Below are 57,671 nucleotides of genomic sequence, written 5' to 3' on the forward strand. Positions count from 1 at the left end.
AAAGGAAAATGCTGCTCTGGATAAACCAAAGCAACATTTAGATGCGCTGCTTGAAGAACTGGATTCAAATCGCGGAGTTATTTATTATGAAATAAGACCATCCGTAATTTTCGCGATTGAGCAGAATGGAAGCATATTGCTTACCCCAAGATTTATTAGTGATCGACTTGGTGCTGAAGCAAATGCCATAAAAAAGGAATGGAAACGAAAAGGGTATATTATTCCTGGTCGCAATGACGAAATAGCTCCCACGATTACAAAAAACGGTAATTCTTTTCGAGGGATTATGGTTAATCCAGAGATAGTTAAAGAACTTGGCTACGATTTTAGGCAAAAACAATAGAAAAGACCTTAACCGGTCTTTTTTTTACTCTATTGAAAAATGTTAATTACAAAAGTTCTCACATTTTCTTTTAAAGTGTAATTCACAAACATCGAATAGCAGAAGGCATGAAGACCATACAATTACGAAATTACAATTGCAAATTCAAAATAAAAAAACATTTTTTTTATCAATTGTCATCGCAAAATGAAAACTAAAGATTAAAACAATTAAAAATTGTAATTATGTAATTGACAAAGATTTAAGTCAACTCTCCCAATGGTTAAGATAATTACAATCTTTTTGAAAAATTGTAATTGTAATCTAATACCAGTTTAAAATAGAATCAATCCTTTCATTTTTTCGTTCGTGGGTAATAGTGCGAATAAAAACGAAGAATATCTACCCTAAAATGTCCACTATCGAACGAAGCCAGGAGAAAACATAATTCTTTATGATTGAGATCCCGGTCCATTTTTGTTCGGCGCATTCCTTGCGCTTTATTGACCCAGTTGACCCGTACCAGGGCTGCTTTATATTTTTCGCGGAAGCTTGTAAAGGAATAATTTTCTTTTGCTAATTTTTCAATCTGTTTTTCCTGATCTTCCATTCGGCGGTCCAATTCATCGTGCAATTCCCGTTTTGACATTTCAGAGTAACTATCCACTTGCGTTTGACAAAAGGTTTTCCGGGCTGAATGAATTGAAAATCCCGCTTCATCTTTCTTTGCCGGATTGGATAATCCGGCTCGAACGGCAGCCGATTGTGTAACTTTTGCCAATCTCTCCGCCGCCTTATCTTGGTCCATAATCTTGGTCGCATGAATCCCACTTCGATAATGTAACGGCTTCATGACCGTATGGTCTTGTTTTTTCAAGCTTCCCTTTAATTTTTCAAGAAACATGACATCCTCCGGTTTAGTGATTCGGACCCATCGATCCAAATTCCCTTTTTCGTTTAAATGAACTGTTGCCGTACCATCTGCATGAAGTTCGATGTCCTTTCCCCGAAGGCTTAGTGCACCCTCAATCCTGGAACCAATCCGGCGCCCCAATTCAACCGACAGGATTGCCTGACTTTTGTACGGTGAATTGCTTTGTTTCAATTCTTCGATGACTGCTTTGCAATCGTCATGTGTTGCTTTTAAAACCGTTGAATATTTCGCACGGCGGACGATGCCGTTTATCTGCCAATATTCCTCCATTTTTCCTTTATCCATTAACACGACCGGCGCTTTAAATACGGATGATTCTGCACTTGCTTTTGAAAAGAAATCCGCAGCGTGCGTATAAGCTTTTTGTGTGAATGGATTCGGGAATTCCTCGCGGATCAGCTGCATCATTTTTTCCTTTTCAAATTTGACCAACTCATATTCGCCGTATCTTTTCGAATACTTATTGACCAATGCATGCATTTTTTCCCGGTATCCGGTATAGCTTGTTTTGCTCAAACCATTTTTCTTTTTGCCTGAATTGGCGAATCGTTCGTTTTCAGCCCAATTAAATAATTTATCAATCCGTATGTGCGATTTCTCTAAACGTTTCTCTTTTGTGACCATTTTCCCCATAAAATCACCCCCCGATGAATCACAGATGCTTATACAAAAATCGTAAATCCTTAAGGGACTGTAAGCCACATTTTCCGGAATTAGTAAAGCGACAATTCGCCGTCGTACCGGTTCCAGTAAAATTCAGCAACAGTCCCTAAGCCAGTTGCGAATAAATAGTTGCGCTGGTTATGTTCCACTTTTTATCTTCAATAAAAAATGCAACATAACCACGCAAAACAGCTCCGCTACCGGCGTTGCTGCACTCCTCAAGCGCGGACCGGCATTTGCCGCTCCGCGACCTTCGTCGCTGGCATTCGCCTTGTTCGCGATAAATTCGCGAACGCTTCGCTGAAAACCTAAAACAGCATTTACATCGTAGACCAGACGATGGGCAGCTATGGATGCCAAGCCCCATCTCCTAATTGGAGTTGTTGCCAAGTTTTTCACAGAACCAAGAATGATTCTGACAAACTCACTCTCAAGTTACCCCAAGAGCCGGAGCGTTTCAGGAGACGGTGCCCGATACCCGTGCAAATATTGCTTCCTGAGATTGTTTTACGGTCAATTGTATAAAAATTTCAACAATCTAAAATAATTCATTTAAACCTACGTTTCTCTCTTTTCTTAAATAAGCTAATCTTATAACATATGAATTATGTTTCTTAATCTGATCGCATTTCACACATTCTATTTTCAGAAGTTAACTTAAAGGGCTAGCTAAAGCCCCGTGTTATTCAACAGCCCATTCTGTTATGTCTGCAAATGCCACAAATTCCTCTATTACGTAGTCCTCTGTTAACCATAAGCCTACTTCATTGATTTCAGTTACCTCGCCACAATAAATGCACCCCGCCATTATATAAATTTTTTCTCCTTCCTCGACCTCCGGTTTCATAATTCTTTTACCTCCTGTCTATGTTTTTCTTACTAGCTTTTAAAGACGGCGATCCAAAGAGTATCGCCATTTTAGCGCCTCACGGCTAATTTGTAAGCTCACGCATTACAAAGTTTTTAAACCACTCACATTATAACGGGAAAATAAATAAATGGTAAAAAATACCATTTTTTTATTTTCCTGTTATAAATTTATTGGGGGTGAATTAATGAAATTAGATAAACTTTTTGATAAATACGAGGAAATAGAATGTACGTTATATGATTTGATTGAATATATGAAGGACATAGAATATCCGGATTTAATAGTGGAGGAAAAACCGATACCGGCAGAATTAAAAATGATAGAAGCTTTTGAAAAAAAGGATATTACTCCATTAACAGGAGGAGAGAAATCTAGATTACCTGAAAATATAGTAGAATATTACGTTTTCGATAGCGATGATGACTTTACTCCTCTTATTCCTCAAAAATATGTGACCTATGAAAAAGAAAAATTAGCGCCTGGTCTTTTTGTTTTAACCTTAGAATACGGATTAAAGGGTCGAAAAGGGGATTATAGATTTACAGAAAAAGTTAATGTTCAAAAAGATAAATCTTATTTTCTTTATGAAAATAATCAATACAGTCAGGTTAATCCTCAAAAACAACAGTGGGTAGATCGCCTAGCAGAGAGGGAAGAACTTCGGAAACAATCCGTTGAATTTATTTATTTTTATAAAGATTTAAAGAATGTAATTTGGACAAAAAAATTAAACCCGTTTGATAAAGGAAAATTCATATATGGATTTTCTCAAGAAATTAATTCGATGGGAGAAATAGAATTTATTGAAACCATGAATTTTTTTCTAAGGATTTCTGAGCTGTATTTATTTATTCTTCAATTCTTTGGCTCCATAACTAAAGATGAATACAGTTATTTATTAAAAGCTATCGACAAACAAAAAGACCGGAACAATAAATGTTATGAATATATCATGCTAAAAGAGGAAGAACTATTATTTGATTTTGCAAGTATTTTAAATTTATCAAGCGGTGATCCATTTTTCGAAACAAAATATAAAATGACTGCACTTTTAACTCCAAGAGAAGAACGGTTAGATATTATTACCGCAGCTAACTATCATCAAGGAATTGTTTACATCGACACTGAAAAAGGAATTTGCTACCCAAACTTAGGAGAATTAGATAGACGTATCAATTTGTTTCAATTAGCTGCAAATGCTGAAAGTGAAAGAGAAATCGTAAAAAATATTATAAAAATTGCCAAACAGCAAAAAAAATAGTTGTAAAATTAAATACTAAGATTATAATACCTGCAAGGATGACAATAAATTAAAATCGACGGCACTTTTGAGCAATGTATACCTCCTCTAATATTTTCAAGTTATAAAAAAAGACGGGAAGAAATCTTTTCGTCTTTTAAATATATCCATGTTCTTTCATACTGTAAGAATCGGAATCTGAAATAATACAATGATCTAATAATTCAATTCCTAAAATCTTACCGGCTTCATTTAGACGCTTTGTTACCTCTATATCCTCTTTACTTGGTTGGCAATTCCCAGATGGATGATTATGAGCGACGATAATACTTGCAGCGTTTGATAAGACGGCTGTCTTGAACGTTTCTCTAGGATGAACAATGCTGGCATTAATTGAACCCCTATGCGCAACGCTTATATTTGTCACAGTATTTTTAGTTGAAAGAGAAATAACAATAAAGTTTTCACGATCAGCATTCCCGATAAATTCTCTAACCAAATCTACAACATCTAATGGACTTCGAATTGTATTGGTTCGGAATGGATACGTTTTTTCCTTTACCATTTGTAAACTAACTACACTCAATCTTCTCATTCTAGGCTTCTTATCTTCCGTCATTGTTTGCTGCATTGAAGCAACCTCCTTAAATATTTTTCCTTTGTTTGACATCAGTTCACACTAATATCAGTCGCGGGGCTCACACCTAAATTGCGACATTGTTTTAAAGCATCCGTATAATAACGTGTTTTTTTTATTTGTGTAAAAAAACAAAAAAAATTTTTTTTAAGTGATAAAAACAAAATAAGTTCCAGACCAGCCAGAATGCCACGAATTTTTACTTTTTTATCAAAGCTGTATTTGGCAATTAAAGAATGCTGATATGGCGGTATGTTTTTTGAATGTAAAAAAGCCGAAAATATGCAAGAATAAAAACTTACATGTTTTCGACTTATTAAAAATTGGTGATATTGAACAAACGCTACCCGTTACTTTAATTGTAATAATGATATAGTAATTATATCTTTTACTATTTTATGGAGGTTTTTATGAACATAAACAATCTGTACAATTTTAAGAATCCCGTCAGGCACTTCTTGAACATTGATGTGCGAATACATACAAATGTTGAAGAGGTCGATATAAGAGATTTAGCTTGGACTCAACCTATTCAATTCCGAGTTAGGAAAGATGAAAGTGAGTACAGAAGATTAAAAATGCCAAATATCCTAAATTTCTTATGTGCTCTAAATAGGTTTAAGGATTCAAGTAACTTTCTTGATTTTCAAGAAATAGATATAAGAAAACGATTAATTCCCAATACCGAAACAGGAGATTTTGCGACAGGTGTCTATGACGAACAACTAGAGAGCGACTTTGAAAAATTATGTGTATATGACAATCTACTTAAACTAGATATAAAGAGTTATTACGAGAGAATATATACGCATGATATTTCTTTTGAAAATGCTGGTGATGAAAATTTTCTTACCAATTTAAACGCAGGGAACACAAACGGATTGATAATGGGTAACTTTATCTCTCTATATTTTGCTGAAAAATACCTAAAAGATATAAGCGATGATCTTTTCCGAATGTTTACTCAAGAAAATATTAATTGTGATTTTTCCTATTTCTCTGATGACTTTTACTTCTTCTGCAATAAAAAAGATAATGAAAATGTGATTAGAATATTCGATGGAATACTTGAGAAATATGATTTAGAGAGAAATGACGGTAAGATAGAGACGTGGACATATCTAACATATAATGACTATAACTTGTCCGAAAAGTATTGGAAAAAGATAATTTCAGATTCTAAAAGGAGGTTTAATGAAGAACGACATGATAACATCCTATATTTTACGAATCAACTTATATACCGCTTATCCAACCTTAAAGAATATAAATTAAAAAAGACTTTCCTAAACACGTTTTTTAAATCTACTTATTTTTATACACTTGATACCACGAAGTTTAATATTGAGACATACAATTTTCACCAACTTTGTTATATCTTTAAATTTTCACCCGAAACCATGTTATACTCCATAAATCGATTTAGGCATTCTGCTCTGTTCAACAGTGACAACTTCAAGAAATTCCTATTTACGAGATATAAGGAAATTTTATCAACATCTTTTAACGATGAGCAATTGTACTACTACTATTCGATAAAGATGCTTGGTTTCAACGACATATTGGAAAACACCGGCGACATGGTAGTTGATTGTAATAATCAGTTACTTATTTCTTATTATCTAAAAGATAGATTGTTTAATACAGAACATATAGAAAAATTAAAATTGAAGACTGATGAAAAATATTGGTTTCAAAACTACCATTTAATACTATACACTAATTTAATTGATGACCTTGAAGGTAGCATCAACAGGTACTTAATGCCTTCATTTGCTACTAAAGATAGACAAAAAATCTGTTACACTAATTTCTACACGTTAAACCTAAACTCTGCAATCTCTCTAATAAAAGATATAGAGTTAGTTGTTGATAATATAGGAGAATACATGAACTCTCTCATTGACGAACGTCATGATGTCTTTGGTGACCCATATGATCTTGAGGATGAAGATGAAGACCAGGAATACACAGAAGACGAACTCGGCGAAGATTATTTGGATGAATAAACAAAATAAGAAAACCCGCTATTATTATTTTTAGCTAGTTTTCTTTTTTATTTCCACCTTTCTAATTTCTTTTGAATAACTGTCAAATTCAAACTTTCCATTATTTCGATTCATTCGATGTGTTGCTGCATAAAGATATCCCGAAACATGCAACCAATAAGGAAATTTGAAGTTTTACAGAAGGAACTCTTAGTTACAAAAATAAAAAAAGCCTCTTCTAACTCTGTATAGTGAAAATGCCAGCTATTCTATATACAAGGTCGAGTAGTATTTTTTTCAAACCTCGCTTCGCTGAAAAAAATCTCCACCCTACCCTTGTATATAGAATTTTGAACGGTTTTGGCTTTCTCGCCAAGCCAAGCATACCAAAAAACAGGTTTATCCCCTGGCTTGTCAGAGCCTAGTATAACCGTTCAAACCGCTTAGTTTTGTTCCTAGAAAGCGCCAGCCTTCGCACCCCAAAAAACAAGGTGAAAAACCAAAACCCTACAAAAACAAGCCCTATGTATTGCGCTGGATATTATGTTCTTTTAAATATTCATAAAAAGAGCTGCGAGATATCTTGGTGATGCTTATGATTTCTTTTACTGTCTTTTTTCCTTGTTGGTACAATTCAACTGCATGCATTAAACTATCGTTTTTCTCAGTGTATTTACGCGGTTTTCCTTTGTATATGCCATGTGCTTTTGCAATGGCGATGCCTTCCTTCTGGCGCTGCAACATTTTTTTTCGCTCTTGTTCAGCTAAATAAGCAAGCATACTCAAAAATTGGTCTTCCAATAGTTTTCCCATGTCTCCCATGGCTTTAAATTTTCGGCTATCAAAGATTTCTTGATTAGAAAGTACGACGATATCAACTTTCACTTTTTTTGTGATTTCGTTCCATTCTTCTTTGATCAAATCATAATCCCTACCCAAACGATCCAAATCATCCAAGTAAAGAATATCGCCCACTTCTAAAGAACCTTTCATCGCTTGATATTGTTCACGGTCAAAATTTTTTCCGGTTGCTCTATCCATAAAAATATTTTTATCTTCAATTCCAAGTTCTTTAAATTTAAGCAGCTGTCGGGTCCAATCCTGTTGGTCCGAGCTGACTCTTCCATAAGCTTTTACAGTCATTTTGAATTTCTCCCTTTTTTAATACTTTTTTTGTCTAATTTCCTTTAAATAAATCGGACATTTAAAACGGACACTTTAAGATATTGAATTATCGTTTGAAAATACTGTCCGGATTGGGTGTGCCTTCCTGGACACTACTTGGTAATTTCAGTGGAAGATTATTAATCCTTTTTAGAATAAAATGCTGAATATGGTAACAACAATTTCCGAATTTTGATCAAGATAAGCCCCTAATTTCTGGAATGAAAATAATTGTGCCATGAAAGGGGGAGCTATTCTTATATTGTGAAAGATTTCACTTAAACTAACGGTGCAGATTAGTGGAAGAAGAGGAAGAATAGTTGCTTAACCTCCCTCTTTTATCTGACCCTGATAAAAAATAAACAACGGACACTTTAATACTGGTCAGTTTTTTTATATAATTCTACCAAAGAAAAAAAAGGAGAGAAGAATTATGGAGATAACACCAGTAGTAATAATAGGAGATAGAGTAAAGATACAACCTATGGAAGATTATCACGTACAGGAATTATTTGATGTGGGAAACAATCCAGATATATGGGCATACATGCCAATGAAGGTTCAATCGATTGAAGATATGGAGTACCTTGTGAATGGAGCACTTCAAGCGAGAGAGCAAGGAAGCGAATTTCCTTTTGTTATCTTGGATAAGGATTCGGGGGAAATTGTGGGAAGCACTCGTTTTCTTAATATATCCATACCAAACCGTAACTTGGAAATTGGTTGGACATGGCTGTCTCCAACTGTTTGGCGAACTAGAATAAATACAGAATGTAAGTATCTTCTTTTGAAGCACTGCTTTGAGACACTTGGGACAATTCGTGTTCAGTTGAAAACAGATAGCCGAAATGTTCGGTCTCAGCAGGCAATTGAACGGTTGGGTGCGGTAAAAGAAGGAGTGCTTCGGAATCATATGGTTATGCCTGACGGTTATTTAAGAGACTCTGTGTTTTACAGTGTAATCGCCCAAGAATGGGTGCTAGTGAAGGACAAATTGGAGAGTAAGCTACGATAATCCAGTATTTTCGAAGTGTTGCTTATTAAACTAAAGGATAGCATTAACAGAACAATGAGATCGCCAAAATGGCGGTCTTTTATTATTAAAGAAGCATTTACTTGACCGAGAAGTCCTTTTTATAACTCTGAAAAATATACATGTAATAATAACTGTAAATGGGGGATGTAATGGGGTTGCGAGGGAGAGTAAGTTTAATTGTTGGTTGGATTACTTTGTTTCTAATGGGGACTGATTTATTTGTAGTGTCTCCGTTACTACCGTTCATTTCGGAAGCGTATAATGTTAGTTCAGCGATGACAGGGTGGATGGTAACTGTTTTTGCTGTAACATATGCTATTGCAGCACCTTTCTTTGGTTGGGCTTCAGATAATAATGGAAGAGGGATTTTTATTACGTTTGGATTAATATTATTTACTTTCTCTAATGCCTTAACTGCTTTTTCACCTTCTTTTGCCTGGTTAATCATTAGTCGTATTTTAGCTGGTTTGTCCGTTGCTGCAATCACCCCTTTGATTTATGCAATTATTAGTGATATTGCACCATCAAATCGGAGAGGAACTTGGCTTTCTATTGTTGTTTCGGGACATTTAACAGCTCTTTGGGCAGGAGCTCCATTGGGTACGTTACTAGAGCTTATTCTTGGTTGGCGTTCAGTATTTGTTGTAATGGCTATTATAGGAACAATATTGGCAGTAGTGAATTTCAAAACATGGAAATCTGTTCCTGAAAGCGATTTAACAAGAAATAGCTTAGAAGGAAATCTGCTAAGAATACTTGGTTCGGTAAGTGTTACCACCATTTGGGCGATTTCAATGTATGCTCTTTATATTTACCTAGGTGCGGCTCTTTATTCCGAAAACAAATTCTCATCATCGGAAATCGCATTAGCTGTTACTTTTTATGGTATCGGTGCTGTTTTGGGAAGTCTTATAAGTGGACAATTCACAGATAGGTTTGGAGAAAGGAAGATTTCGAAAGCTACGCTAATTTTCTTATCTTTAATACTCGTTTGTTTAGGTATATTCTTCTCTTCTGGCGATTGGATTTATTTCTTCCTGCTCATATGGGCTTTGGCTGGGTATGCAGGATTTACATCATACCAAGCACGATTAACAGTCGAATATCCAAAAGAACGAGGAATTGTTATGGCGTGGAATAATACGGCTCTGTATATTGGTATTACCATTGGTTCAATGATTGGTGGTTATGTCATATCTAATTGGGGATACCCTTTCCTCCCGTATGTTTGTAGCATTGCAGCAATCATTAGTTTTGTCCTTAGTACCCAAAAGGTCCAAGAAACAAAAAAAGAATCAGCTTTTCCAGCAGATAGATGACCTCAGAGTTAAGTCTTTTTATTGAACTAACGTGCTTGAGTTCAACAATATTTGGCTGCTAAGTCAGCTTTTTTTGTTCCACTAACTGGTCAGGTTAGTTTAAGTACAACTTTCACGATCTTGCATTTTAAATTTAAGTCAGTATTCTGGGAAATTTTACTTTAAAGTAAAGGTTTACATTTAAGCGTTAATACGGTATTATTTACTCATCAAGTAAATAAATTCGATTGAAGATTGTTACTGATAATGCAGGCAAGACTTCAACAAAAATGGGGATACTAATCCTTGTCTTTGTTGAAGTCTTGCCTTTTTTACGTCTATGTTTGGAGGGGAGTTAAATGGTAATAAAACAGGTTATTAATAATAATATTGCCATAAGTTTAGATTCCCAGGGGGATGAAATCATCCTAATAGGAAAGGGTTTAGCTTTTAATAAGAAGAAAGGAGATGAAGTTGATACTCAAAAAGTTGAAAAGCGTTTCTATTTAGAAGATCAAGGATTATATTCTAAATTCAAAAAGCTTTTACAAGAAGTTTCCATTGAAGAGATAAATATATCTGATGATATTATCGGTTTAGCAAAAAGAAGACTAAAAAAAGAATTAAATGAGAGCATTTATATTTCATTGCCTGATCATATCAGTTTAGCCGTTACTCGAACACGAGATGGACTAAATGTAAAAAATGGATTACTATGGGAAATAAAAAAATTGTATAAAGAAGAATATTTAGTTGCAAAAGAAGCTGTTCAAATGATTAATGAAAGATTTAAAGTAGAACTTGGTGAAGATGAAGCCGGATTTATAGCCTTTCACTTTGTTAATGCTCAGTTAAACAGTGGTATGAATACTGTTACTAAAATAACGCAATTTATAAAAGAAATTCTTAATATCATTACTTATCAGCTCAATATCTCTGTAGATGAAGATTCCTTGACCGGTTTTCGATTTATTACTCATTTGAAATTTTTTGCAAATAGAATCTTCACTCAAGAAGAAAATGAGAGTTCAGAAGATCCATTTTTGTATGACGTAGTAAAAGAAAGATACTCACAAGCTTTCGATATCACACAAAAAGTAAAACAGCATATTAGCAATAAATATTCGTATAAAATATCTGATATGGAAGCAACCTATTTGACAATTCATATTCAACGTTTGTTAGAAAGGAAAAACTAAATATTATTATTCAAACTTGTTACTCTTCGGGAGGCTAGACTTGAATTAAATCTGAAAAATTGTTTGTTAAACAATTATTTTAGGTTGAATTCAAGTCTTTTTTATTTATATTGGAGGTGTTCGTAGATGGACTATCAAAAATTAGCAAAAGAGATTATCAAAAATGTGGGTGGAGAAGAGAATGTAGCAGACCTTTATCATTGTGCTACTCGTCTGCGTTTTACGTTAAAAAATGATAATAAGGCAAATCGAAATGCAATAGAACAATTAGAAGGAATTATAACTGTTACAGAGAGTGGAGGGATGTTTCAAGTTGTTATTGGAAATAATGTCGCCACTGTGCATGATGCAATTATGGAGCAGACAGATTTAGGAACAAAGCAACAAAATAATGAAGATGATAAAAAGGGAAATTTATTTGAACGGTTTGTTGATCTACTTTCTGGAATATTTAGCCCTGTTTTAGGATTAATGGCATCTGCAGGTTTAATTAAGGGCTTGAATTTTATTCTTAGTAAGTATGGAGTGCTTGATCCAACTAGTGGAACATATAGAATTCTTGCGGCAGCAGGAGATAGCTTCTATTATTTTATGCCAATTATTTTAGCGATTACTGCCGCAAGAAAGTTTAAAGTAAATCAATTTTTAGCGGTAGCTTTAGCAGGGGGATTAATTTATCCTGATTTAGTGAACGCCCTTAACGCTAAAGAATCCCTTGACTTTATTGGGATTCCTGTAGTTTTAGCAAAGTACAGTGGCACGGTTATTCCTATTATTTTAGCTGTATGGGTATTGAAATACGTGGAAGGTTTTTTTAAGAAAATACTTCATGAGAGTATCCGAAATTTATTAACACCATTTTTCTGTCTAGTTATTATGCTGCCTTTAACGTTGCTTGCTATCGGTCCGGTAGCGATGTATACAAGTAGTTTATTAGCTTCTGGTTATTTATACATTTATAACTTAAGTCCAATCGTATCAGGTATCGTATTAGGCGCTGCTTGGCAGGTCCTTGTTATGTTTGGTTTACATTGGGGATTTGTACCTGTAATACTTAATAATATTGCTGTACATGGTCGAGATTCAATCAGTGCGATGATCGGACCTTCTGTTGCTGCCCAAGCGGGAGCATCACTTGGGGTATTCTTTAAAACAAAAAATAAAGATATGAAAAGTTTATCTTTATCCGCCTTTATTTCAGCATTATTAGGAATTACAGAACCTGCTGTTTACGGTGTTACCTTAAAGTTAAAAAGACCATTTATTATTGCTTGTATAGCTGGAGCAATTGGTGGAGGTATTTCTGGAGCATTTGGTTCTGCAGCTATTGCATCTGTACAAAAAAGTATTTTAACAATCCCTGTAGTCGCTCATGGATTGGTTGGATACATCATCGCGTACTTTTTTGCTTTGATCTCAGCATGTGTACTAACTGTCCTTTTCGGAGTTAAGAAAGAATTACATGAGGAACCTACAACAAAACAAGAAACTACTGTGGACGAGACATTGATTAAACGAGAAAGCATTAGCAGTCCATTAACAGGTCATGCAAAACCTCTTGAAGAAATCAGTGATCCTGTATTTGCGGGTGGAGCAATGGGGAAAGGAATTGCTATTGTTCCAAAAGATGGTAAGGTGTATTCACCTGTTGATGGAACCGTGACCATGGCTTTCCCTACAAAACATGCGTATGGTTTTACATCTACCGCAGGGGGAGAAGTATTAGTTCATATTGGATTAGATACCGTTAAGTTAAACGGGGAAGGATTTACAAGTTATGTTGAAACTGGCTCAAAAGTAAAAAAGGGTGATTTAATTGCCGAGTTTGACATGAAAAAATTAAAAGAGCTTGGCTTTGATTTAACTACTCCAGTGGTTGTAACAAATTCAAATAAGTATTTAGACATTTTGCCATTAAATAAAAAAGATATTGTTCATGGAGAAGAAACATTATCTCTATTAATTTAAAAAAACTCAACATTTACCGGTACGTCAGAAAAAATACCCAGGGTTTATGGATGCTTATTCCCCTGGGTATTACGATAGTTTCTTTCGGAGACTTTAACGAGCAATCGCTGCTAGTTTTGGGCATTACCAAACATTAGCTTACTTTAGTAAATTATAAGCTTACACTCTATTTTTTAAATAAGATTTTATATTAATAAACGGAGGTTCATGATTATGATTCAATTGAAAACCAAATTTCCAGAAAATTTTTTATGGGGCGGCGCTACTGCAGCAAATCAAATAGAAGGTGGAAGTGATGAGGGAGGAAAAGGTCTTTCTGTGGCTGACGTTTATATTTTCGACGAGAATATGCCAAAAGAACGATGGACCGATCAATGGCACATGATGACCCATAAACAAGTAGAAGAAGCAATGGACCCTAACAGTACAAAACATTATCCAAAAAGACACGGAATTGATTTTTATCATCATTATAAGGAAGATATTGCCCTGTTTGCTGAAATGGGTTTTAAAGTTTATCGAATGAGCCTTGCGTGGACTCGTATTTTTCCAAACGGGGATGAATCTATTCCAAATGAAGAAGGATTAGCGTTTTATGACCGAGTTTTCGATGAACTGCTTAAACATGGAATTGAACCGCTTGTCTCACTCTCTCATTATGAAATGCCTCTTCATCTTGCAACAAAATATGGTGGATGGGTAAACCGGAAAGTAATTGATTATTATGTAAGATTCGCAACTACAGTATTTAAGCGTTATAAAGAAAAGGTAAAATATTGGATTACTTTCAATGAAATCAACTGTGTGAAACATCATCCTTGGACAAGTATAGGCGTTGTTGAAGAAAATCACCCACATATCGAACAAGCAAAGTTTCAAGGAGCTCATCATCAATTTGTTGCAAGTGCAATGGCGACAAAAGTATGGAAAGAAATGAAACCAAAAGTTAATGTGGGGACAATGATTAGCTATCAACTCCTCGTTCCATATAGCTGTAATCCGGACGATATACAAAAAACGGTTGAAAAACAACGTGAGTCACTATTTTTCACTGATGTTCAAGCAAGGGGTAATTATCCAGCTTATACTGCTAGGATGCTAGAAGAAAAAAATGTGGTTTTAGAAACACAACCAGAAGATGAACAAATCATGAGAGAAAATCCGGTAGATTTTATATCTTTTAGTTACTATATGTCCAGTGCTGTAAGCTCCCAACCTGAAAAATTAGAAGGTGCGGTTGGCAATTTAATTACAGGAGGAGTTGAAAATCCTTATTTGCCAAAAAGTGATTGGGGTTGGCAAATTGATCCAAAGGGATTAAGAACGGCATTAAACCAATTATATGATCGTTACCAAAAACCATTATTTGTTGCTGAAAATGGTTTAGGTGCGGTAGATATAGTAAAAGAAGATGGTACCATTGAAGATGATTACCGTATTGATTATTTACGAAAACATATTGAACAAATAAAAGAAGCCATCATGGATGGTGTTGATGTATTTGGTTATACATCTTGGGGGTGTATTGATATGATTAGTGCTTCAACAAGCCAAATGTCAAAGAGATACGGCTATATCTATGTGGATCAGGATGACTTAGGCAATGGAACGCTTGAACGCAAGAAGAAAAAATCATTCCATTGGTATAAAAAAGTTATTGCTAGTAATGGCGAACAACTAGATTAATAAAAAATAATAATTAGTTAGGCTTCATAGAAGAAAAAAATATTAAAAAAGATAATAATTCTTTTTACAAAAGTGAGGAAGTTCAATGGTTGAAAAAATTTATACAATAATTGATGACACAGGAATTCATGCCCGTCCCTCTACAGCGTTAGTTAATGCTGCTTCTCCATTTAAATCGGAAGTAACAATTGAGTATAATGGGAGACAAGTTAACCTAAAATCGATTATGGGAGTAATGTCGCTAGGAATTCCAAAAGGAGCGAATGTAAAAGTAGTTGCAATAGGTGATGATGAATTAGAGGTAATTTCAAGAATAGATGATGTAATGGTTAATGAAGGACTTGCCAGCTAAGGGCAATGAAGTGTAAATTTATGTGAATAATTGTATGTGGAAGGTTCACCAATGGTGAACTTTCCTGTTTCTTAGTTGTTAGCACTGAATATTTATGCTTTCAGTAGTTTTACACTTACCGGAATTTTAAAGATAGGGAAATATATCTATTTTAAAAAGACATGGGGGGGAATCCATTAATGAACGGAATGATGCTTTTTTTATGTATTGTATGGGGGTTTAATTTTGTCATTATGAAACTGGGCAATGACGCGTTCCCGCCTGTTTTGTTTGCTGCCTATCGTTTTTTGCTTGGGGCAATTGTACTTTTTGGGTTAACCTGGTTTAAAAAAATCCCTCTTCCTGGTAAACGTGAACTAAAATGGTTTATTTTATGCGGGCTTCTGCAGACGACGTATTTTAACATTGCAATCCAAATTTCTTTAAATTATATAAATGCAGGGCTTACTTCTGTTCTTACATACAGCATGCCATTGTTCCTCTCACTTTTGGCTCATTATTTCATTCCTGGAGAGAAATTGACTGTTATTAAGACAGGAGGAATACTGATTGGAATAATAGGATTGTTCTTAGCAATGGATATTCAATTTGGAGGGAATATATGGGCTCCCATTTTAGCATTAAGCTCAGCAGTAACATGGGCTCTATCTAGTTTAATTTTCAAAAGAAAGTTGCAGGGCTGTGACACAATTCAATTTACTACATGGCAAATGGCAGCAGGGGCAATTGGCTTGTTTTTATATTCTTTCAGTTTTGAACATGGAGAGTCACATTGGAGTCTTATGGCTCTAGTATACCTTTTATATTCCGGAATTTTAGCCTCAGCATTAGCTTTTGTTATTTGGTCTTATATTCTTTCTAAGATGGAAGCTAGTAAAGCATCGATTTCATTGCTAATTGTACCCGTAGTTGGGACTCTTTCGGGTTTCATATTTTTAAAGGAAGAACTAAATTCTATTACATTAATAGGAATAATTTTGGTACTTTTAGGAGTTTGGCTGGTAAATAATGCAGACTCTGCCCGTTTTCTCATTAGAAAATCATCAACTCTAAATAGGTAAATAAGAACAGTGCTGTAAATGCGTCAGGGGGCTCCTCAACTTTAAATTGCCCTTTTTCAACACTTAAGACTTTGTGAATTAATGTACTTAAAGTAACGGGTGCTTTAACACAATAAGGAATAAAATAAAGATATAAAAATATGCAAGTTTTTATGCATTACAATTATTTGTGTATTTTGGCTTTTTTACATTCATAAAATATACTTTACTGCATTTTTTTTTAATGCTAAATACATCTTGTTGCCAGCCTGATCCGCTTTCCAAAGTTCAAGAGAACCCTTAATATAAGGGTTTTTTTTGTTGAACAAAATTTGTGGATAATAATAGTTTTAAGGTTTAGGAGTTTTAAGTTCTACTAATTAATAGTTTTATTCTCTTATTCAATGATTCAATCATTACCATAATTTTCAAAAGATAACTATAAACAATACGAAATAAGTAATATAATGGAATTATTATACTAATTGTGAGGGTTTTATCTATGCCATATACGATCAAGTCTTCTGAAAAACTTAGACCGTCTGGTGCTGAATACGAAACGAAGGCACTATTATACTTGATGAACTTTAGAACTGATAGTCCTGAAGTCTATTATTATGTTGTAGACTTTTTTAACGATTTAACAGGAATGAATAGAACTGGAAGAAAAATGTGGGATATACAATCGAAAGGAGCTAAGAATTCTTCACCTAGAGCACTAGGAAAAGAACTAGTTACTTTATATAAAAATTATACAAGTGATTTTGACTTTGATTATTTTGTATTATTTTTAGGAGGAGTTTCAAATACCGTCAGAATTGATGATAAAAAGAATATTTTTGATATCAATAATATTAAACCAAGCGCATATAAGCAATTGAAGCAAGGTTTATTAGAAGAGTGTAATGATAAAAATTACATAGATGATTCGAAAATCAGCGATAAAGAGATAGTTGAATTTCTAAAAAAAGTTCAATTTGTTGTTGATGATAAAATGCCATATGAATATGTAAAGTCCATTATAAAAACCCATACCAAGTTAATTCCTAATGAAGGAATATTAAATGGTATTTTTAATGAGATTAGAGATAAACAAGCAAGTAAAAAAAATTCCAGCGTTGTTGAAAATATCACTATTACAACTACACATGAAGCATTAAATCATTCTCGGCATTTAACGGCTGGCGAGATTAGGTTATTAACACTTTCTCGGATTATTAACAGAAATCTATTTGATCAAGGACCTCCCTTGCCTTTTTATATTATTTTAAATAATATCCCAGATGAAAGGAAAAAAGACGTGATATTAGAAAGTCGGTTGGCACTATCTAGAGCATTGTTTAATAAAAATAACGCTAATACTTTTTGGAGTCTATTTGAAAATATTTATTCCACAATAGTTCAAAATCCTTTGGATAATGTAAATGTACTTTATGATAAATTAAATAACGATATTGTAGAACAATGTTACGATTTTGAGGTGATTTCATTAAAGTATTTTATTTCTTTAATTAAGGATGGTATTGAATAATGATAATTAAAAAAGTTGGAATAGGTAATGAGCATGAAGCATTTATTGAAAATAGATTTTCGGAGAAGATGAATATTATTTCTAGTGATGATAATAACCGAGGGAAGACTATTTTAATTCAAGGAATGATGTATGCACTAGGCAATAACCCTGTATTCCCTTCAACTTTCAATTACACTAAATATTATTATGTAGTTGAGTTTCTTTATAACGATATTATTTATAAAATCTGTAGAAATAAGGATTTATTTTTTATTCAATTCAATGAATCTTTGATGCTTTTTGAAAATGTTTCGGAATTGAAGCGATATTGGCATAAGAATATAATGCCTTTGCCAATAATAACTAAAAATGATTTCACACGAATAGTTGATCCTGAACTTTATTTACAAGTTTTTTTTGTAGGGCAAGATAAAAAAGATACTTCAAATATTGCAAACAAAGGATTGTACAATAAAGAGGATTTCATAAATATGCTTTATTCATTAGCTGGGATAAAGAATGATAATGTAGATTTCGATAGCATTAAAAACATACAACAGAAGCTCGCAAATTTAAAGGATGAGAAGAAACTTTTATTGCAACAATCAAAAATTTTGAAATCTCAGAAGAAGCCTATTTCATATTTAAGTAGCGCGAATGACAGAATTAATTTTAAAAATCATCTTGATAAAATTGAAAAAGTTAAAGAGAAATTAACTGAATTAAATAAAGATCGAAATAAAAATATAAATAGAAAACTAAAATGCGAAATAACTATTAAAGAGTTAAATTCTTTAAATAGAAATTTGGATTCCGGTGAGTTAATTTGTTTAGATTGTGGAGCCAATCATATTGGCTATAAAGTTTCTCCTAAACAAACGTATTCATTCGATGTATCAACGCCGGAAATCCGAAAGCAAATTATAGAATCGATTAATAATAAAATTTATGATTATAAAGAAGAAGTCGAACGTATAACTCTATTAATCACTAGTGAACAATCTAAACTTAAAGAATTATTATCTGTGGAAGAAATCTCATTAGAATCTTTAATTGCATATAAAGATGATGTGTATAGTGTTTCAGATGCAGAAAACAAATTGAACTCTATCGAAGTTGATATAAAAAAATTAGAAAATCAATTGAGAGAAGCTTCAAATGATAAAGAAGTTGTTAAGGTAGAACAAAATAACCTCTTTGATTCGATTTTAAAAACAATGAATAAGAATTATAAATCGGTTGATGCTTTAGGTAATATAGAGTTCGATAATATCTTTACTAAAAAAACAGAAACTTATTCTGGCAGTGAACAAACTATTTATCATTTAGTAAAAATCTATTCTTTAGCCAAAATACTAAACCATGATTATCCAATTGTTGTTGATTCATTCCGTGCAGAAGATTTATCAACTAAAAAAGAAAAAGTTATTTTAGAAATATTTCACAAATTGGATAATCAAGTAATTTTAACAACCACATTAAAGAAAGAAGAAATTGGAAAATATGACAAAAAGGAGTTTGATTTTATCAATCATATTGATTATTCTAATCATTCTCCAAGTAAAATTCTTCAGTCTAAGTATGTAAACGAGTTTAAAAAATTTCTTGTGAATTTTGCTGTAAATATCTAATAAGTTATACATTTTCTTATTCAAATGGGATCTTTAACTTTAATTTCTGAGTAAGAACACTTAAATTAATAGACATTTATAAAGTCACAAAATGGTCACGCAATTGAGATAAAAGGCGAATTTTTGAGGATTTATAAGGAAAAACAAAATGCAAAAATCATCAATTATAGCGGTTTACGGCTATAAGGGGAAAACAGAGGAATCCTTGGATCTACTTTGACAGGGTTGAGGTCGGGGGTTCGAACCCCTCACAGGTCATAAAAAAAATCCTAACGTCTTACTGATGTTAGGATTTTTTTTATCAAAACCCATTACAAGAGTATTGTGAAAGAATTGTGAACAAGTAATGTTGAGTCTTTACAATATTTTTTTATGTTCTATAATACCCATATAGGTATAAACCCAATAGGGTATTCCTTGAGGCTTGAAAATAAATATTGTTAGTATATTTAGTTCTCATATATGGAGGGGTTTTTATTATGACTAAGAAAATTATCATTGTTGGTGGAGTTGCCGGCGGAGCGACAGCTGCAGCTAGATTAAGAAGAATAAGTGAAGATGTAGAGATTGTACTTGTTGAACGTGGAGAACATATATCATTTGCAAACTGCGGTTTACCTTATTATATTGGCGAAACGATTAAGGATAGAAGTAAGTTATTGGTACAAACCGTAAAAGGTATGTCAGATCGATTTAACCTTGATATTCGCAATTTAAGTGAAGTAATGAGCATAAATCCTGAAAAGAAGAGTGTAATGATAAAGGATTTACAAACAGGGGAAGTATATGAAGAATCTTATGACAAGCTATTGTTATCTCCTGGAGCAAGACCAATTGTGCCGCCTATTCCAGGATTAAATGAAAATACAACTTTATTTACATTAAGAAATATTCCTGATACGGATAAAATCAAAAACCATGTAGATAACAATCATCCCAAAAGGGCTGTAGTTATAGGTGGTGGATTTATTGGAATTGAGATGGCTGAGAACCTTGTTGATCGAGGAATCGAAGTGACACTTATTGAAATGGCCAATCAAATTATGGCACCAATTGATTACGAAATGGCGAGTATTTTACACGCTCATTTAAAAGAGAAAGGTGTTCAACTGATATTAGAAAATGGAGTCCAATCATTTGCTGAACATGGTAAGAAAGTAATTCTATCAGATGGAACAGAAATCCAAACTGATATGACTATTCTTTCGATCGGTGTTAGACCAGAAAATGAATTAGCAAAAACAGCAGGACTGGAATTAGGAGAGCGTGGAGGTATTGTTGTTAATGACTTCCTTCAAACTTCTAATGAAGATATCTATGCTGCTGGAGACGCAGTAGAAGTCATTGATTATATTAGTGGTACCAAGGCGATGATTCCATTAGCTGGTCCTGCAAACCGACAAGGGCGTATCGCTGCGAATAACATGATGGGCAAAAAAGAGAAGTACCAGGGGACATTAGGTACTTCGATTGCAAAGGTATTTGATTTAACCGTTGCAGCTACAGGAAACAATGAGAAAACATTGAAGCGTTTAGGTGTAAATTATGAGGTTGTTCATATTCATCCAAGCTCTCATGCAGGTTATTATCCAGGAGCCGCACCAATTGCATTAAAAGTAATCTTTGATAAAGAAACAGGAAAAATCTTTGGTGCACAGGCAGTAGGTGCAGACGGCGTTGACAAACGAATTGACGTTATTGCGACAGCTATTAAGGGTGGATTAACAGTAGAAGATTTAACAAATTTAGAATTATCTTATGCACCACCGTTTTCTTCAGCTAAGGATCCTGCCAATATGGCAGGTTATGTGGCAACAAATATCATGGAGGGTGAGTTAGAGCATATTCAATGGCATGAGGTTGATCAAATCGTATCAGAAGGTGGGCTTTTAATCGATGTTCGCGAACCAATGGAACGTGAATTTGGTTTTATTGAAGGTTCCATTAATATCTCCTTGAACGACCTGCGAACTAAATTAGATGAAATACCAAAAGATAAGACGGTTTATGTAAGCTGTCAGGTAGGATTAAGAGGGTATTTAGCAAGCCGGATTCTAAAAAATAATGGTTATCAGGTAAAAAATGTGGATGGCGGCTGGAAAACGTATTCGTCTGTATATGGAAGCAATATAAATAAGACTGTTGAAACAAAAACAAACGACCTTGGTGAGACAGAGATCGTAAAAGAAAATAAAATACATGTAGACACCGTAGTAGATGTTAGTGGTTTAACATGTCCAATGCCGATAATAAAATTAAAAAAAGGTATTGATTCATTGGAAAGCGGTCAAGTCATAGAGCTTCATGTAACAGACCGTGGCGCTTTAAATGACCTGCCAGCATGGTCAAGTAACGCAGGACATACCCTTTTAAAGACAGAACAAGAAGAGAAACTTATTAAATTCTGGATAAAAAAGAAATAAGTAACAGGTATTCATGATTTATGAAACTATCGCAAAATTGACCGTACTTTACAGCGGGCATTTATTTGAGAAAATTATTATTGACATTATACCTATAGGGGTATATTATTAAATCTGTCCTTGATAATAGTTTTGTTGCAGGAGGTATAGATGATATATTTAATTTTATCATTATTAGTAATTCTAGTTATACTATATAAAAGATATTTTCCTGTTTGGGGTGTAAAATGTTCTGAATTAGAAAAAATTGATTTGACTAACTTACAAATTCTTGATGTAAGAGATTATAATGAATCCTATAATAACCCAATTGATGGAGTACTTAATATTCCAATAGCGTATTTAAAACGCCGTATAAATGAGATTCCACAAAGAGATATACATTTAGTCGTATCAAGTATACTAGAAAAAAATGTTGGAATTCGTGCCTTAAAGCATAAGGGATATAGAATTGTTGGCTATTCAATTGCAGGTCAAAATCAAAATGAAATAAAAAAATGTCATTTAGAAATAAACTGTTAGAGGAGGTAATAGTATGGATTATAATGATCAAATCAAAAATAGGGTAAAACGAATCGAAGGGCAGCTTAGAGGAATCCTGCGTCTTATGGAAGAAGAAAAGGATTGTAAAGATGTCATTACTCAGTTATCTGCTGCGAGAACAGCAATTGATCGAACAATAGGAGTAATTGTAAGTTCAAATTTAGTCGAGTGTGTTAAAAAAGCAGAGGAATCACAAGAAAGAAGTGCAGAAGAATTAATTAAAGAAGCTGTAGACCTATTAGTGAAGAGTCGATAAAAAAGGGTTGACACCCTCTTTTATTTTCATTACCATAATACCCATAGGGGTAATGGTAATAGATCTTTTTTTATTGAAAAATATACCCGTATAGGTAATTAATAAATAGGAGGTCATCAAAATGACTGAGAAGAAAAAAACAACGATAGTCTTATTGAGCGGCGATTATGATAAAGCAATGGCAGCTTATATTATTGCGAATGGTGCTGCAGCCTATGATCATGAAGTAACAATCTTTCACACTTTCTGGGGATTAAATGCTTTAAGAAAAGAAGAGAATATTTCAGTTGAAAAAGGATTCCTAGAGAAAATGTTTGCAAAAATGATGCCTAGAGGTGCAGATAATATGGGACTTTCTAAAATGAACTTTGCTGGTTTTGGACCTAAGCTGATTAAGAAGGTTATGAAAAAACATAATGCAATTCCTCTTCCTCAACTTATCGAGATGGCGCAAGAGCAAGATATAAAGTTGATTGCATGTACCATGACAATGGATTTACTAGGTTTGCAAGAAAAAGAACTATTAGACAACATTGAATATGCAGGAGTGGCAGCCTATTTAGCAGAAGCTGAAGAAGGTAATGTCAATCTGTTCATTTAACTCAAAACTATAGGAGGCAATAGAATTGGAATATATAAATTACGTTATAATTGGAATTTTAATATACATTATCGGTTCTCGTTTCATGCCTGCTAACGGTATACGAAATATTTCAACACTAGAATTAAAAAGTGAATTAAAGGATAAAAATAAATTGTTTATAGATGTAAGAACTCCTGGCGAATATAAAAGAACTCACATTAAAGAATTTAAGAATATTCCACTTAACCTGCTTGCACAAAAAGCGGAGAAGGAACTTCCAAAAGATAAGGAAATAATTGTTATTTGTCAAAGTGGAATGAGAAGCGTGCAGGCAAGTAAGATATTAAAAAAATTTGGCTATACAAAAGTAACAAACGTAAAAGGCGGTATGAATGCTTGGTCATTATAAATGAATAAAGAGGAGGAGTTTTAATATGAAAGCTATAGCTGCAAAGGAAGTTGAACAATTACTAAATGAAGGGGAAAAATTAGATATTATTGATGTTCGTGAAGTAGATGAAGCAGCAGCTGGAATGATACCCGGTGCTGTAAACATTCGGTTAGGATTATTGGAGTTTCGTATGCATGAATTAGATAAATCAAAAGAATATATTATCGTTTGCCGTTCCGGAGGCAGAAGTGCTCAAGCTGTGCAATTTCTTGAGTACCAAGGATTTAATGTCATTAATATGACTGGTGGAATGCTTTCCTGGGAAGGAAATGTAGAATAAATTTTTTTAAACAACCAAATACCCCAACGGGTATAAAAATGGAGGCTATAAGATGGAGAACATGAAAGCAAACTTAATTTTAGATGCAAAAGGATTAGCTTGTCCAATGCCGATTGTTAAGACCAAAAAGGCAATGAATGAATTAGAGGCTGGTCATGTACTAGAAGTCCAAGCAACAGATAAAGGGTCAAAAGCTGACATTAAGGCATGGGCCGAAAGCTGCGGTCATCAGTATTTAGGTACATTAGAGGAAGGTAACGTTTTAAAACACTACCTAAGAAAATCAGCTAGTGATGAAAAGATAGAGAGAAAACACCCAAATGTAATGAACAATGAAGAGCTTGAGTCGAGACTCGAATCGAATGAAAAGATTGTTGTTCTGGATGTTAGGGAGACAGCAGAATATGCCTTTAATCATATCCCGAATGCTATTTCAATTCCATTGGGTGAGTTAGACAATCGTCTTGATGAATTAAAAAAAGAGGAAGACATTTTTGTAGTCTGCAGAACTGGAAATCGTAGTGATCTCGCTGCACAAAAGTTAATAGAAAAAGGATTCACTAATGTTGTTAATGTAGTTCCAGGGATGAGTAAATGGTCTGGCAAAACAACAAGCTTTCTAAAATAAGTATCAAATTTTTTTAACTCGAAATATACCATAGGGGGTAAATTGTGATGTCTGTAAATATAATGACTTCAAAAGAGGTAACGAAAAAAGTATTTAACAAGGAAGATCTATTTATTCTAGATGTTCGTAATGAGAGTGACTTTCAGGATTGGAAAATTGAAGGTGAAAACTTTGAGTACTTTAACATTCCTTATTTTGAATTACTAGATGGTGTTGAAGGGATTATGGATAAGGTTCCTTTTGATAAAGAAATTTTGGTAGTGTGTGCTAAGGAAGGATCATCTATCATGGTGGCTGAAATGCTCTCTGATGCGGGGCTTGAGGTTTCTTACCTAAAGGGTGGTATGAAAGCTTGGAGTGAGCATTTAGAACCTGTAAAAGTCGGAGACTTGAAGAATGGCGGCGAAATTTATCAGTTTGTACGTATTGGAAAAGGATGTTTATCTTACATGGTTGTGTCGAACAATGAGGCTGCCATTATTGACGCAACTCGTATGACGGATTTTTATCTTGAATTTGCTGATAGTCTCGGTGCGAAAATTACTCATGTTTTTGACACACACCTGCATGCTGATCACATTTCCGGTGGACTAAACATTGCAGAAAAAACTGGCGCAGCGTATTGGCTGCCTCCAAAAGATGCAACAGAAGTTACGTTTGCCTTCAAGCCATTAGATGATGGAAGTGATGTAGAAATTGGAAATGTAAAGATTAACATCCATGCTCTATATTCTCCAGGTCATACCATTGGGTCTACTTCCTTTATTGTGGATGAAAAATTCTTACTTTCAGGTGATATCCTGTTCATTGACTCAATCGGTCGACCAGATTTAGCCGGCTTAGCTCAAGATTGGGTTGGTGATTTGAGAGAAAGTCTCTATAAACGCTACAAAGAATTATCAGAGGATTTAATCGTCCTTCCTGCTCACTTTATGATCATAGAAGAACTAAATGAAGATGGCAGTGTATCAGAAAAATTAGGAACACTATACGCAAAGAACCATGGTTTGAACATTGAAGACGAAAATGAGTTCAGAAAATTGGTAACAGAAAACTTACCGCCACAACCAAATGCGTATCAAGAAATTCGTGAAACGAATATGGGTAAAATCAATCCCGATGAGGAGCAACAACGTGAAATGGAAATCGGACCAAATCGCTGTGCAGTTCGATAAGTAATACAAATATTAGGAGGTAAAAGAAATGGAAGCAAATAAGATTTTAGATGCAAAAGGGTTAGCATGTCCGATGCCGAATTGTAAAGACAAAAAAGGCTATGAATGAATTAGAAAGTGGTCAAGTGTTAGAAATACATGCGACGGATAAAGGGGCAAAAAATGACCTTACGGCATGGGCAAAATCAGGTGGTCACGAGGTTGTGAAACATGAAGTGGAGAACGATGTTTTGAAGCTCTGGATAAAGAAAGGATAAAAAATAGGGAACCGATTGGGGTTCTCTTTTCTTAAGGGGGAGGAAGTACCATGGATATCGGCTTTATTATTACTATTTTCTTAATAGGTTTTATTGGTTCATATATATCTGGAATGTTAGGAATAGGCGGTTCCATTATTAAATATCCGATGCTTTTATATATCCCGCCATTATTTGGTTTGGCATCGTTTAGTGCCCATGAAGTATCAGGAATAAGCGCTGTTCAGGTGTTTTTTGCGACAATCGGCGGGGTTTGGGCATACCGTCAAGGGAGCTATTTAAATAAAACATTAATTGGATATATGGGAGTTAGCATTTTAGTTGGTAGTTTTGTTGGCGGTTTTGGTTCAAGGTTAATGTCAGAGGGAGGAATTAATCTAGTTTATGGGATATTAGCATTAATAGCCGCTGTCATGATGTTTGTTCCGAAAAAGGGAATTGATGATATTCCTCTAGATAAAGTGAAGTTTAATAAATGGCTTGCAGCATCCCTAGCATCAATTGTTGGAATTGGTTCTGGAATTGTTGGAGCAGCAGGGGCATTTCTATTAGTTCCCATCATGCTGGTTGTATTAAAAATACCAACACGTATGACGATTGCTTCTTCATTGGCTATAACGTTTCTATCCTCGATTGGTGCCACTGCAGGAAAAATTACTACGGGACAAGTAGAATTTCTACCTTCCGTAATGATGATTATTGCAAGTCTTATTGCCTCACCCTTAGGTGCTATGGCTGGGAAAAAGATAAACACCAGGTTCCTACAAATCATGTTGGCAGTATTAATTTTAGCAACAGCCATAAAAATTTGGATGGATATATTATTTTGATTTATTTTTGAAAAGAACCCATCATAAGCTGGATGGGTTCTTCTTTCTCAAATCTAGGAATAATTGTTAATTCTCAATCTCATAACCCCAGTTATTCATACCGCCGGTCATGTTATAAATATTTGCAAAAGAATTGCCTGTTAAAATTTCACTGGCTTGTGCAGAACGATTTCCGCTGCGGCAAACTACTAAATAGGATTCATCTTTATTTAAATTATGCAATTTATTTTCTAATTCTTGTAGTGGTATCAATTTTGCATTAGGAATATGGCCTTCTTGATACTCTTGTGAGGTTCTAACATCCAACACAACTACTTCCTGATTGTCGATTAGTGCCTTTGCTTCCTCTGTGGATACATTTCTATACCCTTCGGAACCAATTCCACATGCAGTAAGAGATACTACGGCTGCTATTATCAGTAACAAGTGAGTGAAACGATTCATCATTTTATGTCCTCCTTTAGTGCTGCTTGCTCCTATTATACCTCGTAGGGTAAAGGGATCTTGGACTAGAATTTGAATAAATAACAACATTTTTACTTTTTGGGGCAATTCTCTTCAAGAGACTGCCCCTTCTACGTCTCTAGTCCTATATGAAAATCAAGCTCAAGCTCAATTATATGAAACACTGAAAGAAGGTAAGATGATATCAAGAAAGCAAAGGAGGAAAACAAAATGAAAAAATTAGGTTTATTTTTAGCTGGAGGATTTGCAGCGATGATCTTACTTTCTACTCTTGGACCGATGGTGGGGTTACTGATAAGTCTCGCGGTTTTATATTTAATCTACAAACAGTTCATAAAAGCAGAATCAACGGGTTGGAAGATTGTGCTTGGAGTTTTTGGAGTCATTTTTCTATTGGCCTCTATTTCTAACGCACCTGCTATTATTGGTCTTGTGGCTGCCTACGTTCTTTACCTTGTTTATAAAAACTGGAATTCCAAGAAACATACTGTAATTAATGAAGAATCTGATCCATTTGTAAATTTTGAAAAGCAATGGAATGAACTAAATAACTATTAAACGCATGGATAGCAGTACTCCATGCGTTTCTTTTATTTATCAGCTTTGTTTTTTTATCCAATTTATGTAGTTATCCATCACAGTATCAATGAACTGAACTGTAGGTTCATGAATCAGATTTCCAGTGTCATCAAGCTTTTCATGAACGGCACCTATAAATACTTCATTTCCTGGAAGTGTCAATGCAGAAATTCCAGGGGAGTTTAAAATCTGACGCAGGTGCATTTGTGCTCGTGCGGTTCCTAATACTCCAGGGGAACTGCCGACAATCATGACTGGTTTGTTCACCATTACCTTATCAACACGAGAAAACCAATCAATTGCATTTTTCAAAAAGGCAGGAATGGAATGATTGTATTCAGGTGTAACGAATAGTACTCCATCACTGTCAGCTACTTTTTTCTTAATCTCAATTACGATTTCCGGCGGTGTCAGCTCATCATCTTGGTTATACATCGGAAGTTTTTCAATTGGAAGAATTTCAATCTCAGCAGTCATTTCATATCGCTTTTGCATGAATTGTGCTAGTTTTTTGTTAAAAGATTCTTTACGATTACTTCCTACAAGTGCAACAATTTTCACCTAAAATCTCTCCTTTCAGTCAGTTTTAATCATAACATGCTGATGAAAGGAATTCATTTTCGAAGGACTGAACAAATTTAAAAATGAAAAGAACCCTAACATAGAGTCATGATAGGATTCTTATAAGGCAAGTAATTTTAAACGTGTTTAATTATTCTACAATTGAAATAATTGGGGGTTTACTCAAATATGGCATTAGATTTTTAACGTCCCCTTGGACTTCTATCCCTTCAGGAGAAGACATAGCTTGGTTTAATGCCTCTAAGTTATCAAAACGAAGTTCAGCAAATAAAAATAATTGATCGCTAGTGTTTTGAGTTTGTAACACCTGATGTACTTCAGCACCATTAAGATAAGGCATTTTTTTCACTAAAGGGATATGTACATTGTAATAATACTCTTCAAACCCCTCTTGATCCCTCGGTTGATCATAAATAACAATCACTTTTGCCATTTCTTTTCCTCCTGTAATTTGTAGTATTTTCAATCTGTGAAGACTAATATCTAGTAGTTCTTAAAGACTATTATAAGATCGGTTAATACCAATTATTATATAAACCGTTCGACAACAAAAGCACTAGATAATGAAACTTTCAGTCCAAAGTTTCGTATAATTAAAAAGTAATATTTTACAAAAATGGAAACAGGGGTGTTACGATGGAAAATCAAACAGAAATGATCACAAAACAACAGAAGCCATCACTATTCGGAATGTTTACAAGTCCGGGCGAACAGTTTGAGAGGATTAAACTGTCTCCAAAAATCTGGGTGCCGCTCTTCATTGTCAGCATCCTTTACGCAATCGGGATGACTTTTATGGCATTATCAATGGACGCCTCAACCTTAATTGAACAAGGAGTTCCAGAAGACCAAGTTGATCTTGTATTAGGTATTACAAAAGTTACCGTTGCCATTACAGGTATCCTTACACCAATTATAGGGGTCCTTATTAGCAGTGCAATCCACTTAATTATTACTAAGATTGCTAGTTCTCCCGTAACATTTAAACAATTATTCTCAATGAATACGCATATCATGGTAATCGGTGCAATTGGGGTCATTCTAAATACTGCGATTAGATATGCCATTGGCGGAAATCCAGAAATCTATGTTACTAGTTTAGCAGGGGTACTAAATCAAGAAAAAACTGGTATTTTAAGTTCTTTTGAGATTTTTTCTATCTGGACAATGATTGTTACGGCTATTGGACTTCATAAAACCGCACAATTATCAAAAGGACTTGCTTGGACTATCGCAATTGTCTTCTTCCTAATCGGAATTGGCTTTGCTTTAATCGGCAGTCTGCTGCAAGGAGCTCAGGTGCTGTAATGAAAAAGAAAACATGGATTATGATTAGTGTGATCAGCCTGGTCATCATCATGATTTCTGTCAGCGTTTATCGGGAAGTTTATGCAAAAGGACCTTCCGTAGAAACTACTGAAATGAAGGAGGAGGAAATTTCCTCCTTATTAATGATTCCAGGTACTGTAAAACTTGAAGAGGAACAAATTATTTATCCATCTCCTGAAAAAGGAGAACTTAAAGAGCTGCTAGTAAGTGAGGGTCAGGAAGTTAAAAAGGGAACAGTTGTGGCCAGACTTCAAAATCCTCAGTTAGATTTGGAAATGGAACAATATAAACTTTCAATCGAATCTGCAAATCTGAAAATAAATCAACTTGATAAACAATTGAAGCAATTAAAGGAAAAAGAAAAGAGTCTAGCAAATCAAGTGGGGAAAGAGGAAGCAAAAAAACAGCTTGATCCTGAATATCAACAAATAGAGATGGAAAAGAAGCTTGCTAATATAGAATTGAAGCAAACAAATCTTCAAAAGGAAATGATGGATAAACGCCTAAGTGACTTGGAGATTATCAGTACAATTGACGGTGTTGTCCTATCTGTTAATAAACTTGCATCTTCCTCTCTTGAGGTGAGTATGGCTGAGCCTATCGTACATATTGGAAAACTTGATAATATGATAGCGATGGGTCTGTTATCTGAATATGACACAATGAAAGTAAACAGCGGACAGAAAGTGGTTCTCCGCTCGGACGCTGTACCTGACCAAGAGTGGACTGGAGAAATTATTAAGATATCACTTCTTCCTGAACAAACTCAAACTCCACTTCAAGGCGGAAGTCAGGCTGTACAGTATCCCGTAACGACGAAGATTTCGGGTGACAGTAAATCATTAAAGCCAGGGTTCCAAATTATCATGGAGATTGAAACAGACAAAAAAATAGCACATGTACTTTCATTAAATGCATTACATGATGATGGAGAACAGCCTTATGTTTTTATCGTTCAGGATGGCAAGGCGAGTAAGAAGAACATTAAAACAGGCATCACATCGGGAGAAAAAATCGAAATCATGGAAGGTTTATCAAAAGAAGACAAAATTATCATTAAAGGTCCAGATTCACTAAAGGATGGTATGGATGTGACCATAAAATGATTGAACTAGATTCCATTACTAAGACGTATTTGCTTGGAAAAGAAAGTATTAATGTTTTAGATAATATTAGTTTAAGAATTGATCAGGGTGAATTCGTTGCTATTATGGGGCCCTCGGGATCTGGAAAGTCAACATTAATGAATATGATCGGCTGTTTGGATAAACCAACTTCCGGCAGCTACATACTTAATGGCGAAAATGTTTCCCATTATAGTGAAAATGAACTTGCAAGGGTTAGGAACCAATCAATTGGTTTTGTGTTTCAGCAATTTCATTTATTACCTCGTCTATCTGCATTAAAAAATGTAGAGCTTCCAATGATTTATAGAGGAGTATCTAAAGCGGAACGACAATCAAGAGCAATAGAAGCATTAAAGAAAGTCGGATTATCTGACCGTATGGATCACCTCCCAAACGCCTTATCTGGCGGGCAAAAACAGCGTGTAGCAATAGCAAGAGCGATTGTTAATAAGCCTAAAATTATACTAGCAGACGAGCCGACTGGGGCACTTGATTCAAAGACCAGCATCGATATTATGGAGCAATTCCAGGAACTAAATGAAATAGAAGGCGTTACCGTAATTGTTGTTACCCATGAATCGGAAGTGGCGGAATATGCCAATCGTACGATATATGTTCGAGATGGTATGATTCAGCTTCCCCAAGCTTCTAATATGGGGGGATCTGAATGACTTTTATGGAAAACCTGTTCATGGCATTAAGTTCGCTAAAGGCACATAAAATGCGGAGTATTTTAACCATGCTCGGAATCATTATTGGTGTAGGGGCAGTAATCATAGTTGTGGCAATTGGCCAGGGCGGAGAAGCAATGCTTAAAACCCAAATTACTGGTCCAGGTAACACAGTAGAACTGTTTTATCAGCCCTCTGATGAAGAAATCAGATCAAATCCAAACATTTTCATGCAGGCTCCCTTTAAACAGGAGGATATACGGGCTCTAGAACAAATACAAGAAATCAAAAGCATTGTCGCTTCCGGAACGATAATGTCATCTGTAAGGTTTAAGCAGGAAACTGCTGATGTATCTTCCACCGGTATTAATCAAGCGTATGTAAAATTAAACGAAATGAAAGTGGATAAAGGGCGAAGTTTTTCTACTTCAGATTTCCTCGGCGGCCGTCGTGTAGGCTTAGTAAGCCATGTAGTCCAGGAGGAGTTGTTTAAGGGTGATAATCCCATTGGAGAAGTCATTTCAGTAGCCAATCAGCCGATTGAAATAATCGGTGTTTTAGAAAAACCGTCAGGTCTTCTATCGTTCAGTTCTATGGAGGTGTATCTGCCCTTTCAAACATGGCGGACGATATATGGCAGCAGCGACTACACCCAGGTAACTCTTCAAGCTGAATCCTCTGATGAGTTAGAGATTGCAGGTAAAAAGGCCGCTAGACTATTAAACAACCTGCATAACACAGAAGATTCCTATCAAGTGCTCAATATGGAAGAAATTGCTGCAGGAATTGGGCAGATTACTAGAATTATGACAATTATTATCGGCAGTATTGCAGGAATTTCGTTATTTGTTGGCGGCATTGGTGTAATGAATATCATGCTTGTATCCGTAACAGAGCGTACAAGAGAAATCGGAATTCGAATGGCACTTGGAGCTACAAGAGGACAGGTGCTAACTCAATTTCTTATTGAATCGATTACACTTACACTAATTGGCGGCATTCTCGGTATATTTCTGGGATGGGGAGCAGCTAGTATTGTAAGTTTCTTTGCTGGGTGGCCATCTTTGATATCGTGGCAGGTAGTGTTAGGCGGGGTTGTCTTTTCGATGGTGATTGGGGTTGTCTTCGGACTCCTGCCGGCAAATAAGGCTTCAAAACTAGACCCCATCGAATCATTAAGATATGAATAGAAGTTTTGTTTGAATATTCAGTAAACATATACTATAATAATTTCAACTCGGATGTATGAGTAAAATAATTGAAGCAGGGAGACGAGCTGAGTATGGAAAAAGTTAGTGTAGAAAGTAGAGGCTATTTTGGTGAGTTTGGGGGAAGTTTTGTTCCTAGTGAGCTGCAGGTTGTCTTGGACGGCTTGGAAGAACAATTTTTAAAGTTCAAAGATGATCCCGACTTCATTGAGGAATTCAACTATTACCTTAAAGAATATGTTGGGCGTGAAAACCCGCTGACTTATGCAGAGAATTTAACGAAACAAATTGGCGGAGCAAAAATCTATCTAAAACGAGAAGATTTGAACCATACAGGTGCTCACAAGATAAATAATGCAATCGGGCAAATATTATTGGCAAAAAGAATGGGTGCAAAACGAATTATAGCTGAAACAGGAGCAGGCCAGCATGGTGTTGCAACAGCAACGGCATGTGCCATGTTTGGAATGGAATGTATTATCTACATGGGGAAACTCGACACAGAGCGTCAAGCGTTAAACGTCTTTAGGATGGAACTATTAGGGGCAAAAGTAATTCCAGTTGAGAAAGGGCAGGGCCGATTAAAAGATGCTGTGGACGAAGCATTGGCTGACTTAGTTCAAAACTATCAAACTACCTTTTATTTATTGGGTTCAGCTGTTGGTCCGCATCCATATCCAACTATGGTTAAACATTTTCAGGCCATTATTAGTAAAGAATCTAAGCGCCAAATCATTGAAAAAGAAGGAAAACTGCCTAGTGCGGTTATTGCTTGTACTGGCGGCGGCAGTAATGCTATTGGTGCATTTGCTCATTATATTGATGAAAAATATGTACGTTTAATTGGGGTCGAGCCACAAGAAGCACCAACCTTAACAAAAGGAACCCCGGCAGTCATTCATGGTTTTAAATGCTTAACGTTATTAGATGAAAATGGTAACCCACAGCCAACCTATTCTATTGCAGCTGGATTAGATTATCCGGGTGTGGGACCAGAGCATAGTCAATTGAAAACAAGCGGAAGAGCAGAATATGTTACGGTTACAGGGCAGGAAGCATTGGAAGCTTTTCAGAACCTAAGTAAAACAGAGGGGATTATCCCAGCTTTAGAAAGCTCTCACGCTGTTGCTTATGCGATTAAGCTGGCAAAGGATTTACCGAAAGATGATGTCCTGATTGTCAACTTGTCAGGTCGTGGTGATAAAGATGTCGAGCAGGTTTTTAGTATGTTAAAAAAATAATAGGTGATCAAAAGCGACGTATCTGCTAAAGATGCGTCTTTTTGTTTTTTCATCGAACAATTGGCGAATGAGCTTGTAAATCATTAATAAAAGTGAGAATCTTGATTCGAGGAAGTATAATAAAATACTCCAACAGGAGCGGAGAAGATGATTAAGAAAAAAATTCGCCATATACAACGTTACCGAGACATCGTTTATGCTTTTACTAAGTATGGATTTGGGTTTGTTATGAAGGAGTTAGGGCTTATAGATTTGTTGTCGGTTCCAAAGAGAGTATTTGTGGAAGGCAACCAGACACGTAACAGCAGATCAACGGGTGAACGTATTCGGATGTTTCTTGAGGAACTTGGTCCGACCTTCGTGAAAATTGGCCAAATTGCCAGCACTAGGCCAGATATTATCCCCGCCGAAATCCTTCAAGAGCTCGTAAAGCTTCAGGACAATGTAGCATTATTCTCATTTGACGAGGTGAAAAGAATACTGGAACAAGAGCTTTGTGATTCCCTCGAAAATTCATTTGCGGAATTTAGTGAGACACCGTTGGCTGCGGCATCAATTGGGCAGGTCCACCATGCAGTATTGCTGACAGGTGAGCGTGTAGCTGTAAAAATACAACGTCCAAATATTATGAATGTAATTGAGACGGATTTAGAAATCCTGCAGGACTTAGCCCGGCTGGCTGAAAGTAGAATTGATTGGATAGAAAGATACCAAATTCGGACGATTATAGAAGAATTATCAAGGTCACTGCGTGAAGAATTAGATTATGAAAATGAAGGCAGGAATGCTGAAAAAATTGCGAAGCAGTTTCAAAATGATCCAAAGGTGCACATTCCAAAAGTACATTGGGAATATACAACTAAAAAGATTTTGACAATGGAGTTTGTTGATGGTGTAAAACTCAATGAAATTGAAAAGCTTGAACTAGAGGGTTACGACACAAAAGTATTAGGTGAGAAGGTAGTGAATGCTATTTTTCATCAAATCCTAATCGATGGATTTTTCCATGGGGACCCTCACCCAGGGAATATCGTTGCTTTGCCAGGCCATATTATTGCATTTATGGATTTTGGAATGGTGGGTAGAATAACGCCAGAAATGAGAGCTCACATCGCCTCCTTTGTCATTGCATTAATGCGGAAAAATACCTCAGAAGTAGTAAAGGCCATTACGAATATGGGGCTTGTACCAGATGAGGTAAAAGTCAAACAGTTACATTCAGATGTAGATAAGCTTCGCGAAAAGTATCTTGATGTTCCATTTAGTCAGATGAGTATTGGGAATGCTGTTAATGAGCTCTTTTCGGTTGCCTACAGGCACAAAATTACGATTCCGACAGATTTAACGATATTAGGAAAGACGCTGCTGACATTAGAGGGGACTGTTGAAAAACTAAATCAGGAAATAAGTATTCTTGCAGTAGCCGAACCATTTGGAAAGCAATTATTAATAGATCGTTTTAAGCCCAAAAACATGGCAGAATTTGCTTGGACAAATTTCACGGAATATGGGGATATCCTTAATGAATTTCCAAAGACGATAAAAGACTTTACCTCTGTTATGAAGAAAGGAAAAATGAAGATTGAAATTTCCATGCCTGAAATAGAGCCTATTCTCTTTAAACTCAATCGAATAACTAACAAGCTGTCCTTTAGTATCATATTGCTGTCCTTTAGTATTATTTTGGCAGGAGTAATAATTGGTGCTGCGTTATCGGGACAAACTTCTATACTGTTTGACAAACTTCCAGTAATAGAAATAGGTTTTGCAATTTCAGGTGGTATGTTCCTGTTACTTTTATATTCTATTATTAAATCAGGAAGGTTTTGACACATAGAGACAAGTAAACACAGAAAAATACCTGACCAAATGGACGGGTATTTTTTTTATCGAGAAGAATATAATAAACCAAGCAAAAGAGAGATAATTGAACTAAAAGGGGCGGAATATGTATAAGAGGAGAGTTAATTTTTATCTAAGCTATAATAGATCTGCCTATATATCATTCAAAAAACGATTAATATTCATCTTTAGCGGTGCTTCGCTTGTTGCTGTTTCACTTCAGCTTTTTTTAGTGAAGAATGATGTGATTGATGGCGGAATTGTAGGAGTAAGCATCATTCTCTCCCATATTTCTAGTATTGAGATTGGCTTGTCGCTTTTACTGTTAAATACTCCCTTTTTTTTATTAGGATATTCTTATTTAGGTAAAAGGTTTCTTATTCTAAGTCTATTTGCTATTTCTGTACTTTCAATTGGCACCCATGTTCTAGAACCATTTCCTTCCGTAACAAGTAACCCATATCTAGTAATATCTATAGGTGGTGTCACTTTAGGATTGGGGGTAGGAATTGTTATACGATTTGGAGGATCGCTGGATGGTACTGAGGTTTTGGCTATTCTATTAAGCAAGAGATCCCCTTTTTCTATCGGACAACTTGTTATGTTTTTTAACATATTTATATTTTGCAGTTCTATTTTCATATTCGGCCTGAGGGAGGCTGTTTTTTCATTAGCAACGTTTTTACTAGCGTATATTACTATTGATTTATTAACTAGGTAACATGAAGAGGAGCAATACATAAAAGAATGCCCAGCTTATTGAATGGGCATTCTTTTATGGTATTATTGGTTATTTAAAAACTCAAGCACTCGTTTATTCACTATATCATTCGCTTCAGTTACATAAATGTGACCAGCTCCCTTAATGGTAAGGAACTCAGCATTTGGTATTTTTTCAGCTAAAGTTACGCCATTTTCATATGGAACCAATTTATCACCATCACCATGAATCACCAGCACAGGTACTTGTATTTCGTCAATTTCATTGTAAGTATCGTGCGCTAGACACGCTTGGAGCTGCAGCATATAGGCATAGGGAAGGATAGGAACTTCAATTCTTCGTTTTATATCTTCGGCGACTAGTTCTCTATGAGTTTCAATAAAAGATTGGCTGTAAAGGATTGGAGCAGTTGCCCATGCTATTTCTTCCGGTGTGGCTGTCGAAGATGCTCTAGACAGCATTAGCATTGAAACATCAGCACTAGGTTGAACATGATTTTGTCCACCTGATGTTGTACAGCCCAGGATGAGGGACCTAATACGATCCGGATATTTCAATGCTAGTCTTTGAGCAATCATGCCTCCCATTGAGATTCCATATACATGGGCAGAATCTACACCGGCTGCATCTAGAACGGCTCTTGCATCCTCAGCCATTAATTCAATTGAATAGGGAGAATTTGGTTTACCGCTCAGCCCAACCCCGCGATTATCAAATACTATTACTTTATATTGTTCACTAAGGGCTGGAATTGTCCGAAACCAAGATTTCGAAGTAAGTGATAACCCCATAATTAATAGCAGCGGTTCCCCTTCGCCATGGACTTCATAATATAAATCAATACCATTTGCCTTCGTTATAGGCATTCTTAAACAACTCCTTTTTTACTAGATATTGCCATTTATATGACTAATAGTAAAACGAAAGAACTTAAGATCCTTGAAAAATGACGGAACTACAAATAAAAAATATTATTAATTTCGATTTAATGGAAAAGTCAAAAAAATGACCTAGTAAATTGTCATCCCCAATTGCTATAATAGAATGAGCAAGGAAAATAGCAGTAATTCAAAAGATAGATTCTAACATACTAACCGGTTAGATTAAGGGGCATTTATGGAATCAGTACATCAGGATCCTGTATTTTTTTACAAAAAACTGGAAAAAGAGTGTAATAAGCGGATTCATACATATACCAATTCCTTAACCTTTACACATGCTTTTGGTAAAGCAGTCGAAACTCACTTAGACAATGTTGTGATGCAACAAAAGGTAATCAACAATTGGCTTACTATACTTAATGTTCCAAAGAAGGATGATTTTGCTAATCTAGCAAGTAGAAAAGTAGATATTGAGGATAGAATTGATAATCTTGATGACATTCTCTTTATTATAAACAAAGGTCTAAAAAAGAATCATTTAAGATTAAAAGAGCTTCATACTTCTTTGAGTGACTTCCAGTGTTTAATGGAAGAGGAAGTAAACGACCTTAAGGCAAAGAAAATTAAAACATTAAAAACAGAACTCGAGGATTTAAAAAAGTTATTTATCGACTAATTATTTGGAGGGGAAACAATATGTCTACTAAAAATGAATCAAACCAGAATAATCAGCTTTCAAGTTTCGAATTATTATGGAAAGCCGCCTATGAAGAAGTGGATACATGGGCCAGCACCTTAAACGAACGCGATGAAATATTCTTAAATGCTGTTAAACAATATGTTGATGGTCTGAAAAGAAATCAGGAAAATAGCAAAGCTATTTCAGATCAATTTAGGAAAGAGCTTCTTGAATGGGAAAAATATGCACGTGAGGAATTACTCATGACCACGACCGCTTTTCAACATTTTTTCCCTGTTAAATCTTATGAAGAAATAAACCAAGTTATTGATGACATTCAAAATAAAACTACATCACTATTATCTACACCTATTCGTGCTTTAACAAATGGACAAGCACTTGATAAGTATTTAGACAGTGTAAAACAATATATTTCCTTTAGAAAAAAGGGCAGAGAGAAATATATAGAAGGTGTTAAGAGTACAACGAATGTTTTATATGAAAATCAAAAAATATTCGTGAATTTTTTTGAAAACCAGGTTAAATCTGCGCTGTTACCTTTTCAGCAGTATATGAAGAATGCAACGGAGTCCAATCAATCTTAACAGTATAGAGGTGAACAAGTTGTCGACAAATAATTCATATGACCCATATAATTCTTTCAGAAAGTACAGTGATATGTGGGAAAAACAGATAAATGATTTTATTTTTCAATGGTCTAATAACAATGAAACTGTCAGAATGGCAAATAGAGGGGCAGCGGCAAACTCCTTTTACCTTGATGCACTAAAAAAGAATCAAGAGGCACTTTCTAGTGTACTCAATTTACCAACAAAAAATGATTTGGCAAATATAGCTTCACTAACGATTCAAACGGAGGAAAAGATTGAATCCCTAGAGGAACAAATTTGGGGATTACAGGATTCATTGAAATCACAAAGCCAAGATATCGAAAGTGTTGTTGAGGTTTCCAAAGAAATAATTAAATTAACCAAGCTGCTTAAAACCGAGTTACTCAAAACGAAAAAGGAATTAGCAGTTTCTAAGAATTTACAAAGTGAATTACAAGAAATTAGGCTGGAGCTAAATAAAATTAATAATCTCAAAGATGAAATTGAGATCCTAAAAGGTCACGTTGTAGGCGACAAGCAAAAAGAACCTATTTTAACTGCTTCTGATTCTATAAAATAAGAATAAGGGGAGGTTAATGAAGTGGAAGTAGAATCACCTTTTAAGGATTTAGTTCCACCGTTTGATTATAAGAAAGAAATGAATCGGTGGAATCACCTTTTTAATGTTTTAAATGAGCCCGAACCTAAGATTGGCCATACACCTAGGATAGAGGTTTGGAGGAAAAATAAATCTGTTTTATGGTATTATCCTGCAAAACAAAAAAAGTATGGAATCCCTTTATTTTTCGTGTATTCATTGTTTAACAAACCGTATATACTCGATATTTCACCAAAGGCAAGTGTAATTGAGGGACTAACTAACCGTGGGTATGATGTGTATTTGTTAGATTGGGGCACACCAGGTTATGAGGACAAGAATATTGGTCTTGATACATACATAGAGAAGTATTTAAGTACAGCAGTTAAGCGTGCTATCCGTCATTCCGGTTGTGAGGAGGTAACACTTGTCGGATATTGCCTAGGCGGGACAATTGCCGCTATTTACGCTTCGATAGCAAAAGAGCACATCAAAAATTTAATTGTTGCTACAGTACCAATAGACTTCTCTACATTTGCCGGTCCGGATAAATGGGTGGAGGGTTTGAAGAATGGTGATATTAATATTGATCGCTTTGTAGATGTCTATGGAACCATCCCGTCATCCTATGTGGAAGCCATGTTTCGCGCAGTATCTGCCCCGGTATATTTTAGCCATTATACAATGCTTTTAAGTCGTGCAGATGATGAGAAATATGTTGATAAATGGCGCAGGATGAACAAATGGACTACAGATCAGGTCCCATTTGCAGGAGAGGCCTTTAGACAATTATTTAATGACCTTATTAAGGGAAACAAGCTTGTTAAGGGCGAATTAAAAATTGGAGATAAAAATGCAGTTTTAAAAAATATCAATTCAAATTTGTTCGTTATTTCTTCTACAAACGATAATTTAGTTTTGGAACCGCAAAGCATGCCGATTATGGATTTAGTTTCGAGTGTAGATAAAACTTACAAGCTGGTTGAAGCAGGACATGTATCTTTAGCCTTATCCGGACTGTTCGCAGTAGTGGTTGATGAATGGGCTTCATCTCGTTCGAATCCACTTTAGAATTTTGTACTAAAGGTGAGTACAAGATTATATAATGGTAAAGGAAAGAAGGGGAAGGAAAAACCTTCCCTAACTTGCTTCTTTATGTTTATTTAAAAAGCTGCGAAGCACCTCATTAAAGGCTTCCTTTGCCTCGAGTTTAGCAACGTGTCCTGTATTTCTGAATATGACAAATTCAGAGTGTCTAATCTGCTTATGCATCATTAATTGTATCCAGGCAGGTGTAACGGCGTCGTACTGTCCTCCAATAATTAAAGTGGGAACTTTAATTTTTGTTAACAGACATAAATTATTGACCTCTAGGCATGCTTTCATTGAAGGCAGGTAATATTCTCGATTAGGATGATAAAATTTTTTGAAATTCTCGAAGTTCTCTTCTGTCCATGAATAAAGGCAAACTCGTGCTGCCAAATTTTTTTGTTCCTCTAACGAACGTGATTCTGCCTTTAGCTTACGGAACTTTAAAAATAACTCTCCGAAATGTTTAGGAGCATAATGAAATGTGCTTACAAGGACGAGTGATCTGCACATCTCCGGTGCTTGACGATAGATTTCTTGGGCAACCATGCCTCCCATTGATAACCCGCAGATATGAGCACTACGAAACCCAAGGCCCTTTAATAAGTAAATAACATCGCGTGCAAAATTTGGAATGCTAATTTCCTCATTCGTAAGATACTCACCGTGCCCCCGTAAATCTGGAATAATCAAATCATATTTTTCTGCAAGTTCAAACTGGCTCGACCAGCCTTCCTTTATTTCACCCAGCCCATGAATAAAGACCAAAGGTTCACCAGCACCCATTCGTAAATAGGGAATTCCAGAAAATAACTTACCCAAATAAACTACCTCCTATGGTTTGTTTATAATAAACTTTTTGGCCATAATTCGGATAGTGTAAACAGGTATAATGTCGTAATTAACATATTATATAGATCTTTTTTGTTTATTATTACCAATAAGTGTAATTTACATCTATAAGACCAAAAAAAGACAATCGTTTTATCGATTGTCCATACAAATAATTATCCATCAATTCCACGGTCATCATCGTCATCATCACGATCATCTCTGTCATTATCATTGTCGTCGTCATCATTACGATCATCTCTGTCATCATCAAACTTTACTCTTGTGATTTTTCCTGTTTCAGCGTCTACTCGAATATCTACCTCGCCTTGTTCTGATTGAATCTCAAATTTATATTCAAGTCTGCCATGCTCCATTTCCTTTTCAACCTCTGTAATCTTGCCGTTAACTTCATTGGTTGCGATTTTTGCTGCATCTTCAATAGTTACTGCTGAAGCACTGGCTGGCTGTTTAGATGAAGAATTCCAGTCATCATCTGATTCTACTTTGTAAAATGTTTGGCCATGCTCTGTTTCCAACTCTATTTCCTGACCTGGTTTGATTTCAGGAAGGTTTTGTGTACCAGAATTAATCTTATTATCTTCAGGCAAATCATTCTTAGCTGCACCTACAGCAATTGCTCCTCCTAAAACTAGTAAAGATGACACGATGCCGATTAACACTTTATTTTTCATTTTGTCTTCCTCCTTTTTGTTATTACCTTTCTACACTTTCAGTATATCCAGTAAAAATGAGAGGAAAGGAATAGAAACATTAGAATTTGATGAGAAAAATAATAGTATCCACCGTATCAATCATCATCGTCGTTTTCGTTCTGTTTACTTTCATGGTCATCCCAAGCGACAGACATTACAGCTCCTGTAATACCATGTATTTGCAGGGTTGCTTCACGATCATCGTTTGTTTCTATCTTTATAAAGTAATAGGTTTGATTATTTTCGGTTTCAAGCCAAGTTTCATCTACCTCACCCTGGACCTGTGTCAATGCTATTTTAACGGCATCACTTTCGGTCAATTTCTTCGGAGTCTCTTCTGTAATTTCATCTTGTTTAGAAGGTGTTTGGTGTGGCATTGGCAGTGCAGCTGTATTATTTGTTTGTGTGAAAGATAAAACCTTCCCACTTGCAGAATCCAGCTTTATGCTGTAAAAGTGACTTTGTCTTTCTAGTTCTATATGGTACTGTTGATTGGCTAATTTAATTGATGAGATATTTCCTTGATAGCGCTCTTTTACAAGCTTCTTGGCTTCTTCTTCTGATAACACGCCGCTTGAGGGAGTGAGTTTTCCGAATTGTTGAAAGCTAATAAAACCAATTATTAGGATTAAAGAACAAATCGCCGCCCAAAACCAAGATATTTTTTTCATTCCTTCTCACCACCTTATTTACATACCATTATTTTCTAATATAAAAATGAGAAAGTGATGAGAATTTCATCATTTTTCAACTTTTTTTATAAGAAGGGTGGCAGTAGTCCCAATACCAGGTTCACTCTCCAACTGTACAGCTATTCCGACAGCATCCGCAATCTCCTTAGCAATCGAAAGCCCCAGACCAGAACCGCCTTGTTTCCTGCTTCTTGCTTTATCCACACGATAAAACCTATCAAAAACCTTCGGGAGTTCACTGTTTTGGATGCCTATCCCACGATCGATAATCTTGATAAAAATTTCATCGTCCTTTTTCCCTAATATGACTGAAATCAAATCATCACTATATTTCCTTGCATTATCTAAAAAAATATACAGTAGCTGCTTTAGCTTTTTTTCATCACTCTCAAAGAACAGGGGAGATTCAGTCATTGCCTTAAGTTCAATTTCACGTTTATATGCGTTTTTGAATGCATTGACAGTTTGGTCTAATAATTGGTTGAGATTCACCTTGTTTACCTCGATATTCCACTGTTCATGGTGTCTTGCTAATACCAATAACTGCTCTGTCATCTCCTTCATACGAAGTGCTTCCGAGTGGATGGCCTCTATCGATTCCATGAATAGCTTTGGTTCGGTTAAGCCCCTTCTTTTTAATAGACTCGCGTAACTCTCTATAATCGTCAATGGTGTTTTAAGTTCATGTGAAGCATTTGATACAAACTGTTCTTGTTTTTCAAAGTTCGTTTCCAAAAGCTCAATCATATGGTTAAAGGTTTGACCCATTTGAAAGAGTTCATCCTTCGATTGACCTTCTAACTTTATTGTTTTGAATGTTCCGCTTTTCTGTATTTCTGTCATTGTTTTAATCATAGAAGTGACGGGCTTTGTTATAAAATTACTGAGCAGCCGGCTGGATATTAAAACAGGTATTAACGCTAGCAGGGTAACTAAGATTAAGACAAGTCGAAGGATTGATAGTATCTTGTTTGATGTCTCCATACTTTTAGTTATTTGAAGATTGGCAACACTGCCATCTTTCATAATGATGGGCATGGATTCAAAGGAATACTGACGTTTTTCAAATACTATTTTTTTGCTGACTTCATTTCTATAATATTCTGGTTTCCTCTTACTTAGGTTTTGCTCATCAGCGCTAGTAATCAGAGGAGGATTCATACTATTTTCAGTGACAATTTGTATCATTCCGTTTACTGGAAGATAAGATCTAAGGAGGGTATCGTCTGGAATTTGCCCAAGAGACTCTCCGAAGTTTTCAGTTATTTTTTCCATTTCCTTATGTGCAGTTGTAAGCTCACTGTTAACTAGGAGTGTATTAAAAGTAAAATATACCGTAATATTTAGGATTACGAGCAGAAGGGCAAACAAAAATGCAGTATAAAGGTTGATTTTATTTCTCAGTTTCATTTGGCATCCTTCATAACATAACCAATGCCGCGTACAGTATGAATTAATGCGGGTAAATGCGGAAGGTCTATTTTTTTTCTTACATATCGGATATAAACATCCACTACATTTGTATCTCCAAAAAAGTCATACCCCCACACAGCTTCTAAAATTTGATCTCTGCTTAACACTTGTCGTTTATGCAGCATAAGGTAGACGAGTAAATCAAATTCTCTTGGAGTCAAATCAATTGTTTCTCCAGCTCTTAAAACTTCTCTAGATTTTTGGTCAATGCTCAGATTGGCAAAACGCAATAGATCACTGTCATCATCCTGGGGTTCTTCCACCTGTTTAATTCTTAATGCAGCACGAATTCTTGCCAGCAGTTCTTCTATTTGAAAGGGCTTTGTAATGTAATCATTCGCTCCTAGGTCTAAACCCGACACCTTATCTTCAACGGAGCTTTTTGCTGTCAAAAGGATGACGGGGGTTAGAAGGTCATTCTTTCTAATTCGCCTTAGAAGCTCAATCCCGCTAATTCCTGGCAGCATAACATCCAATAAGATTAAATCCCAGCGGCTAGTTCGGTATGCCTCTAATGCTTCGAGTCCATCTATCACCTTTGTTACTGAATAACCTTCATATTCAAGCTCAAGCTCAAGGACTCGAGCGATCTTTTCTTCATCCTCAATAACCAGAATGCTTCCTTTTTTAAGTGACATTTCTACACTCCTCTATTTTTTATCAATCTTGTGAATGTAAGGTATTCAATCATATGGTAAATCCTTATATCTATTTTACCAAAGAATTGTAAATTTTTTGTGAACGAAACATCTTTATTAAACGTATTAAAGAAGGAGGGAAATTAAGGGGGGAGAATTTTGACAAGTATAATTGAAGTATTAAATGTTAACAAGCAATTTAATAATCGTACCATATTAAGCGATGTCTCTTTTTCAATTAAGGAAGGAACCATAAATGGACTTCTTGGGCCTAATGGGGCAGGAAAAACCACAATTATCCGATTACTAAATGGGGTCATTGAGGCCGCGAACGGCACGATGAAGGTAATGGGGTATGACCCGCAGTTACATGGAGATGAAATTAGAAAGAGGGTTGGAATTGTAACTGAAAGTGCAAGTCTTTATCATGATATGACAGCATGGGACAATCTTGTCTTCTTTTCTAAAATATATGGAAGCTGTGATACAAAGCGAATTACACATTTGCTTGAGCAATTTGATATGTATGCCCATAAGGACCAGTTAGTGGGAAGCTTTTCTACAGGAATGAAAAAGAGAATCTCACTTGCAAAGGCTTTATTACATAAACCTAGACTTCTATTTTTAGATGAACCGACTAATGGCTTAGATCCAGAGGGCATAAATGAGGTAATTCGCTATTTACATAAAGTGAACCAGGAAGAAGGGGTAACGATATTAATTTGCTCTCATGTTCTGCATCAGCTAGAAACAATCTGTGATTCTTATTTGTTTCTGAATGAGGGCAGGATAGTCGAAAAGGGGACAAAGAGGGAGTTAGAGGACAAATATTTAAAGGAAGTGGAGTTAGTAATAGAAACGGGTCTCAGTCCGATTAACAGCCATAAGTACAAAGGGTACAGCTACAGGAGAAGAGAAGCTAATCAATTGGAATTTATTCTTTCCTCGAAGGAAGAAATCACTCCTTTATTGACCGATATTCTTAAAGAGTCATGGGTTCATAATTGCGAAATAACCAATAGAAGTCTAGAGGCGATATATTTTAATATTCGGGGAGGTAAGAGAGTTGAATAAGCAGACAATTTTGGCCATTGCCCAGAAAGATATGAAAGCTACTTTCTCATCCAAAAAGGTTTGGGTTCCGATGATTATCGTTGCCATCCTCTTATGTATTATCGTCCCATCTGGAATGGCCTACTTTGGGATTCACTTTGATTTAGTTGGTACCTCTGCTAAGGACATGGATAAACCAATAATTGCCTTAATTAATGACTTTCCAAATGAAGAGATGCGCAATACTCTAATTGGATTGCCGACAATTGGATATAAGTTTGTATATTTTTTTCTAACCTTTATGATGATTCCATTTTTCTTAATGGTAGCCATCATTAATTCTATGGTTACTTCATCAAATAGTTTTGTAGGGGAGAAGGAAAGAAATACGTTAGAAACTTTGTTGTTTGCACCTATTTCAATTAAAGACCTATTTCTTGGGAAAGTTTTAGCATCCCTCATTCCAACGCTGGGAATTTCCTTTATTGCCTTTATCATAAGTGCCATTATTGTAAATATAATTGCGTATCCGTATTTTAAGGTAATCTTATTTTTGAACTCTACTTGGATGATTCTAATGTTTTGGGTGATTCCTATATTAGTACTGTTTAATATTATCTTAAATGTCTTAATTTCAGCCAAAGTTAAAACATTCCAGGAGGCACAGCAATTCGGCGGCATACTCGTGCTGCCAATCGTTGGGATTATCATCAGCCAAGCAAGTGGAATGTTTTTTTTAAGCCCGCTATCTCTATTTCTAATAGGCACAGGATTACTAATCGGCAATCTATTCCTCATAAAACTGGTTACTAAATTTAGTAACAGAAACACATTATTCCAAAGCCAAATCTACTAACAGAAAAGACAGTGTTCTCCTTTAGGGAGACACTGTCTTTTGTTTGTACACCTGATGGTGTTCACTATATTTAATGAAAACGATAGCCAGAGCCCCATACCGTTTCTATATATTCAGGGTTAGAGGGGTCGTGTTCAATTTTCTCCCTAATTTTACGGATGTGAACAGTTACGGTTGAGACGTCACCATTACTGTCGTAACCCCAGATTCTCTCAAATAAATGGTCCTTGCTGAAAACTTGGTCTGGGTTTAATGCTAAAAAAGTGAGAACATCAAATTCTTTTGTGGTTAGGGTAATCTCTTTGTTATTTACAAAGACACGCCGTGAAGAACGATCAATGAATAACCCACGGATGTATATTCCTTGAGATTCAGTATTTTGTTTCATTAGTAATCTCTCGTATCTAGATAAATGGGCTTTTACTCTCGCAACCATCTCATTCGGACTGAAGGGTTTGACTAAATAATCATCAGCCCCGAGTCCAAGACCTCTAATCTTATCAATTTCTTCTTTTTTTGCTGTTACCATGATGATAGGGATATCTTTTATACTTCTAATTTTTTTACAAATTTCAAATCCGTCTATGTTCGGCAGCATTACGTCTAACAAAATTAAATCGTAATCTTGGGTTAATGCTTTTTGCAGTCCAATATCACCTGTATGGACCATTTCTGTTTGAAAGCCGTTGATTTCTAGATAATCCTGTTCTAATTCGGCAATACTTTTTTCATCTTCAATAATCAGAATCTTTTTCATGATGGTGCCTCCTCAAAAACAGGTATGGTGCGGTAAACTAATGGTTATTTTTGTTCCTACTGTTAGTGTACTTTCTAATTTTATCATACCGTTATGTTCTTCGATAATCATTTTTGCAATGGATAGTCCTAAACCGCTGCCCCCGGTTAATTTGTTTCTTGATTGTTCAGCCCGATAGAACTGATTAAAGATAAAGGGAATCGACTCACTTGGAATACCTGGACCATTATCAGCAATGGAAATCTCTACATTTTCGCTGGTTGAATGCATGGATATTATTAATTCTTTTTTTTCCTTATCCATGTACTTTAAGCTATTGTTAATAATATTTGCCAGAACCCGTTTGAATTTTTCACGGTCAGCAAAAACATGATAGTGCCCCAGAGGGTCAAATTGAAAATTTACTTCGACATTTTGTTTTCTTAGGTCAAAGCTTAATTCCTCGAAATAATCACTTAGATAATCCTTTATATCAATTTTTTCGAAATCAAATGGAACCTTGCCTAAATCCAGCTTTGAGAATAAGAATAATTCATCAATTAAATGGTCCATGTCTACTGCTTTTGTATAGATCGTTTGGATATAGCGTGCTCTCTTTTCCGGAGTGTCTGCCACTCCATCACGAATTCCTTCAATATAACCCTTTATGGAAGTAATAGGTGTTTTTAAATCATGAGAGATATGGGCAATCAATTCCTTCCGATTATCCTCATATTGTTTTTGGACTTCGTGAGACTCTTTCAGTTGAATTCGCATTTCTTCAAATGCTTGTGTTAACTGACCAATCTCATCATTCCTTGTTGCTGTAATGGAATGGTGGAGGTTACCGCTTTTTATTAAATGAGCGGCATTTTTTAATTGATTAATCGGGGTGATAATACTTTTAGAAACAAAGTATGATAATAACCCATTAGTTGCTATTAATATTAATAAACACAAACTGAATAGTATTGGGAAAAAGGTTCTTACAAACTTATTCCAAGGGCTTGCATCTCTCATTAAAAAGAGTGAGATTTCGCTGCCATCCTGTAGATAGAAGTCATGCTGTTTCATAGCAAAAGTCTGATCACCAATTTCTTCTAAGCTCCGATAGCTTCTTTCTGTTCCGAATTCCGGAAGCTCTTCAGTATCAACTTTATTTAGCACATCTGTAATATAAAATATTTCGTCATTATTGCGAATAATTAATCCAGATTTGATTTCACTAAGTTCAGATTTTAGGGATTCCAAATACTCCTTATTCATTATTTCCATCGGATTAGCGGCAGACTTTTCTTTTAGCTCTAGAAATAATAATGTATCTTTTTGTTTTGTTTTGTGGTAATTGTGACTTTCGGGTAAGAAATTAGCCATCTCACGGATATCTCCGAGAAAAACCATCATTAACAGAAAAGAGGTAATAATAAACATAATGATTGGTACAGTGATCATCGCAATATTTGATAATATCAGGCGAAGTTTAATAGACATAGGATTAGCACCCTTCAGTTAGGCTTCTTTTCTATTAAACATATAATAGCCTGCTGAAAAAAACAATGCGAAAGATGAGCACAAATACGTGACAGTTTGTAATATCCAACGAAGTGAAACATCGCTAAGCCATTGCATATACCAATCTAAATAGCTAGATGGCACGAGGTATAGAGATGAAGGGAGAGCATAAGGGATAAACATCATAATTAGATAAAGAACTATCATGCACGTTATAGCGAGAACGCTGGAATTGACGATAAGTGCCAGCATTACAGCAAATGCTGTCAGAACGATTAGGGGAAACCATGATACAGCAAAAGCTCCTAGACTAGAAGAAATAGCAGCCAAATCAAAGGATTTATCAAAAACTGCACTGCTAGCAACCACAGTCAAGCCTTCTAATATAAGGATTATTAAGCTGAAAGTACTAATTGCGGTAACTTTAGAAAGGAAAAGCTCCATTCGGCTTACAGGTCTAACTTGAAGTAATGTTCCACGTTCACCTTCTCCGGTAAAAAGATCAGTAGCAGAAACAAAAATAAACAAAGGAATGAAAAGGTTGATAAATAAGTCTAATAACGTAAAATTAATATTCTCGGATGGCAAAGCCATCCAGTCTGTTAAAAAAAGATTATTAACAATAAGCTTAGTTAGAACAGGAATTAGTACGGCAGAAGTTAATAACAGTTTGGTACTTTTTTTGGCAAACAGCTTTTGCATTTCATTTAGACAATTTGCTCCAATGATGTTCATCTTCCAGCACCCTCCATTTTCTTAACATAAACATCTTCTAAGGGTTCGCTGCCAGATTCATAGTATGAGGCTGTACCCTGTATGAGAAAACAAAAACGATTGCATAGTTTCTCTAATTCTGAAATATGGTGACTGGAAATGACAAAGGTTACACCATAATGACTTGAAATTTCCTGGATTGTCTTTCTTAACAACAGTAGACCATCAATATCTAAACCATTCGTTGGTTCATCTAAAACGACCAATCGCGGGTTAGAGATAAGTGCAGCGGCAATCCCAAAACGCTGCTTCATTCCCATAGAAAAGGAGGATATTTTCTCGTTTTGATAAGGGGTTAACCCTGTCTGTTCTAATACCTTTTCAATATCTGTATCAGTAATACCAGAATACAATCGTGAGATCATTTTCAGATTTTTATAGGGTGACATATTTTCATAAGCAACAGCTGATCCAATTAAGGCACCTACAGGGTGTATCGCTTCTTTAAAATTGCTATGAAGATCAACACCAAATAACTCGATTTTTCCCTGATCCGGTGATGATAACCCCGTCAAGCATTTTAATAAGGTTGTTTTACCCGCCCCATTAGGACCTAGGATTCCTACAATATCTCCTTGGTTAATGGTTAAATTGATATTCTGTATGCCTCTATTGTTTGAGTATTTCTTTGTCATACCAGTAATAACCACAGCTATTTCCATAATTGTCACCCTAATCCTTAATTAATTTCTATTTACTTCTTACCATGATTGAATTCTACAACCTTATCAGCTGGAATTTCTACCGGTGTAACAATCGTTTGGTTGTAATCAGAAGCATTTAGATTCATATCTAGTACCAATTCATGACTTACATCTTGTTTATCCTTGCCTGTAACAACGATCTTAACTGTCTGCTTTTTAATATAATTATCCTCGTTCACTTGTGCAGAAAGCTTTACTTGCTTGACTGTAATTTCATGGTCCAATTCAGGAATCTGTGCCTTAATGTGAAAACCTGAGCTTTCAGTTTCATTATTATCTTGAATCATTACAGCATGTTTAATCATCAGTGTGCTTAATGCATTCGCGGTAAGCGGGATTTCTTTTCCTGTTAAATCAAGTTCAATAACATGAATACCATCTTGTTTATCGGCCACAGTAATTTGTTGTTGAAGATTTTTGGTCATGACATCGATTAGATTTTCTACATCATCTCTTAATTCAGCTGCATTTCTGTGATGGGGACTATTAGTGGTTTCCATTTTGTAGATTGTCTCCAGGCCATCCTTCATCACAAACCAATTTCCGTCCTGCTTGTACATGTTCATATTACTAACTTCAGTTTCATTGGCTAAACGAGTTGAAATGGAGTTTACTTGATTAACAGAATCAGACTTGAATATAGACTCAGATGTTAATAAAGGCTTTTTGTTGTCTTCGATTTTCAAGTTGAAATTTAATGTTGCACTATCTGCACTGTGAGTTTTCTTTAACGCTTCCTTGTAAAGGTCGTATCCTGATGTATTTGCTGAAATTGAATAAACACTGCCTAACATAAGCGTTCCACTTATCCCGATAACCGCTAAAAGCTTCTTATTCATATATCTTCCTCCAATCATTATTTACCTGCAACCCAAGTGTAATCGGGAGTTATAAAAGCAATCTAAATAAACTATTAAATATTTCTTAAATTACAGTGCAAAAAGGGGAGGAAAAAATTTCTTTTGATAATAATAAATATAATGTTTGAATTTTTAGATAATTAACTGTATAATAAGAAAAAGCTCAAGGAGTTGATTTCCATGGAAAAGAGATTATTAAATTCACCGCAACAGATTGATGAAAACAACGATTCTGCAATTGCTGAGATGTTTTTAAACCACGCCTTGAATGAATTTAGAAGAGATGTGCTCCGTAAGGAAATCGACCTCTCCTTACAAGAAAGAAACAAGGAGGCTTTCCTCAAGCTATCTGAGGAGTTAAAGAAAATTTCATAGCAAAGTTATCTAACAGACTTTATTAATATTGGAAGCCCTTTTCTTCTTAGAAGGGCTTCTTTTGTTTTTTATTTTCAGGTATGATTGATTAAAGCTGACACTAAAAAAGAAATATGGTCCGAAGGGAAATAGGTGAGCATTAGTGATTTTCATGGTGGATAATTATGATTCTTTTACCTTTAACTTAGTACAATACCTTGGTGAGTTAGGGGAAGAATTGGTTGTTAAGCGGAATAATCAAACAAGCCTTGATGAAATAAAAAGGCTCGATCCAGAGTTTTTAATGATATCTCCAGGTCCTGGTAATCCTACCGATGCTGGAATTAGTCTTGGTGCAATAGAGGCATTCTCAGGGGTTATTCCAATCTTGGGTGTTTGTCTTGGGCACCAAGCTATTGCACAAGCTTACAAGGGTGATGTAGTTGGCGCACAGCAATTAATGCATGGTAAAACTTCTGATATTTACCATGATGAAAGAACAATATTTAGCGGTTTGCCGAACCCATTTCAGGCAACACGGTATCACTCTTTAATAGTGAACAGAGAGACGCTGCCAAACTGCTTTGAGATCTCCGCTTGGACAAAGAATGGGGAAATTATGGCAATTCGCCATAAAGAACTCCCAACTGAAGGAGTTCAATTTCACCCAGAATCGATATTAACTACAGGAGGAAAGAAGATTTTAAAAAACTTTGTCCAATATTATGGAAAGGTACAAGCTTAACTGCGAAAAAACCGGCGCCATTGTTTATGGCACCGGACACTATAGCTGTTTTTCCTCTTTTTTACTGTTCATTAAATAAAAAGAGATGGGCTGGTCTGAACCAGTCATTAGTTTATAGACATAAGAAGAAGTAATTTTATATCCTTCATCAATTTTTTCTGCAAGGTAATTGGTCCGCTCAAAAAGGATTGAGCGAATATGATTCAGTTGACGGGAAATTTTCTCTGTCAATGCTTCTTGTTGGTCCAGCCGATTTAATACCTCCGTTTGAAACTCTTCTTGTTTACTAATTTTTTCTGTTAATTGTTTTTGCAGTTCTTCTTGTGTCTTCAATAAATGAATAGTTAGTTCTTCATATTCTGTATGTTTTTGATTACTAAACTTAAGTTCATTTAATTGATTTACTACTTGTTCCCAATTACTTGCTTGTACAAACTCTTGGTTTTGAAACTGATATTTCATCTCTTGGATTGCTTGAAGCAGTGAAACATTTGCTCGGTGCTGTTCGTCTATTACTTCTGAAAGATAGTCTGTCCTCACCAACTTTTGGTTTGGTTCTGTTATTTTCTTTTTATTTTTATATACTTTGAGTTTTTTACTTTTGTTTATATATAATCCCAATTTATTTCACCCCTTACTATCATGAATGTATTATTTTATGCTTGAAATGTTAAATATGGGAAATTTTTATAAAAAAAACAGGAAAAATGTGTTTCTATGGGGAATTAAATTTAGTAAATTATTAATATAAGAGCATAAGAGAAGCTCCAATACTATGATAAGTCTTAAGTCTTAGATAAAAATAATTCTCTGGATCGTGTAGTCTAGAAGACATACACATTAGAATAAAATAAATGATATTTATTAAGGGATATAACAAGAGAAATCCCTTCCTATAGAAAAATAAGGGGGAATATAGGATGAGGAAAGTTTACGTACTTCTTACTGATACCGGTACGGTGTTAACAAAAATCATTAAACTCTATACGAAGAAGCCCCATAATCATGCATCCATTGCATTAGATGACCAATTATGGGATGTCTATAGTTTCGGACGAAAAAGACCTCGAAATCCTTTCCTAGCTGGGTTTGTAAGAGAAAATATCCGTGGCGGAATATTTCGCAATGCGGATTGTGCTATTTATTGTTGTACATTATCAGAAAACCAATACGATGCAATTTGTCGTAAAATTAAGGAAATTGAAAAAAATAAAGGTGAATATCGCTACAATCTCTTAGGTCTATTTGCTGTTATGTTTAATTTGGAATTAGATCGGAAAAATGCCTTTTTTTGCTCCCATTTTGTTGCAGCGCTGCTTGAGGAATCAGGAGTGAAAATCAATAAACAAAAGCCGCTGTCGCTTGTAACTCCTGATGACATAAAAGAATCAGCCTCTTTAGAATTAGTCTACGAAGGAAAATTATCTTCTTATTTTGAAGAAACAAATGAACATGACATGAATGATTTAACTCACCAAGAGTATTATCATGATTTCACTGCTGATAGAGTAGAAGTGATCTAGTTAATATTAGAGAAGACGTTTATAGATAGACGTCTTCTCTTATTTGTTTCTTCCTATTCTTATACACTTCAATTAAGCTATTAAAAAAGCTCAAAGACTTTTGGAATACTGGACTTTGAATGAATGTATAGAGGAATGTTGCAATAAAAACAGGACCTCCTAAAATAAAACCAATGATCAAGATAAAACTCTCAACGAGGATGCGTGCCTGACTTACGGATAATTTAGTCTTATTTGAAATTGAAAGCATAAAACCATCACGTGGTCCGGCACCAAGGCCAGCCGCAACATACATTCCCCCGCCAAAACCAGCTATGACAATGGCACAAAATACTATAAGATAATCGACCCAAGAATTAGTTGCCTCGGGTAAAAAATCCAACCATAGAAAGAAGTCCATAATGGGACCAATTAAAAGGGCATTAAGGAATGTTCCAATTCGAATATATTTTCTTGCTGTAAAGTAAGAAATGATAACCAGTACTAACCCAGAGATCACTCCCCAAGTCCCTATAGTAAGTCCGAAGTGTTGATATAAAGCCACATTTAAAACTTCCCAGGGATGTAAACCAACATGTTTCACCTTTACGGCTATTGCATTGCCTAAGCCAAAGAAAATCAATCCTAATAAAAATAATACATAATGAATTACTTTCACCTGCTTGTTACCTCCAAATAAAAAACTGTCAATTAACCTAAATCTTAAAAGATGTTAATTTGATAATCAATCATTTTGAATTTTTGAAGTTGAAAAAATTTATCAATAGTCAAAATATTGCTAAAATGTATCAAATAAGAACATTTTGGGTATTGAATTAATGGAGGGTTAAATCTATGAAACTTGTTGCATCAAATAAAGTTCAAAAATTATCGGCAAGTATATTTCAAGAGGTGGCTGAACTTAAACATCAAGCTCTAATGAGAGGCCTGGATGTTATAGATTTGAGTGTTGGGAGCCCGGATTTACCGCCACCTGCGTTTGTTGTTGAAGAGCTAGTTAAATATGCTAGTAATCGTGCAAATTATGGATATACGTTAAAGGGGATAGCAGAATTCAATCATGCTGTTACTTATTTTTATCACCAGCGTTACGAAGTGGACATCAACCCAGAAAAAGAAGTGCTTCAACTAATGGGGTCCCAGGACGGTCTTGCGCATTTAGCTACAGCGATCATTAATCCAGGAGATTATGTATTAGTTCCGGATCCAGGTTACCCTATATACGAAGCAAGTGTTACCATTGCGGGGGGTGTGCTGTACCCAATGCCATTATTAGCAGAAAATAACTTTCTGCCCGTCCTAGATGATATACCACTGCATATTTTAGAAAAGGCAAAAATGATGATTCTAAGTTATCCCGGTAATCCTGTAACAGCACTGGCTGATAGAAGCTTTTTTGAGAAGGTGATCGATTTAGCGAAATGTCATAACATCTTGGTCGTTCATGATTTCGCTTACTCTGAATTAATCTTTGATCGTCATCCCCAAATAAGCTTCCTGTCTGTTCCAGGTGCAAAGGAAGTTGGAATTGAATTTAATTCTTTATCAAAAACATTTAATTTGGCAGGCTGTCGAATTGGATACGCTGTCGGCAACGAGCAAGCATTAAATATCCTGGGAACCTTTAAATCACAAATTGATTATGGAGTATTTTATCCTATTCAAAAAGCAGCTGTATCAGCCCTTACATCGGATTACACGCTATTAAAAGACCAGATGAGAGAGTATGAGTTTCGAAGGGATACCCTATTGGCGGGACTAAATAAAAGCGGCTGGGAAGTGACTAAGTCCCCTGCAACCATGTTTATTTGGGCTAAAATCCCTGAAGGATGGAAATCAAGACCATTTGCATTTGAATTAATCAAGCATACTGGAGTAGCCGTAATCCCAGGGGATGCGTTCGGAAAACAGGGTGAAGGATATGTCAGAATTGCATTAGTCCAGCCGGCAGACAGACTTTCAGAAGCAGCTGCTCGGATACATGAATTCCTAATCGGGTGTGCACAGTAGGTATAAGCAATTTCATTCTTCTATAACAACAAGTTTAATCATATAAATATGATAAAAAGACCTTCAGCATTGAAGGTCTTTTACATTTTATATGAAAGAGGGATACAAAATGCCTAGCGAAATGCAACAAATTGAATTAGATATCCCGATAAAAGTGATTTGGGACTTCATTAGAGATGCCAATAATTGGGCGCCGCTAGTCCCTGGTTATATCCAGCATGAACAAATAAATGAAACCATCATTACGTGGGAATTTAAAAGTGACCTTGGCATAATGAAAAAAAAGGTGAGATTGATTATTGATATAAAGGAATGGAACGAACCGACTAGAGTCAGCTTTGAACTTAGGCGTACGAATGAAAAGTATATAGGCGAGGGTTACTTTGAAGCACAAGCTATTAATAAAGTGAAAACATTGGTGACGGGTTTTCTTGAAATTAATGCCAGTGGAGCACTAGGTTCATTGGCGAATACGCTTTTCAAAAATACAATTCCGATTCCAACCGAGGAAGTAGCAACCGCCATTTCATTAAAACTTGAAGAATTCAACAATAAGTGAAATTTCCACTTGAACAACCCAAAAAATTTGGGTTGTTTTTTTAATAATTTAAAAAATTCCTAACATGAGGCGAAAAGATATGTTATATTAATAAATAAAAAATTTAGTCAATTAACTAATACAGGGAAGGTGAAAGTATGACTACAGATTTGAAGATGAATGACAGCAGTCTTCCACTTCGCCGTGATGTTAAACTACTTGGGCAAATACTTGGTGAAATCCTTGTCAATCATGGTGGAACTGAACTACTAGATAAAGTAGAGAAAATAAGAATGACATGTAAAACACTTAGAATTCATTTTGATCAGGATATTTATAATGAACTAAAACAAGAGATTGCAAACCTTAGCACTCCAATCAGAAAACAAGTCATTCGAGCATTTTCAATGTATTTTCATTTGATAAACATTGCCGAACAAAATCACCGAATACGCAGAAAAAGACAATATCAACTGCAAGATGATAGAGTTGTTCAACCTGATTCCATTGAAAGTGCAATACATTCTTTGAAGGAAAATAATATTGATGAAGATATGATTCAGGATGTCCTTAACAAATTGTCACTTGAGTTAGTAATTACTGCGCATCCTACAGAAGCAGCAAAGCGTTCCATATTAGAAATTCAACAACGTATTGCTGAAATACTAAATAAACTCGATCATCCTTTATTAACAAAGAGAGAACGCACAAAACTTGAAGAGAGTTTGTTTAATGAAGTAACAATTCTTTGGCAGACAGATGAACTTCGCCATACTAAACCGACTGTGCTGGACGAGGTTCGTAATGGGTTGTATTATTTTGATCAAACATTATTTGAAGTCCTTCCAGAAATACATCGTGAAGTAGAAGATTGTTTAGAAAAAAACTTTTCTCAAAAGAGCTGGGACGTCCCTAATTTTCTTAAATTTGGTTCTTGGATTGGCGGAGACAGAGATGGAAATCCCCATGTAACTCCGGAAGTCACATGGGAGACGCTGCAAAAGCAGCGGAAGCTGGTCTTGAAAAAATATAAAAATGTTCTTGTCGATTTAATGAAACGGTATA

At 35.3% G+C, this 57,671-nt stretch carries 62 protein-coding genes and 1 pseudogene (2 of these 63 running past the window's edge); 42 read left to right on the plus strand and 21 right to left on the minus strand.

Features of this window, described 5'->3' with window-relative positions; translation table 11 throughout:
* Positions 1 to 343, plus strand: the 3' end of a protein-coding gene (locus tag SFC47_RS01235) for a DUF927 domain-containing protein (RefSeq protein ID WP_411252407.1). Its footprint begins 1,376 nt before the window's first position; only the last 343 of its 1,719 coding nucleotides appear in the window; the start codon falls outside the window, past its left edge; it ends in the stop codon at positions 341 to 343.
* A gap of 334 nt (positions 344 to 677) precedes the next feature.
* Here SFC47_RS01235 and SFC47_RS01240 read toward each other — a convergent pair whose 3' ends face one another.
* The 3 genes from SFC47_RS01240 to SFC47_RS01250 form a co-directional block, all read right to left on the minus strand.
* Positions 678 to 1,889 (minus strand): hypothetical protein, encoded by a 1,212-nt coding sequence (locus SFC47_RS01240; protein ID WP_411252408.1) that lies wholly within the window; start codon positions 1,887 to 1,889, stop codon positions 678 to 680.
* A 168-nt stretch (positions 1,890 to 2,057) separates the two neighbouring features.
* Positions 2,058 to 2,279 carry a hypothetical protein gene (locus SFC47_RS01245; protein WP_411252409.1) on the minus strand — a complete coding sequence of 74 codons (222 nt, stop codon included), beginning with the start codon at positions 2,277 to 2,279 and terminating at the stop codon, positions 2,058 to 2,060.
* Positions 2,280 to 2,601: 322 nt separating this feature from the next.
* A complete protein-coding gene (locus tag SFC47_RS01250; protein ID WP_411252410.1) occupies positions 2,602 to 2,766 on the minus strand; it encodes a hypothetical protein in 165 nt (54 codons plus the stop codon).
* 208 nt (positions 2,767 to 2,974) lie between these two features.
* Between SFC47_RS01250 and SFC47_RS01255 the strand changes: the two genes are divergently transcribed.
* Positions 2,975 to 4,051: a hypothetical protein gene (locus SFC47_RS01255; protein WP_411252411.1), complete on the plus strand. Its 1,077-nt coding sequence runs from the start codon at positions 2,975 to 2,977 to the stop codon at positions 4,049 to 4,051.
* Between the two features lie 136 nt (positions 4,052 to 4,187).
* Here the strand turns inward: SFC47_RS01255 and SFC47_RS01260 are convergent, their stop codons facing one another.
* Positions 4,188 to 4,661, minus strand: coding sequence for a JAB domain-containing protein (locus tag SFC47_RS01260; RefSeq protein ID WP_411252412.1), 474 nt, complete (start codon positions 4,659 to 4,661; stop codon positions 4,188 to 4,190).
* A 416-nt stretch (positions 4,662 to 5,077) separates the two neighbouring features.
* Here SFC47_RS01260 and SFC47_RS01265 point away from each other — a divergent pair, with 416 nt between their 5' ends.
* Positions 5,078 to 6,676, plus strand: a complete 1,599-nt coding sequence (locus SFC47_RS01265; RefSeq protein ID WP_411252413.1) for an RNA-dependent RNA polymerase family protein — start codon at positions 5,078 to 5,080, stop codon at positions 6,674 to 6,676.
* Between the two features lie 501 nt (positions 6,677 to 7,177).
* Here the strand turns inward: SFC47_RS01265 and SFC47_RS01270 are convergent.
* A complete protein-coding gene (locus SFC47_RS01270; RefSeq protein WP_411252414.1) occupies positions 7,178 to 7,798 on the minus strand; it encodes a recombinase family protein in 621 nt (206 codons plus the stop codon).
* 454 nt (positions 7,799 to 8,252) lie between these two features.
* Between SFC47_RS01270 and SFC47_RS01275 the strand changes: the two genes are divergently transcribed.
* The 19 genes and pseudogenes from SFC47_RS01275 to SFC47_RS01365 all read left to right on the plus strand — a co-directional run bounded on the left by SFC47_RS01275 (position 8,253) and on the right by SFC47_RS01365 (position 26,968).
* A complete protein-coding gene (locus SFC47_RS01275) occupies positions 8,253 to 8,834 on the plus strand; it encodes a GNAT family N-acetyltransferase (RefSeq protein ID WP_411252416.1) in 582 nt (193 codons plus the stop codon).
* 170 nt (positions 8,835 to 9,004) lie between these two features.
* Positions 9,005 to 10,174: an MFS transporter gene (locus SFC47_RS01280; RefSeq protein ID WP_411252418.1), complete on the plus strand. Its 1,170-nt coding sequence runs from the start codon at positions 9,005 to 9,007 to the stop codon at positions 10,172 to 10,174.
* 338 nt (positions 10,175 to 10,512) lie between these two features.
* Positions 10,513 to 11,352, plus strand: coding sequence for a BglG family transcription antiterminator LicT (gene licT, locus SFC47_RS01285; protein WP_411252420.1), 840 nt, complete (start codon positions 10,513 to 10,515; stop codon positions 11,350 to 11,352).
* A 126-nt stretch (positions 11,353 to 11,478) separates the two neighbouring features.
* Entirely contained in the window at positions 11,479 to 13,320 is a 1,842-nt protein-coding gene (locus SFC47_RS01290) for a beta-glucoside-specific PTS transporter subunit IIABC (protein ID WP_411252422.1), read from the plus strand.
* A 213-nt stretch (positions 13,321 to 13,533) separates the two neighbouring features.
* Positions 13,534 to 15,006, plus strand: a complete 1,473-nt coding sequence (locus tag SFC47_RS01295) for a glycoside hydrolase family 1 protein (protein ID WP_411252424.1) — start codon at positions 13,534 to 13,536, stop codon at positions 15,004 to 15,006.
* Between the two features lie 85 nt (positions 15,007 to 15,091).
* Positions 15,092 to 15,358, plus strand: coding sequence for a phosphocarrier protein HPr (locus SFC47_RS01300; protein ID WP_411252425.1), 267 nt, complete (start codon positions 15,092 to 15,094; stop codon positions 15,356 to 15,358).
* Positions 15,359 to 15,537: 179 nt separating this feature from the next.
* Complete coding sequence (locus SFC47_RS01305; RefSeq protein WP_411252426.1) at positions 15,538 to 16,419, plus strand: DMT family transporter; 882 nt, start codon at positions 15,538 to 15,540, stop codon at positions 16,417 to 16,419.
* Positions 16,420 to 16,900: 481 nt separating this feature from the next.
* Positions 16,901 to 17,929, plus strand: coding sequence for a hypothetical protein (locus tag SFC47_RS01310; RefSeq protein ID WP_411252427.1), 1,029 nt, complete (start codon positions 16,901 to 16,903; stop codon positions 17,927 to 17,929).
* A complete protein-coding gene (locus SFC47_RS01315) occupies positions 17,929 to 19,542 on the plus strand; it encodes a hypothetical protein (protein WP_411252429.1) in 1,614 nt (537 codons plus the stop codon). The genes SFC47_RS01310 and SFC47_RS01315 overlap by 1 nt, the downstream gene beginning before the upstream one ends.
* A gap of 479 nt (positions 19,543 to 20,021) precedes the next feature.
* The gene (locus tag SFC47_RS01320) at positions 20,022 to 21,965 is read left to right on the plus strand and encodes a CoA-disulfide reductase (protein ID WP_411252431.1); all 1,944 of its coding nucleotides are present in this window, start codon (positions 20,022 to 20,024) and stop codon (positions 21,963 to 21,965) included.
* A gap of 150 nt (positions 21,966 to 22,115) precedes the next feature.
* Positions 22,116 to 22,487 (plus strand): rhodanese-like domain-containing protein, encoded by a 372-nt coding sequence (locus SFC47_RS01325; RefSeq protein WP_411252433.1) that lies wholly within the window; start codon positions 22,116 to 22,118, stop codon positions 22,485 to 22,487.
* 13 nt (positions 22,488 to 22,500) lie between these two features.
* Positions 22,501 to 22,764 (plus strand): metal-sensitive transcriptional regulator, encoded by a 264-nt coding sequence (locus SFC47_RS01330; protein ID WP_411252435.1) that lies wholly within the window; start codon positions 22,501 to 22,503, stop codon positions 22,762 to 22,764.
* A gap of 121 nt (positions 22,765 to 22,885) precedes the next feature.
* On the plus strand, positions 22,886 to 23,365 hold the full coding sequence (locus SFC47_RS01335) for a DsrE/DsrF/DrsH-like family protein (RefSeq protein ID WP_411252436.1): 480 nt from the start codon (positions 22,886 to 22,888) through the stop codon (positions 23,363 to 23,365).
* Positions 23,366 to 23,390: 25 nt separating this feature from the next.
* Positions 23,391 to 23,756: a rhodanese-like domain-containing protein gene (locus tag SFC47_RS01340; RefSeq protein WP_411252437.1), complete on the plus strand. Its 366-nt coding sequence runs from the start codon at positions 23,391 to 23,393 to the stop codon at positions 23,754 to 23,756.
* Positions 23,757 to 23,781: 25 nt separating this feature from the next.
* Positions 23,782 to 24,078 carry a rhodanese-like domain-containing protein gene (locus tag SFC47_RS01345; RefSeq protein ID WP_411252439.1) on the plus strand — a complete coding sequence of 99 codons (297 nt, stop codon included), beginning with the start codon at positions 23,782 to 23,784 and terminating at the stop codon, positions 24,076 to 24,078.
* Positions 24,079 to 24,130: 52 nt separating this feature from the next.
* The gene (locus tag SFC47_RS01350; protein ID WP_411252441.1) at positions 24,131 to 24,706 is read left to right on the plus strand and encodes a sulfurtransferase TusA family protein; all 576 of its coding nucleotides are present in this window, start codon (positions 24,131 to 24,133) and stop codon (positions 24,704 to 24,706) included.
* A 47-nt stretch (positions 24,707 to 24,753) separates the two neighbouring features.
* Positions 24,754 to 25,881: an MBL fold metallo-hydrolase gene (locus SFC47_RS01355; protein ID WP_411252442.1), complete on the plus strand. Its 1,128-nt coding sequence runs from the start codon at positions 24,754 to 24,756 to the stop codon at positions 25,879 to 25,881.
* A gap of 28 nt (positions 25,882 to 25,909) precedes the next feature.
* A pseudogene (locus SFC47_RS01360) lies at positions 25,910 to 26,138 on the plus strand (sulfurtransferase TusA family protein).
* Between the two features lie 50 nt (positions 26,139 to 26,188).
* Positions 26,189 to 26,968 carry a sulfite exporter TauE/SafE family protein gene (locus SFC47_RS01365; RefSeq protein ID WP_411252444.1) on the plus strand — a complete coding sequence of 260 codons (780 nt, stop codon included), beginning with the start codon at positions 26,189 to 26,191 and terminating at the stop codon, positions 26,966 to 26,968.
* Between the two features lie 66 nt (positions 26,969 to 27,034).
* On the opposite strand, the gene SFC47_RS01370 is transcribed toward SFC47_RS01365, so the two are convergent.
* Complete coding sequence (locus SFC47_RS01370; protein WP_411252445.1) at positions 27,035 to 27,415, minus strand: rhodanese-like domain-containing protein; 381 nt, start codon at positions 27,413 to 27,415, stop codon at positions 27,035 to 27,037.
* A 228-nt stretch (positions 27,416 to 27,643) separates the two neighbouring features.
* Here SFC47_RS01370 and SFC47_RS01375 point away from each other — a divergent pair, with 228 nt between their 5' ends.
* On the plus strand, positions 27,644 to 27,991 hold the full coding sequence (locus SFC47_RS01375; RefSeq protein ID WP_411252447.1) for a lmo0954 family membrane protein: 348 nt from the start codon (positions 27,644 to 27,646) through the stop codon (positions 27,989 to 27,991).
* Positions 27,992 to 28,030: 39 nt separating this feature from the next.
* Here SFC47_RS01375 and SFC47_RS01380 read toward each other — a convergent pair whose 3' ends face one another.
* Together SFC47_RS01380 and SFC47_RS01385 are read right to left on the minus strand one after the other, a co-directional pair.
* Complete coding sequence (locus tag SFC47_RS01380) at positions 28,031 to 28,573, minus strand: NADPH-dependent FMN reductase (RefSeq protein ID WP_411252449.1); 543 nt, start codon at positions 28,571 to 28,573, stop codon at positions 28,031 to 28,033.
* A 151-nt stretch (positions 28,574 to 28,724) separates the two neighbouring features.
* Complete coding sequence (locus tag SFC47_RS01385; protein ID WP_411252451.1) at positions 28,725 to 29,027, minus strand: EthD family reductase; 303 nt, start codon at positions 29,025 to 29,027, stop codon at positions 28,725 to 28,727.
* 203 nt (positions 29,028 to 29,230) lie between these two features.
* On the opposite strand from SFC47_RS01385, the gene yknW reads away from it, so the two are divergent.
* The 7 genes from yknW (at position 29,231) to SFC47_RS01420 (ending at position 36,733) form a co-directional block, all read left to right on the plus strand.
* The gene (gene yknW / locus SFC47_RS01390) at positions 29,231 to 29,902 is read left to right on the plus strand and encodes a YknW family membrane protein (RefSeq protein WP_411252453.1); all 672 of its coding nucleotides are present in this window, start codon (positions 29,231 to 29,233) and stop codon (positions 29,900 to 29,902) included.
* Entirely contained in the window at positions 29,902 to 31,029 is a 1,128-nt protein-coding gene (locus tag SFC47_RS01395) for an efflux RND transporter periplasmic adaptor subunit (protein ID WP_411252455.1), read from the plus strand. Before yknW ends, SFC47_RS01395 begins: the two co-directional genes overlap by 1 nt.
* A complete protein-coding gene (locus SFC47_RS01400) occupies positions 31,026 to 31,721 on the plus strand; it encodes an ABC transporter ATP-binding protein (protein ID WP_411252457.1) in 696 nt (231 codons plus the stop codon). Before SFC47_RS01395 ends, SFC47_RS01400 begins: the two co-directional genes overlap by 4 nt.
* The gene (locus SFC47_RS01405; protein WP_411252458.1) at positions 31,718 to 32,911 is read left to right on the plus strand and encodes an ABC transporter permease; all 1,194 of its coding nucleotides are present in this window, start codon (positions 31,718 to 31,720) and stop codon (positions 32,909 to 32,911) included. Before SFC47_RS01400 ends, SFC47_RS01405 begins: the two co-directional genes overlap by 4 nt.
* A gap of 92 nt (positions 32,912 to 33,003) precedes the next feature.
* On the plus strand, positions 33,004 to 34,170 hold the full coding sequence (trpB, locus tag SFC47_RS01410) for a tryptophan synthase subunit beta (protein ID WP_411252460.1): 1,167 nt from the start codon (positions 33,004 to 33,006) through the stop codon (positions 34,168 to 34,170).
* Positions 34,171 to 34,317: 147 nt separating this feature from the next.
* Positions 34,318 to 36,000 carry an ABC1 kinase family protein gene (locus SFC47_RS01415; protein ID WP_411252461.1) on the plus strand — a complete coding sequence of 561 codons (1,683 nt, stop codon included), beginning with the start codon at positions 34,318 to 34,320 and terminating at the stop codon, positions 35,998 to 36,000.
* Between the two features lie 118 nt (positions 36,001 to 36,118).
* Positions 36,119 to 36,733, plus strand: a complete 615-nt coding sequence (locus tag SFC47_RS01420) for a YitT family protein (protein ID WP_411252463.1) — start codon at positions 36,119 to 36,121, stop codon at positions 36,731 to 36,733.
* A 62-nt stretch (positions 36,734 to 36,795) separates the two neighbouring features.
* On the opposite strand, the gene SFC47_RS01425 is transcribed toward SFC47_RS01420, so the two are convergent.
* Entirely contained in the window at positions 36,796 to 37,599 is an 804-nt protein-coding gene (locus tag SFC47_RS01425) for an alpha/beta fold hydrolase (protein WP_411252465.1), read from the minus strand.
* Between the two features lie 250 nt (positions 37,600 to 37,849).
* Between SFC47_RS01425 and SFC47_RS01430 the strand changes: the two genes are divergently transcribed.
* The 4 genes from SFC47_RS01430 to SFC47_RS01445 are packed head-to-tail and all read left to right on the plus strand — an operon-like array spanning position 37,850 to position 40,573.
* Positions 37,850 to 38,290: a hypothetical protein gene (locus SFC47_RS01430; protein WP_411252467.1), complete on the plus strand. Its 441-nt coding sequence runs from the start codon at positions 37,850 to 37,852 to the stop codon at positions 38,288 to 38,290.
* A gap of 20 nt (positions 38,291 to 38,310) precedes the next feature.
* Complete coding sequence (locus SFC47_RS01435; RefSeq protein ID WP_411252468.1) at positions 38,311 to 38,898, plus strand: hypothetical protein; 588 nt, start codon at positions 38,311 to 38,313, stop codon at positions 38,896 to 38,898.
* Between the two features lie 19 nt (positions 38,899 to 38,917).
* Positions 38,918 to 39,484, plus strand: a complete 567-nt coding sequence (locus SFC47_RS01440; protein ID WP_411252470.1) for a polyhydroxyalkanoate biosynthesis repressor PhaR — start codon at positions 38,918 to 38,920, stop codon at positions 39,482 to 39,484.
* A 21-nt stretch (positions 39,485 to 39,505) separates the two neighbouring features.
* On the plus strand, positions 39,506 to 40,573 hold the full coding sequence (locus SFC47_RS01445; RefSeq protein ID WP_411252472.1) for an alpha/beta fold hydrolase: 1,068 nt from the start codon (positions 39,506 to 39,508) through the stop codon (positions 40,571 to 40,573).
* A 69-nt stretch (positions 40,574 to 40,642) separates the two neighbouring features.
* Here the strand turns inward: SFC47_RS01445 and SFC47_RS01450 are convergent, their stop codons facing one another.
* From SFC47_RS01450 to SFC47_RS01470, 5 genes are all read right to left on the minus strand, one after another.
* Positions 40,643 to 41,413 (minus strand): alpha/beta fold hydrolase, encoded by a 771-nt coding sequence (locus SFC47_RS01450; protein ID WP_411252473.1) that lies wholly within the window; start codon positions 41,411 to 41,413, stop codon positions 40,643 to 40,645.
* A 185-nt stretch (positions 41,414 to 41,598) separates the two neighbouring features.
* The gene (locus SFC47_RS01455) at positions 41,599 to 42,117 is read right to left on the minus strand and encodes a PepSY domain-containing protein (protein ID WP_411252475.1); all 519 of its coding nucleotides are present in this window, start codon (positions 42,115 to 42,117) and stop codon (positions 41,599 to 41,601) included.
* A 116-nt stretch (positions 42,118 to 42,233) separates the two neighbouring features.
* Complete coding sequence (locus tag SFC47_RS01460; protein ID WP_411252477.1) at positions 42,234 to 42,809, minus strand: PepSY domain-containing protein; 576 nt, start codon at positions 42,807 to 42,809, stop codon at positions 42,234 to 42,236.
* 69 nt (positions 42,810 to 42,878) lie between these two features.
* A complete protein-coding gene (locus SFC47_RS01465) occupies positions 42,879 to 44,240 on the minus strand; it encodes a sensor histidine kinase (protein ID WP_411252478.1) in 1,362 nt (453 codons plus the stop codon).
* Complete coding sequence (locus SFC47_RS01470; protein ID WP_411252480.1) at positions 44,237 to 44,941, minus strand: response regulator transcription factor; 705 nt, start codon at positions 44,939 to 44,941, stop codon at positions 44,237 to 44,239. Before SFC47_RS01470 ends, SFC47_RS01465 begins: the two co-directional genes overlap by 4 nt.
* A 159-nt stretch (positions 44,942 to 45,100) precedes the next feature.
* Between SFC47_RS01470 and SFC47_RS01475 the strand changes: the two genes are divergently transcribed.
* Both SFC47_RS01475 and SFC47_RS01480 read left to right on the plus strand, forming a co-directional pair.
* Entirely contained in the window at positions 45,101 to 46,015 is a 915-nt protein-coding gene (locus SFC47_RS01475) for an ABC transporter ATP-binding protein (protein ID WP_411252482.1), read from the plus strand.
* A complete protein-coding gene (locus tag SFC47_RS01480; protein ID WP_411252484.1) occupies positions 46,008 to 46,850 on the plus strand; it encodes an ABC transporter permease subunit in 843 nt (280 codons plus the stop codon). The genes SFC47_RS01475 and SFC47_RS01480 overlap by 8 nt, the downstream gene beginning before the upstream one ends.
* A 70-nt stretch (positions 46,851 to 46,920) precedes the next feature.
* Here SFC47_RS01480 and SFC47_RS01485 read toward each other — a convergent pair whose 3' ends face one another.
* Genes SFC47_RS01485 through SFC47_RS01505 form a run of 5 tightly spaced genes read right to left on the minus strand, consistent with a single transcriptional unit; the run spans position 46,921 to position 51,415 of the window.
* A complete protein-coding gene (locus tag SFC47_RS01485; protein ID WP_411252486.1) occupies positions 46,921 to 47,607 on the minus strand; it encodes a response regulator transcription factor in 687 nt (228 codons plus the stop codon).
* Between the two features lie 12 nt (positions 47,608 to 47,619).
* Positions 47,620 to 49,077, minus strand: a complete 1,458-nt coding sequence (locus SFC47_RS01490) for a sensor histidine kinase (RefSeq protein ID WP_411252488.1) — start codon at positions 49,075 to 49,077, stop codon at positions 47,620 to 47,622.
* A gap of 18 nt (positions 49,078 to 49,095) precedes the next feature.
* Positions 49,096 to 49,833, minus strand: a complete 738-nt coding sequence (locus SFC47_RS01495; protein WP_411252489.1) for an ABC transporter permease — start codon at positions 49,831 to 49,833, stop codon at positions 49,096 to 49,098.
* A complete protein-coding gene (locus SFC47_RS01500) occupies positions 49,830 to 50,534 on the minus strand; it encodes an ABC transporter ATP-binding protein (protein WP_411252491.1) in 705 nt (234 codons plus the stop codon). The genes SFC47_RS01495 and SFC47_RS01500 overlap by 4 nt, the downstream gene beginning before the upstream one ends.
* A 32-nt stretch (positions 50,535 to 50,566) precedes the next feature.
* Complete coding sequence (locus SFC47_RS01505; protein ID WP_411252493.1) at positions 50,567 to 51,415, minus strand: hypothetical protein; 849 nt, start codon at positions 51,413 to 51,415, stop codon at positions 50,567 to 50,569.
* A 201-nt stretch (positions 51,416 to 51,616) separates the two neighbouring features.
* On the opposite strand from SFC47_RS01505, the gene SFC47_RS01510 reads away from it, so the two are divergent.
* Entirely contained in the window at positions 51,617 to 51,811 is a 195-nt protein-coding gene (locus tag SFC47_RS01510) for an IDEAL domain-containing protein (RefSeq protein WP_411252495.1), read from the plus strand.
* 142 nt (positions 51,812 to 51,953) lie between these two features.
* On the plus strand, positions 51,954 to 52,535 hold the full coding sequence (pabA, locus tag SFC47_RS01515) for an aminodeoxychorismate/anthranilate synthase component II (protein ID WP_411252497.1): 582 nt from the start codon (positions 51,954 to 51,956) through the stop codon (positions 52,533 to 52,535).
* Between the two features lie 39 nt (positions 52,536 to 52,574).
* Here pabA and SFC47_RS01520 read toward each other — a convergent pair whose 3' ends face one another.
* Entirely contained in the window at positions 52,575 to 53,156 is a 582-nt protein-coding gene (locus SFC47_RS01520) for a hypothetical protein (RefSeq protein ID WP_411252499.1), read from the minus strand.
* Between the two features lie 299 nt (positions 53,157 to 53,455).
* Between SFC47_RS01520 and SFC47_RS01525 the strand changes: the two genes are divergently transcribed.
* Positions 53,456 to 54,058 carry a hypothetical protein gene (locus SFC47_RS01525; RefSeq protein WP_411252501.1) on the plus strand — a complete coding sequence of 201 codons (603 nt, stop codon included), beginning with the start codon at positions 53,456 to 53,458 and terminating at the stop codon, positions 54,056 to 54,058.
* A gap of 19 nt (positions 54,059 to 54,077) precedes the next feature.
* Here SFC47_RS01525 and SFC47_RS01530 read toward each other — a convergent pair whose 3' ends face one another.
* On the minus strand, positions 54,078 to 54,716 hold the full coding sequence (locus SFC47_RS01530) for a YczE/YyaS/YitT family protein (RefSeq protein WP_486348370.1): 639 nt from the start codon (positions 54,714 to 54,716) through the stop codon (positions 54,078 to 54,080).
* A gap of 176 nt (positions 54,717 to 54,892) precedes the next feature.
* Here SFC47_RS01530 and SFC47_RS01535 point away from each other — a divergent pair, with 176 nt between their 5' ends.
* The 3 genes from SFC47_RS01535 to ppc form a co-directional block, all read left to right on the plus strand.
* Positions 54,893 to 56,068 (plus strand): LL-diaminopimelate aminotransferase, encoded by a 1,176-nt coding sequence (locus SFC47_RS01535; protein ID WP_411252503.1) that lies wholly within the window; start codon positions 54,893 to 54,895, stop codon positions 56,066 to 56,068.
* A gap of 109 nt (positions 56,069 to 56,177) precedes the next feature.
* Positions 56,178 to 56,627: an SRPBCC family protein gene (locus tag SFC47_RS01540; RefSeq protein WP_411252505.1), complete on the plus strand. Its 450-nt coding sequence runs from the start codon at positions 56,178 to 56,180 to the stop codon at positions 56,625 to 56,627.
* A gap of 137 nt (positions 56,628 to 56,764) precedes the next feature.
* A protein-coding gene (gene ppc, locus SFC47_RS01545) for a phosphoenolpyruvate carboxylase (RefSeq protein ID WP_411252507.1) crosses the window boundary here: on the plus strand, positions 56,765 to 57,671 show its beginning. 1,856 nt of this gene lie beyond the right edge of the window; 907 of the gene's 2,763 nt are visible here — the first part of the coding sequence; the start codon lies at positions 56,765 to 56,767; its stop codon lies beyond the right edge, outside the window.

Source organism: Neobacillus niacini (assembly GCF_046591715.1).
Taxonomy (GTDB): Bacteria; Bacillota; Bacilli; order Bacillales; family Cytobacillaceae; genus Neobacillus; species Neobacillus niacini_L.

What these genes read in the sequence shown, in the direction of transcription:
- SFC47_RS01490 (WP_411252488.1), bottom strand. Translation starts at nt 49,077, where the DNA reads ATGTCTATTAAACTTCGCCTGATATTATCAAATATTGCGATGATCACT.
- SFC47_RS01315 (WP_411252429.1), top strand. Translation starts at nt 17,929, where the DNA reads ATGATAATTAAAAAAGTTGGAATAGGTAATGAGCATGAAGCATTTATT.
- SFC47_RS01270 (WP_411252414.1), bottom strand. Translation starts at nt 7,798, where the DNA reads ATGACTGTAAAAGCTTATGGAAGAGTCAGCTCGGACCAACAGGATTGG.
- SFC47_RS01525 (WP_411252501.1), top strand. Translation starts at nt 53,456, where the DNA reads ATGAGGAAAGTTTACGTACTTCTTACTGATACCGGTACGGTGTTAACA.
- SFC47_RS01290 (WP_411252422.1), top strand. Translation starts at nt 11,479, where the DNA reads ATGGACTATCAAAAATTAGCAAAAGAGATTATCAAAAATGTGGGTGGA.
- SFC47_RS01295 (WP_411252424.1), top strand. Translation starts at nt 13,534, where the DNA reads ATGATTCAATTGAAAACCAAATTTCCAGAAAATTTTTTATGGGGCGGC.
- SFC47_RS01430 (WP_411252467.1), top strand. Translation starts at nt 37,850, where the DNA reads ATGGAATCAGTACATCAGGATCCTGTATTTTTTTACAAAAAACTGGAA.
- SFC47_RS01415 (WP_411252461.1), top strand. Translation starts at nt 34,318, where the DNA reads ATGATTAAGAAAAAAATTCGCCATATACAACGTTACCGAGACATCGTT.
- SFC47_RS01485 (WP_411252486.1), bottom strand. Translation starts at nt 47,607, where the DNA reads ATGAAAAAGATTCTGATTATTGAAGATGAAAAAAGTATTGCCGAATTA.
- SFC47_RS01510 (WP_411252495.1), top strand. Translation starts at nt 51,617, where the DNA reads ATGGAAAAGAGATTATTAAATTCACCGCAACAGATTGATGAAAACAAC.
- SFC47_RS01460 (WP_411252477.1), bottom strand. Translation starts at nt 42,809, where the DNA reads ATGAAAAAAATATCTTGGTTTTGGGCGGCGATTTGTTCTTTAATCCTA.
- SFC47_RS01265 (WP_411252413.1), top strand. Translation starts at nt 5,078, where the DNA reads ATGAACATAAACAATCTGTACAATTTTAAGAATCCCGTCAGGCACTTC.
- SFC47_RS01255 (WP_411252411.1), top strand. Translation starts at nt 2,975, where the DNA reads ATGAAATTAGATAAACTTTTTGATAAATACGAGGAAATAGAATGTACG.
- SFC47_RS01400 (WP_411252457.1), top strand. Translation starts at nt 31,026, where the DNA reads ATGATTGAACTAGATTCCATTACTAAGACGTATTTGCTTGGAAAAGAA.
- SFC47_RS01325 (WP_411252433.1), top strand. Translation starts at nt 22,116, where the DNA reads ATGATATATTTAATTTTATCATTATTAGTAATTCTAGTTATACTATAT.
- SFC47_RS01505 (WP_411252493.1), bottom strand. Translation starts at nt 51,415, where the DNA reads ATGAATAAGAAGCTTTTAGCGGTTATCGGGATAAGTGGAACGCTTATG.
- SFC47_RS01345 (WP_411252439.1), top strand. Translation starts at nt 23,782, where the DNA reads ATGAAAGCTATAGCTGCAAAGGAAGTTGAACAATTACTAAATGAAGGG.
- SFC47_RS01280 (WP_411252418.1), top strand. Translation starts at nt 9,005, where the DNA reads ATGGGGTTGCGAGGGAGAGTAAGTTTAATTGTTGGTTGGATTACTTTG.
- SFC47_RS01500 (WP_411252491.1), bottom strand. Translation starts at nt 50,534, where the DNA reads ATGGAAATAGCTGTGGTTATTACTGGTATGACAAAGAAATACTCAAAC.
- SFC47_RS01320 (WP_411252431.1), top strand. Translation starts at nt 20,022, where the DNA reads ATGACTAAGAAAATTATCATTGTTGGTGGAGTTGCCGGCGGAGCGACA.
- yknW (WP_411252453.1), top strand. Translation starts at nt 29,231, where the DNA reads ATGGAAAATCAAACAGAAATGATCACAAAACAACAGAAGCCATCACTA.
- SFC47_RS01260 (WP_411252412.1), bottom strand. Translation starts at nt 4,661, where the DNA reads ATGCAGCAAACAATGACGGAAGATAAGAAGCCTAGAATGAGAAGATTG.
- SFC47_RS01370 (WP_411252445.1), bottom strand. Translation starts at nt 27,415, where the DNA reads ATGATGAATCGTTTCACTCACTTGTTACTGATAATAGCAGCCGTAGTA.
- SFC47_RS01350 (WP_411252441.1), top strand. Translation starts at nt 24,131, where the DNA reads ATGGAGAACATGAAAGCAAACTTAATTTTAGATGCAAAAGGATTAGCT.
- SFC47_RS01240 (WP_411252408.1), bottom strand. Translation starts at nt 1,889, where the DNA reads ATGGGGAAAATGGTCACAAAAGAGAAACGTTTAGAGAAATCGCACATA.
- SFC47_RS01495 (WP_411252489.1), bottom strand. Translation starts at nt 49,833, where the DNA reads ATGAACATCATTGGAGCAAATTGTCTAAATGAAATGCAAAAGCTGTTT.
- SFC47_RS01455 (WP_411252475.1), bottom strand. Translation starts at nt 42,117, where the DNA reads ATGAAAAATAAAGTGTTAATCGGCATCGTGTCATCTTTACTAGTTTTA.
- SFC47_RS01395 (WP_411252455.1), top strand. Translation starts at nt 29,902, where the DNA reads ATGAAAAAGAAAACATGGATTATGATTAGTGTGATCAGCCTGGTCATC.
- SFC47_RS01420 (WP_411252463.1), top strand. Translation starts at nt 36,119, where the DNA reads ATGTATAAGAGGAGAGTTAATTTTTATCTAAGCTATAATAGATCTGCC.
- SFC47_RS01355 (WP_411252442.1), top strand. Translation starts at nt 24,754, where the DNA reads ATGTCTGTAAATATAATGACTTCAAAAGAGGTAACGAAAAAAGTATTT.
- SFC47_RS01250 (WP_411252410.1), bottom strand. Translation starts at nt 2,766, where the DNA reads ATGAAACCGGAGGTCGAGGAAGGAGAAAAAATTTATATAATGGCGGGG.
- SFC47_RS01310 (WP_411252427.1), top strand. Translation starts at nt 16,901, where the DNA reads ATGCCATATACGATCAAGTCTTCTGAAAAACTTAGACCGTCTGGTGCT.
- SFC47_RS01405 (WP_411252458.1), top strand. Translation starts at nt 31,718, where the DNA reads ATGACTTTTATGGAAAACCTGTTCATGGCATTAAGTTCGCTAAAGGCA.
- SFC47_RS01300 (WP_411252425.1), top strand. Translation starts at nt 15,092, where the DNA reads ATGGTTGAAAAAATTTATACAATAATTGATGACACAGGAATTCATGCC.
- SFC47_RS01385 (WP_411252451.1), bottom strand. Translation starts at nt 29,027, where the DNA reads ATGGCAAAAGTGATTGTTATTTATGATCAACCGAGGGATCAAGAGGGG.
- SFC47_RS01425 (WP_411252465.1), bottom strand. Translation starts at nt 37,599, where the DNA reads ATGCCTATAACGAAGGCAAATGGTATTGATTTATATTATGAAGTCCAT.
- SFC47_RS01275 (WP_411252416.1), top strand. Translation starts at nt 8,253, where the DNA reads ATGGAGATAACACCAGTAGTAATAATAGGAGATAGAGTAAAGATACAA.
- SFC47_RS01305 (WP_411252426.1), top strand. Translation starts at nt 15,538, where the DNA reads ATGAACGGAATGATGCTTTTTTTATGTATTGTATGGGGGTTTAATTTT.
- SFC47_RS01465 (WP_411252478.1), bottom strand. Translation starts at nt 44,240, where the DNA reads ATGAAACTGAGAAATAAAATCAACCTTTATACTGCATTTTTGTTTGCC.
- trpB (WP_411252460.1), top strand. Translation starts at nt 33,004, where the DNA reads ATGGAAAAAGTTAGTGTAGAAAGTAGAGGCTATTTTGGTGAGTTTGGG.
- SFC47_RS01330 (WP_411252435.1), top strand. Translation starts at nt 22,501, where the DNA reads ATGGATTATAATGATCAAATCAAAAATAGGGTAAAACGAATCGAAGGG.
- SFC47_RS01335 (WP_411252436.1), top strand. Translation starts at nt 22,886, where the DNA reads ATGACTGAGAAGAAAAAAACAACGATAGTCTTATTGAGCGGCGATTAT.
- SFC47_RS01375 (WP_411252447.1), top strand. Translation starts at nt 27,644, where the DNA reads ATGAAAAAATTAGGTTTATTTTTAGCTGGAGGATTTGCAGCGATGATC.
- SFC47_RS01540 (WP_411252505.1), top strand. Translation starts at nt 56,178, where the DNA reads ATGCCTAGCGAAATGCAACAAATTGAATTAGATATCCCGATAAAAGTG.
- SFC47_RS01365 (WP_411252444.1), top strand. Translation starts at nt 26,189, where the DNA reads ATGGATATCGGCTTTATTATTACTATTTTCTTAATAGGTTTTATTGGT.
- SFC47_RS01535 (WP_411252503.1), top strand. Translation starts at nt 54,893, where the DNA reads ATGAAACTTGTTGCATCAAATAAAGTTCAAAAATTATCGGCAAGTATA.
- licT (WP_411252420.1), top strand. Translation starts at nt 10,513, where the DNA reads ATGGTAATAAAACAGGTTATTAATAATAATATTGCCATAAGTTTAGAT.
- SFC47_RS01435 (WP_411252468.1), top strand. Translation starts at nt 38,311, where the DNA reads ATGTCTACTAAAAATGAATCAAACCAGAATAATCAGCTTTCAAGTTTC.
- SFC47_RS01470 (WP_411252480.1), bottom strand. Translation starts at nt 44,941, where the DNA reads ATGTCACTTAAAAAAGGAAGCATTCTGGTTATTGAGGATGAAGAAAAG.